The following is a 41,068-nucleotide window of genomic DNA, read 5'->3' as shown; positions in this document are numbered from 1 at the left end:
GAAGCCTGTCTGGCCGACCTGGCGATAGCGATCCTCGACGAAGCCACCGACGAAGCCGGCAGCCATCATGTGGCCGAAGTGGAACGAGCCGCCGCGGTGGTGACCCGTGGTCGCACCGCACTTGTCTCAGCACACCGTCTCGACCAGATCAGGTCTGCGGACATCGTCGCCTTACTTGATGATGGCGTGGTCACCGAGCATGGGCCACCCGATGAACTCGTCGCAGCCGGCGGTGTACTCGAACAGATGTGGAGTGCACGGACGGAACGGAGAACGCCCGACAACGACCTCACTTCGCGCCTCTCTGACCGACTCACCGAACGACCGAACGACCCGGAGGGCCACATATGAGCAGCTCGATCCGATCCAACGAAACCACGACGACCGTTCGCGACGCGGCGGGCGCCGGAGGCTCCGATATCGTCGATGTCCTCGGGGTCGGTTATGGTCCGTCCAACCTGGCTCTGGCGATCGCTGTGGCCGAGCACAACAGCGAGTCCGGTGAGCCGCCGGTCCGCGCACGGTTCGTCGAGCGTCAGGAGGAGTTCGGCTGGCACCCGGGGATGTTGCTGCCCCGGACCACCATGCAGGTCTCGTTCCTCAAGGATCTGGTCACACAGCGCAATGTGCAGAGCCGGTATTCGTTCCTCGGCTACCTCGCCGAAGTCGGCCGTCTCACCGACTTCATCAATCACCAGACCTTCTTCCCCACCCGGCGCGAATTCGACGACTACCTCCGGTGGGCGGCCCGGACCGTCGACGCCCATGTCGTCTACGGCTCCAGCGTGGTCGCGATCCGAGATGCCGGCGACCATTTCGAGGCCCGTACAGACGGCCGCAGCAAAGGCGTCGCACGAGCGCGCAACATCGTGATCTCGACCGGATTGGTCCCCCGGATGCCAGAAGGAGTGAATCCTTCGCCGCGTGTGTTCCACAATCACAATCTGTTGGGTCTGCTCGAGGATCTGCCGAGCACTCATCAGCGGCGGTTCGCCGTCCTCGGCGCCGGACAAAGTGCCGCCGAAACAGTCGAGTATCTGCACTCGACCTATCCGGATGCCGAAGTCCATGCGGTCTTCGCCAAGTACGGTTTCAGCCCGGCCGACGACAGCCCATACGCCAATCGCATCTTCGATCCGGGTGCCATCGATGACTTCTACGCCTCGACGCCGGAGTATCGAAGGAGGCTGCTCAGCTATCACCGCAGAACAAATTACTCGGCCGTTGACCTCCCTCTGATCGAAGAGCTCTACGCCCGTGAATACGATGAGCGCGTCGCCGGCCGGCGACGCTTGTTCATGCACGGAGCCTCGCGCGCGGTCAGGATCGAGGATCGTGGTTGCGAGGCGCTGGTCAGGGTCGCCAATGAGCCGACGGGACTGACCGAGGACCTCCATTGCGATGCGGTCGTCTGTGCGACCGGCTTCGAGCACATGAATGTTGCCCCCATCCTCGGAAAACTGGCCGACGATGTCGTGTACGAGGAGGACGGCCCCGCCGTGACGCGCGACTACCGTCTGGTGACGCGACGCCCCACCAGTGGTGCGATCTACCTCCAGGGCGGAACCGAACACACCCATGGGATCTCGTCGTCGCTGCTGTCCAACGTCGCGATACGCACTGGGGAGATCGTGCGATCAGTGGCTCGCGACCGGAACGTGATGCCCGGTCGACGCTAACGGCTGGTCAGGGGTCTGCCGCGCCAGTTCATGCGCCAGGCGACTGTTTGCACAGCTAAAGGAAATGTGGCGGGTTTCTTACAACATAGCGACAAGCGGCCGTAGCGATGCTGCCAATTATTCTGGATCCACTATGTGTAAAAGGGCCGACATAGGTATTGGTTTGCCGATCGTAAACACGCAGTACAAATCCGTCTCTCTGGATTCCTACGGTCGTGCCAATTGCCTGGGCTGCTACTGAGTTGTTAATCCTTGAAATGTAGCGCACAAGCGGCCCGAGCTTCGTAGCGAGCACGACTTCTTTGGAGAATTCATCCTCGTGTAACGTCGACTCCTTATATGTGAGAAAGGATTCCTTCTCGTGAAGGAGGGGAAATAGGCGCATATCCGTTTTAGGTCCGATGGAAATCAAAGCATCCTGCTTGGCGACCCGGTAAATCTGACGGGCCGCATTCTCGGCGGGCAACTCGCTGTCGATAGACAGGTGTGGGAACATCCAGTAAGAAAATACAGCGTCGAACTCTTCGCCTGGGAGAGTTTGGGAGATTCTAGTGGCATCGCCGGCGACAAAACTGATGTTTCCAGGGGCATCGGCCCTGGCCCTGTCGAGTATGAAAGGGTCACTGTAACCAAAATCAAAATTGATCCAACGGACGTCTGGCCGTGCCCCAGCCACCGTCGTTCCGAGGTTGGAGAGGCCCGCACCGACATCGAGTACGTTTGCATGGCGAGGCAGGTAGTCGATAAGCGAGTCAAGGCTATCAAAATGGTGCCGTTTTGCCAGAAGCTCGGCGTTCCGGTCGGTCGTAGGAGCTGACTCGTAGATGGTCTTTCCGTCACTCTCACAACTCATGGTTGGACTATATGCGATATGCCCGCGTCGCCGAGGCGTTCGGTCCCGACGAACCTCACGCCTTCCCTTTTTCCTGCTGGGACTGTGAACCCTCCAGGGTCTCTGGTGGAGACCGTATACGCCCCAGGAGAATGTGGTCATGGCAGCACTGAAGGAGTTCTATGCGGAGACGCGGGCGAAGGCGGTTGTTCGTGCACGGGGCCTCGCGCGTCATCCCCTCCTGTGGGCCATTTTGACACCTCCCGTGAACGCGTCATGGCAGCCGGTTACGTGTGGTGCGGCCGTGCAGACCACGGCCTGACCATGCCACGCACCGATAGGCGACAAAAGTCATCACCAGCACGATCACGGCGACGGCGGCGATCAACTGCACACCGGCGAATGTTCGAGCGACATCGGCCGCCTCTTCCACTCTCCCCGCGACCGCCCGGATCGCCCACGAGTAAGCCGAGGTCTCGGCGACCTTGTTCAGCGCGAGGGGCGATCCGGTCATGGCGGCGATGTCAGTGGACACGGGTCGGATGAACCGTCGCCGTGCGGGGGCGGTTCGTGTCGATCCACTCGGGTAGCCGGTCCGGCAGTCGTTCGCGCAGCGTGACGAGCACGGCATCGACGAGACCGGGGACGACGAGTGCCGCGACGGCTGCGACGGCGAAGGCCGCGAGGACGTCGGAGAACCAGTGCACGCCCAGGTACAGACGGGTGAACGCGGCCGCGGCACCGATCAGCACCGCGGACGCGATCGCGATCGTGCGGACCCGCCGCGAGGCTGCCGACGTCGCGACGACCGCGGTCATCAGCGCCAGCGCACATGTCCCGGTGACATGTCCCGACGGGTAGGAGTACGTCATCTCGGCGGTGGCCAGGTGATACTGCATCGGGGGCCGCGGACGTGCCACCAGGACCTTGGCCACCTCGGTGACGACCCCGGCGCACGCGACACCGGCGAGCACGGCGGCGGCACGGCCGACGTTGCGGTCGCGCATCACCAGAACCGCGGCGATGGCAACTGTCCACATCACGACCATCACCGGACCGAACGCGTCGGAGATCAGCGAGATCACCGACATGGAACTCGCGCTGCGATGGGCGACCATCCAGTTCATGACCGCCTGGTCGACGCCGAACGGGCCGCTGTGAAAGGCCACGAAAACGCCGACGATACCGACCAGTGCCAGCAGCAGTACCGCCGCCAGCCTTCTCACCCACACTGATGCCATGGTGATGATGCTGGTCGCATCGCGCTTAGGAGACGCTGAGTAACACTGCAGAGCCGCTGCGCGCCCGATTACTGTCGCTGTGGTGCGGGTTCGTCTGTCGCGGTTGGCACGGTGGGTGGGTGATCGGATGAGACCCGTCCGTAATCGCCTCACACTGCTCGCCACCGCCCTGGTGACGGGTGCGCTCGCCATCGCGGCCGTCGTGCTGGTCCTCGTGATCCACCACGTCCTGCTGCACGTCGCGGACACCTCGACCGCGGCCCGAGCGAAGTCGATCGCCGACGTGGTCCGCGACGACGGCATCGAGGGGGTCGAGTCGTCGCTGCTGATGCCCACCCGCAATGTGGACATCGTCCAGGTGATCGATGAACAGGGACTCGTGCAGGTGACCAACGGTCCCGCCGGGTCGCGGCCACTGGCCACCCCGGCGGCGCCGGGGAGCCAGGAGGTCATCGACGGCGGGCGACCGACGCCGTCGAGTCCGGAATACCGCGCCACCGTCGTCGGCATCGCCACCCCGAACGACGGTACGGTCACGATCGTCGTCGGCGCCTCAGAACGCGATATCAACTGGCTTGTCCTCGTCGTCGGCCTGATGTGCTGCATCGTGTTCCCGCTCATCGTCATCGGAATGGCGGTACTCACCTATTACTTCGTCGGCCGGGCCCTCGAGCCCGTCGAGCAGATCCGCCGCCAGGTCGACGACATCTCGGGCGGTGAACTCGACCGGCGGGTACCGGTGCCGACCACCGGAGACGAGATCGCCACACTGGCGACCACCATGAACGCGATGCTCGACCGTATCGACACCGCGCGGACACAGCAGATGCGGTTCGTCAACGACGCCTCGCACGAACTCAACGCCCCGCTCACCACGCTGGTGGGGCTGCTCGATCTGGCCAGCAGCAAAAAGCAGGTGATCGACACCGAGACCGTCGACACCGTGATGATGCCCGAGGCACTGCGCCTGCAGGGGATGGTGGCCGACCTGCTGCTCCTGGCCCGAGCCGACGAGCACGGAGTGCCGCTTCGGGTCGCCGACGTCGACCTCGACGAGATCGTCAGCGCCGAGGTCACCCGGCTCGAGGCGCTCGGCCGACACCGCATCGGCGCGCACATCGTCGCCGCGCGGGTCCGCGGCGACCGCGAGAAGCTGGCACGGGCGCTGCGCAACATCGCCGACAACGCCGCCCGGCACACCCAGGACCGACTCGACTTCGAGATGAGCGTGAGCGACGACCGGACTCGCGTGACGGTGACCGTCGCCGACAACGGCGCCGGAATCCCCGACGTCGACAAGCCACGTGTCCTGCAACGGTTTGTGCGGCTCGACACCACCCGCAACCGCAGCAGCGGAGGGTCCGGGCTCGGGCTGGCGATCGTCGACGAGATCATCCGCGCCCATCACGGCAAGGTCGTCATCGCCGACACGCCAGGTGGCGGCGCCACGATCGGGTTCACTCTGCCGATGACGCCCTGGGAACCGTAGAGGTCCGGGCTCAGCCACCACCGTCGGCGGCGAGCCGGTAGCCGACCCCGCGGACCGTCTCGATCGCCTTGCATCCGAACGGTGCGTCGATCCGCCGGCGCAGATAGCTGGCGTAGACCTCGACGACGTTCTCGTCGCCTCGGTAGTTGATGTCCCACACCGAGTCCAGGATCTCGGCCTTGGTCACCACCTCACCCTTGTGCCGCATCAGGAACTCCAGCATCCCGAACTCACGGGGCGTCAGCTCCAGCACGGTGTCGCCGCGTTTGGCGACGTGGGCGGCCGGATCCAGCGACAGCGAGCCCGCCGTCAGTACCGGGGGGCGTTCGGGCGCGCCGCGGCGCGCGAGGGCCCGCAGCCGTGCGATCAGCACGACGAAGGAGAACGGTTTCGTCAGATAGTCGTCGGCGCCGAAGTCGAACGCGTCGGCCTGGTCGTATTCGCCGTCCTTGGCCGTCAGCATCAACACCGGCGTCCACACCCCGCCGCGGCGCAGTTCACGGACGACCTCGTAGCCGTTGAGGCCGGGCATCATGATGTCGAGGATGATGACGTCGAAATGGTTGTTGCGGGCCTTCTCGAGGCCGCTGACGCCGTCATAGGTGACGTCGACGACCCATCCCTCGGCCACCATCATCCGCCGGACCGTCTCCGCGACATTACGGTCGTCGTCCACTACGAGAACGCGCACGTCTCCACTATCCACGCTTCACGCGGGTGGCGTCGCGTCACTTCTGCCAGCCGATGTCCTCGATCGGGCCGATGTAGAACTGTCCCGCCCCGTAGTTCGCGAGCTTCTCCTTGACCGCCACCATCGACGGACCGTTGTAGAGCGGCAGATCGGAGAACTGACCGAAGGCCTCACGCTCCACCTTGTTGCCCTCCTTGATCTGCTCGTTCGGGTCGGAGATCTGCGCTACTGCCCGGATCTTCGCGTCCAACTCCGGTGAACCGGCACCGGCCTTGTTCAATTGCGACCCCTCGCACCAGATCTGGCACAGATAGGCCATGCCGTACGGATCGGAGGAACTGAAGCCCATCAGGAAGACATCGAATTCCTTGTTCACCACGATCTTCGAGAACTCGGCACTGCTGCGCGACTGGACGGCGAGATCAACACCGATCGACTTCATCATGGCCTGCAGCGACCGGGCGATGTTCGCCACGGTCGGCGAGTCGCCGGTGACGGGCATTGTCAGGGTGAGCCGTTTTCCGTCTTTCGTCCGGATGCCGTCGGAGCCCGGTGTCCAGCCCTGGCCATCGAGCAGCGACTTGGCCTTGTCTTGGTTGAAGTCGACGACACCGTCGAGGTTGTCCTCGTAGCCGGGTTCGAAAGGGAACAATGTCAGTGACCCGGGCAACTGCTCGCTGTAGTCGAGACCGTTGAACCGCACCTTGGCCAGCGTCTCGCGGTCCACACCGGCCAGGACCGCCTCCCGCACCTCGGATGAACCCAGCAATGGCGCATCGAGATTGACGACCATCAACGACACCCCCGTCGAGGCCGAGGACCGGATGTCGATCCCCTGCATACCCTGGACCTGCGCCAGGTTCTCCTTGCTGGAAACGCCGATGGCGTCGAGTTCACCGTTGCGGAAGCCGTTGATGGACGCCTGATCCTCGAGTTGGCGGTAGATCCGCTGGTCCAGTTTGCCGGGATTGCCCCACCATTTCGGGTTGCGTTCGAAGATCACCACGCCGGTCTGGGAGTCGTAGGACTTCACGGTGTACGGTCCGGCACCCCACTCGGGATGCGGCTGTTGGATGTAGGCCTTGTTGAACTGCTCTGCGGTCGCCACCTTCGGGTGCAGCAGGTAGTTGAAGAGTCCGTTCGGCCAGGCCCACACGCCTTTGAACCGGACGATCGCCTGACGGTCGTCGACACCCCGGGTCACCGATTCGATCTGGTCGTATCCGTCGGACGACCCGACCACATACGACGGATCGGTGCCACGGGAGGCGACCCAGGTGTTGACGAAGGCGCGATAGTCGATCGGGGTGCCGTCGTTGTAGAACGCCTTCGGGTTGATGGTGTAGGTGACCACCGTCTTGCCGTCCTCCAGCGTCGTCTGCACGTCGGTGAGGTAGTCGCGGTTGAACGAGTAGGTGCCGTCCGGCGCGAAGTACGCCAACGTCGGGTTGTACCAGCGCCAGAGGCCGAGCGTGTAGGCGGTGCCGTCGGCTTGGAAGGTGTTCCACTGTGGTGACACCTCGGGCAGCGCGGTGGTCAATGTCCCACCGTCGCGGATGTTGTCCCGCGGCTGCTCGTTGAGTTCGGCTCCGGATGTCTTCGGCGTCGTCGACGAGTCGCTGCCGCCCGAGCCACAGCCTGCGACGAGCGCAACCATCGCCGCGACCACCACAGCGACGACCGCCGGGGCCGTACCGAGACGTTTCACCGTGCTACCTCCTGTATCGGGGACAAGACCTTCTCGAAGTGATGACATGCCGCCTCATGCGAGGGGGTGGCGGTGGCGACGACACGCAGTCCCGGAACCTCTGTCCGGCAACGATTTCGATGCTCCTCGTCGAGTTCCGCATACAGCGGACACCGACCCGCGAAGGAGCACCCCGCGTATTCCGCTGTCGGTGAGGGCTGTTCACCGGTCAGCAGGATCGGTCGCCGATCGCGTTCGACGACGGGGTCGGGTACCGGTACGGCGGACAGCAGCGCGCGAGTGTAGGGATGCGTTGGCGCATCGAAGATCTGCTCGGCGGTACCGACCTCGACGAAGCCGCCCAGATACATTACCGCGACCCGGTCGGCGGCGTGACGGACCACCGACAGATCGTGGGCCACGAGAAGATAGGCGATCTCGGAGTCGCGCTGCAGCCGCGCGATGAGGTTCACGATGTCGGCCTGCACCGAGACGTCGAGCGACGACAGCGGCTCGTCGAGGATCACCAGCGCCGGATCGGTGATCAGCGCGCGGGCGATCGCGATGCGCTGTCGCTGACCGCCGGAGAACGCGATCGGGTAGCGGTCGGCATGAGCCGGATCAAGTCCGACCCGCCGCATGAGCCCGGCAACCCGCTCGCCCACCTCAGATCGCGACATCCCCAGTGCACGTAATGGTTCGGCGATTATGTCGAATGCGGTGAACCGCGGATCGAGGGCGCTTGCCGGGTCCTGGAACACCATCGACATCCTGCGGCGCAGCACGCGCGCGGACCGCTTCGACATGGTCGCGGGATCGGTGCCGTCGACCCCGACGACGCCTTCGGGTTGGGTGAAGTCCATGAGTTCACGCAGCGTCGTCGACTTACCGCTGCCCGACTCCCCGACGATCGCCAGCGTCTCGCCCGCGTGGAGGTCGAAGGAGACACCGGTGACCGCTCGCACGGTGCCCACCCGCCGGCGGAGCAGTCCGCCGGTCAGCGGGAACTCCTTGCGCAGACCGCGTACCCGCAACACCACGGGACGGCTACCGGGCGCGTGGGGGCTGTCGACGGGAACCGGGGCGTCGTCGACGGGATTCTGGGTGTCGGGGGCGAAGACGGGACTGCCGTCGATCGTCTGGTCGTCGCCGATCTCTCCGGATCTCAGGCACGCCGCCACGTGAGCGTCGGCCACCGATTCCAGAGCCGGCTCTCGCTTCCGGCATTCGTCGCCGACGATCGGGCAGCGCGGCGCGAACGGGCAGGCATCCGGCAGGTCGATCAGGAGCGGTGGAGTACCGGGAATCGGGGTCAGGGCGTCGGTACGTCGGTCGACCCGCGGTACCGCTCCGAGCAGTCCGATCGTGTACGGCATCCGGGGGGTTCGGAAAAGCGCGTCGACACCTGACTTCTCGACGGTCCGGCCGGCATACATGACCACCACGTCGTCGGCCGTTCCGGCGACCATGCCGAGGTCGTGGGTGATGAGCAGCAGTGCCGCTCCGGTTTCGCGCCGCGCCTGCCCGAGCACCTCGAGGATCTGCGCCTGGATGGTGACGTCGAGCGCGGTCGTCGGTTCGTCGGCGATGATGACTTTCGGGTTGTTGGCGATCGCCATCGCGATCATCACCCGCTGCCGCATACCGCCGGACAGCTCGTGGGGGTAGGCGCGGGCCCGCCGCGACGGGTCGGGGATGCCCACGAGGTCGAGCAGTTCCACGGCACGCTCGGCGGCCCGACGCTTCGGAAGGTCCTGATGTGCCAGAACTGCTTCCGCGATCTGATCACCGACGGTGAAGACGGGGGTCAACGACGACAGCGGATCCTGGAAGATCATCGCGATCTCGTTGCCACGCACTTTCGACATGGCCACGTCGTCGAGACCGATCAGCTCCCGGCCGCGCAGTCGCACAGAGCCCGACATCCTGGCGGTATCCGGTAGCAAGCCGAGCACACCGAGCGCGGTCACCGACTTCCCGCTCCCCGATTCACCGACGATGGCGGTCGCCGAACCGGCGGCGAGATCGAACGACACACCCCGGACCGCATGCACGCGGCCTGCCTCGCTGCCGAACTCGACGTCGAGGTCGCGCACTGAGAGGACGGGTTCGGCAGTACTCACGCGTGCGCTCCCGCCGACGATGTCGGGTCCAGCGCGTCGCGCAGGCCGTCGGCGATCAACGCCATCGACACGGTGAGCAACACCAGTGTGCCGGCGGGGAAGTAGAACAACCACGGCGACGAGGTCAGCGTTCCGGTGCCCTCCTGCAGCAAGGAGCCCAACGTCACATCGGGGACTTGGACACCGAAACCGAGGAACGACAGGGCGGTCTCGGCGAGCACTGTGGCCACGACTCCAAGCGCGAAGTTGATCACCAACAGCGAGGCCAGGTTCGGCACGATGTGCCGCGCGATGATCACCAACGGCGGTTCGCCGAGATACCGTGCTGCCCGCACATAGTCGTTTTCCCGGATCGACTGCGCCATCGAGTGGATCACACGGGCCAGCATCATCCACCCGGTCAACGTGAGTACCACGATGAGCCAGCGCCAATCACCTCCGGTGCGACTGGAGATGAGCGCGAGGATCAAGAATGTCGGTACCACCAGCAACAGGTACAGCAGGCCGAGTACCACGGCCTGCACCCGCCCGCCGAAATAGGCCGCGCCGGCACCGACGAAGGCGGCGATCACGATCGTGCCCAACGACACCGTCACCGCGATCACCAGCGATCGTTGCAGCCCGTGCACCACCTGCGCGTAGAGGTCGTTGCCGGCGTCATTGGTGCCGAACCAATGCTCCGGCGACGGCGGCACACCGAGCGCGGCGAAGTCGACATCGGAGTAGCTGTACGACGTCAGCAGGCCCCCGAACAGCGCGAAGAGCACCAGCAGCACGAACACGGTGAGACCGCCGAGCGCGGTCCGGTTTCGCGCGAACCGGGTGGCGATCAATCGCAGTCGGCCACGCCGACGACGGGCGACGGGTACCTCGATGCTCTCCTGGGTGGGGCCCACACCGTCGGCGATCGGTCCCCCGGTTTCGCTGACCAGCGGGACGTTCGCGGTCGGTTCGGCCCGGTTCCGGCGATTCGCCGGCCATGGCTCGCGCCGGTTCGGTTCGGGTGGCAGCGTCACCACGGCAGGCTCCTCAACGGTCTCGTCATCGACACGGTTCTCACCGCACCCGCGGATCGAGGCTGACCACTGCGACGTCCGCAAGGATCGCACCCACCGCCGTGACCAGTGCACCGAACGCGGCGACCGCGACCACGCCGTGCACGTCGTTGGTGTTGATCGACGTGACGAAATAGCGGCCCATGCCCTCCCACCCGAAGATCGTCTCGGTGATGACCGCGCCGGTGAACACCGCCGGGATAGCGAACGCCACACCGACCGCGACGGGGATGATCGCGGTACGCAGCGCGTGTCGTCGTACCGCCACCCCGCGGGTGAGTCCCTTCGCTCGGGCAGTGCGGACATAGTCGGCGTTGATGGTGTCGAGCAGGAGCGACCGCTGCAGCATGTGCAGGCCCGCGTAGGAGACCACCACCAGCGTGATCGTCGGCAGGATGAGGTGCTGAATCCGGTCGACCAGGACCGGGAGGAAGCCGTGGACGTCGACGCTCGACGATCCCGACACCAGGAACACGGTGTGTCCAACCTGCTGGTTGATGGTGATGCCGAGCAGCACGACGGCGAGGCCCGCAACCGCGACCGGGACGACGAACATCACGATCGAGACGAACTGCCAGGCGCGGTCGGAGAGCCGGTACTGGCGCAACGCGGTGTACACCCCGAGAGCGATGCCGAGCAGTGTGGAGATCACGGTGGCACCCGCGATGAGCTGCGCCGATGCGGCCAGACGGAAGCCGATCTGGGCGTTGACGCTGGTCCCGACCGGTGTGGCACCCCAATCCCAGTGCACCACGACGCCCTCGAGCCAGGTCCACCAGCGCTCCAGGATGGGTGTCTTGTCGTTCAGGTTGTAGCTGTCGAGGGTGGTATCCACGACCTGCGCGGGGAGCGGTGGTTTGCGCTGTGCGTAATTGGATCGGGGGTCGAGAAACCACGATGCGAGGAAGTACGTCAGGTTCGTCGCCAGAAAGACCAATACCGCCCACCCCGCGATGCGCTTGGTGAGGTAACCGATCATTCGGCCCATTCTGGCAGTGCGGGCCATCGGATGCGCGACATCCGGGTCGAACTAGGCTCGGGTCATGGGTTGGAACTACCTCATGGACATGGACGGTGTACTGGTCAGAGAGGAGCACCTGATCCCGGGCGCCGATGCCTTTCTCGCCGAACTGAAAGAGAACGGGACGCCGTTCATCGTGCTGACCAACAACTCCATCCGCACCGCACGCGATCTACGCGCCCGGCTGCTGCGCACCGGGCTGGACATCCCCGAGGAATCGATCTGGACGTCCGCGCTGGCGACCGCGCGTTTCCTCGATTCCCAACGACCGGGAGGCACCGCCTACGTCGTCGGCGAATCGGGTCTGACGACGGCACTGCACGAGATCGGCTACGTGATCACCGATTCCGATCCCGACTACGTGGTCCTCGGGGAGACCCGCACCTACTCCTTCGAGGCGATCACCACCGCCATCCGGTTGGTCGAACACGGCGCCCGGTTCATCGCGACCAATCCCGACGCCACCGGCCCGTCAACCGCCGGCTCCCTGCCGGCCACGGGCGCCGTCGCGGCGCTCATCGCGCGCGCCACCGGGCGCGAACCCTACTTCGTGGGGAAGCCGAATCCGCTGATGATGCGTTCGGCGTTGCGCCAGATCGGCGTGCACTCCGAACACACGCTGATGATCGGCGATCGCATGGACACCGACGTCGTCTCCGGCCTCGAGGCGGGCCTGCAGACCATCCTGGTTTTGTCCGGCATCTCCACCCCGGAATCCGTGGAACGTTTCCCCTACCGTCCGACCCGCGTCATCGCGTCTGTCGCCGACCTGGTCGGCCACACCCAGAATCCCTTCCCCACCGAAAGCTGACCCTTCCGGCCTCACCTCCCCAACCCAACCCCCTCGCGTCCACAACCCCGGCACGCCTCCCCACGCCCCCAGCACGGCAGCCGAGAGCACCCGGTTTTTCGCCAACCTCACCTCCCCAACCCGACCCCCTCGCGTCGACAACCGCAGCATCGCCCGCGACGCCACCAGCACGGCGGCCGAGAGCACCCGGTTTTTCGCCGACAGCACCCCAGACAACGCGACAGCACCCGACTCCGAAAACGGAATCGGGTGCTGTCGGCGAAAAACCGGGTGCTCTCGGCGCGAAACGCGCCCCGCGCCTCGCGCGAAAACGCGCCCGGGAACCTAACCCAGCGCCTTCGCCTTGAGAGTGTCGAACTCCTGCTGGCTGATGGCACCGGAGTCGAGCAATGCCTTGGCGTCGGCGATCTGCTCGGCCGGGCTCTTGGGAGAGGCGACGGACTGGATGTAGCTGTCGGTGGCGGCCTTGGCCTCCTTGACCGCCTGCTCCTGCCGCTCGGCCATGCCGCGGCCCTTGACGAGCAGATACACGATGGCCGTGATGTAGGGGACGATGATCAGGAAGATGATCCAGATCGCCTTGATCCAGCCCGACGACTCCTTGTCACGGAACAGGTCGACGATGATGTGCCAGAGGATGATCAGGTACGCGACGAACGCGAAGATGACGACGGTGTACCAGATGAAGTCCCAGAATGAGTTCCACATGGGAAGTATTCCTGCTTTCTGTCTGAGGTCGGGTTCCGACGATCCTCGTCGGTGCGTCCATAGCTTCTCACATGGCAGTTACCACAGCGCGGATTGACTACGATTCGTTTTCATGCAACTGCGGCTGGACACCTTCGGCGACATCACGGTCGACAATGCCGGCCAGCCGCTGACCGCGGCCCAGACCATCCGCAACGTGCTCGATCAGGCGGTTCTGGCCGACGACGTCGGTGTCGACTTCCTCGGTGTCGGTGAGCATCACCGCGACGACTACGCGATCTCCGCGCCGGAGGTGATACTCGGCGCCATCGCGGCCCGAACCTCCCGCATCCGACTGGGTTCGGCAGTGACGGTCCTCAGTTCCGACGACCCGATTCGGGTTTACGAGCGCTTCTCGACGATCGACGCACTTTCGGACGGGCGTGCCGAAGTGATTCTCGGCCGAGGCTCGTTCACCGAATCCTTCCCGCTGTTCGGCTTCGATCTGACCGAATACGAGGAGCTGTTCAGCGACAAGCTCTCGCTGTTCGCCCAGCTCCGTGACGGCGAGCCGGTCACCTGGTCGGGTTCGACGCGGGGACCGCTCGCCCGGCAGCCGGTGTACCCGCCGCTCGAGAAACCGCCGCTGCCCACCTGGATCGCAGTCGGCGGCAGCCCGGAATCGGTGATCCGCGCCGCCTCCTATGGGCTGCCCCTCATGCTTGCGATCATCGGCGGTGACCCACTGAGGTTCTCGCCCTACGTCGACCTCTACCGGCGGGCGCTCGGCGAGTACGACGGACCCACCGATCTACCGGTCGGCGTGCACTGTCCGGGCCACGTCGCCGACACCGACGAACAGGCGCGCGAGGAGCTCTGGCCGCACTACCGGGGTTATGTCGCGCGCATCGGTGCCGAACGCGGCTGGCCACCGCCCACGCGGATAGAGTTCGACCGGTCTGCGGACCCGTCCGGAGCCCTGTTCGTCGGCTCCCCCGAGACCGTCGCCACCAAGATCGCCGCGACGTCGAAGGCGCTGGGGCTCAGTAGGTTCGACATGAAGTATTCGCATGGCACGTTGCCCCACGCCAAGCTCATGCGCAGCATCGAACTCTATGGGACGCGGGTGATCGGGCGGGTGCGCGAACTACTCAACGACAGCTCAACGTGAGCAGGAAGTCCCCCGCATCATCGGTCCAGGAACGCACCTCGCGCAGGCCTGCCGCGGCGAGTTCGCCTGCAAGGTCTGACGGATCGAACTTCGTGCTGATCTCGGTGAGCACCTCGGTGCCCGCGGAAAGCTTCCAGTGTCGTTGTAGCACTGCGAAATAGACATCGATATCACGGCGCGCTCGCAGCCACATCTCGATCCGATGGCGGCCGGGGTTCCATCGCGCGATGTGATCGAAATCGTCCGCGTACAGGCCCTGTGCGTCGAGACCGGCGCGCAGCACCTCGATCATGTTCCGGTTGAAATCCGCGGTCACTCCGGCCTTGTCGTTGTAGGCAGCGACAAGCCGTCCGGTGTCCTTGATGAGATCGGCACCGAGCAGGAAGTAGTCCCCCGGACTCAACACCGCCGCGAGCCGCTCGAGAAAGACCGCACGTTCGGCATCGTCGAAATTACCGATGGTACCGCCGAGGAAGACCGCCATCCGCGGACCCGTCGACGGCGGCAATACCAGACCCGGGCTGGTGAAATCGGTCACCATCGGGTGTATATCGATCCCCGGATAGTCAGAGGCGAGGACCGCGGCCGACGATTCGAGGATCTCGGTGCTCACGTCGAGCGGAACGTAGGTGACGGGGCGCCCGAGGGTCGCGGCGCGATCGGCGAAGGCCTGCAACAACAGTCGCGTCTTGGTCGATGTACCGGACCCGAACTCGACGAGCATCTCCGCATTCGTGGCCTGCGCGATGTCGGCGGCGTGTGCCTCCAGGATCGCGGTCTCGCGCCGCGTGGGGTAGTACTCGGGCAGCCGGGTGATCTCGTCGAACAGTCGGCTGCCACGCTCGTCGTAGAGCCATTTCGGCGGCAGCGTCGGCGGATACGCCCACAGCCCGGTGACCGCGTCGGCGGCGAGCGGGTTGTCGATGTCGACCGTCATCGCGCCAACCTCAGCCCGGAGAAGACCCATCGTGCCGGCGCAGGGAAGAAGTTGCGGTAGGTCGCGCGTTCGTGTCCGGGAGGGGTGATGGCGCTGGCGCCGCGCAACACGTGCTGATCGCACATGAACTTGCCGTTGTACTCCCCGACCGCACCGTTGGCCGGGACGAAACCCGGATAGGGCAGATAGGCGCTGGAGGTCCATTCCCAGACGTCGCCGATCATCGTCGTGCCGGCCCGGCCGGGATGGCAGCGTGTGGTGTCGAGCAGCTGTCCGCGAGCCGATCCTCCGGTGAGCGCTGCGGCTTCCCATTCGAATTCAGTCGGCAGCCGCGCCCCCGCCCACCGCGCATACGCGTCGGCCTCGTAGAAGCTGACGTGGACCACCGGTTCGTCGGGGACGACCCGCCGGCGCCCGGAAAGGGTGAATGTCGTCCATTCGCCGTCGGCCTCGCGCCAGTAGCCCGGGGCGCGCCAACCGGTCTGCTGGATGTGCGCCCAGCCGTCCGACAGCCACAACTCCGGGCGGCGATATCCGTCGTCGCCCATGAACGCCCGCCATTCGGCGTTGGTCACCGCGCGGTCGGCGATCTCGAAATCCTCGAGGTAGACGCGGTGGCGTGGTCCCTCGTTGTCGTAGGAGAATGTCGAAGCCCCGTCGGGCACGCCGATCTCGGTGACGCCGCCGGTGATCGGACGCCAGGTGAGGGGTGGGATCTCGCCGGCCTCATCGATCTCGCGGTCGACGTAGACGGGGTCGAACGCGTGGGTGGAAAAAAGGTGCTTGATGTCCATCAACAGCAGTTCCTGATGCTGCTGTTCGTGGTTGCACCCGAGTTCGACGAGGGCGATCGACGCATCGTCGAGCGCGCCGCGTTCGAGAAGCCCGATCATCGCATTGTCCACGTATTCGCGGTAGTGACCGATGTCGGCAACCCCTGGACGCGTCACCAACCCCCGTTCGGGCCGTGGATGGCGCGGTCCTACGGCCTCGTAGTAGCTGTTGAACAGGTAGCGGTAGGTCTCGTCGTACACGACGTATGTCGGGTCGTTGCGGAGGATGAACTCCTCGAAGAACCACGTGACGTGCGCCCGGTGCCATTTCGCCGGGCTGGCCTCGGTCATCGACTGCGGTGTCTGGTCCTCGGCGGACAGATGCGCCGTGAGGGTGTCGGTCAATCCCCGGACGTCGAGGAATCTGCCGACGAGCGACGACGAAACCGGCGTCGCTCGATTGATGATGCTCATTTGGTACCTCCCGTGTGCTGTGTGCCTCGGTCGGGTGAACCGGGGCGGACGGGCAACCCTGGCCTCCATCGTCACCACGGTGGCAAGGGCTGTCAACGAGGTCACGCGCGGCGACGACGACGTCCATGACATCACGGAGTACCGACAATTCCGCGTCACCGCCGACCACCTCGGCGAGATCGCCCGCGGGTTGGTCACCGCTCCCGAGTCCCTCGCCGATCTGACGCTGCGCGCGCTGGGCACCGACCTGGCGAGCCCGGCCGCGGCGGCCGTCGAGTCATCGTCGCCGCCTGGCACCGAGACGGACGCCGGGAGATCCGTTGTGCCCTACGACGACCGGTCAAGATCAGTGCTCGAGGCGACCGTGGCGACCGCCGTGGAGATGGGCCACGATTTCATCGGTACCGAGCATCTGCTGCTCGCGTTGTTCACCGACCCGGCCATGTCGGAGACACTCTCGTCCTTGCACGTCGATGCCGCGGGCGCGCGGAGCCACGTCGTGGAACTTCTCGCGGAATCGAGACACTGACAGGTCCGCACGCCCCGACGTGGAGGCAACCCCTCAGTCCACCTGGCTGTCGGCGCGTTCGGACGCCTCCATCTCGTCGGCATCGATGTAGTGCATCGCGGCCTCCTCGGCCGACGCGCCCGCACCGTCGATACCCACGTCGGTGGCGAAGGATTCCTGATCGTCGTGCGCACCGGTGCCCTCGTCCGGGGAGATCAGTCGGCCGGCTCGCCGCACACCGGCCTGATCGGTGTCGTCGTAGTCGTCGTCGCGGTCGGATTCATGCGAGCGCCAGTCCCTCTCGGCGTCGTCGAGCGGATCCGTTGCGCCGACGTCGGGCGTCTCCTCGGCGAGTCGTTCGTCGAGCGTCTCCCCCGTTCGCTGTTCGGCGGTTGTCAGTCCGCGGCGCGCCCCGCTCGGCCGATGGTCCGGCGGTGAGAACCCTTCGTCGAGGACGTCGTCGATGCCTCGGTCGTCAAGGGTGTCCTCCGGCTGGAGCTGGTCGTCGTCATCGAGGCTGTACTCGCCGTCCGACCCTTCCGGGGTGCTGCCGATGTCGTTCACAGTGATCACGATGCCAGCCGCCGACGACCGGATCCACCAACACGGCGAAAGACCCGCCCAAGGTCCCGGCCATATCCACCGGATTCATACGACGATGACACGACGCGCAGGCGCCAAACACTGTTGACCTCGGTTGGTGTTCCGTATTCTCCCTGCCATGACCACACCGCCCGATCCGAACAATCCCGACTCTGACTCCGCAGCCGGCGGGACCTCCGGGCAAACCCCGGACCCCAACGCAAGCGGCGGATATCCGCCCCCTTCGGGACCGCCGCCGTCAACGCCGCCACCGTCGTCGCCGCCGCCCGGCTCCTACCCTCCGCCGGGGAGCACCCCACCGCCGCCGCCCGGCTCGGGGTATCCGCCGCCCGGCGGATACCCGCCTCCCGCAGGCGGTCCGAGCGGTGGATACGGGAGCCAGCAGGGTGGATATGGAGCGCCCCAGGGCGGTTATGGGACCCCCCAGGGTGGCTACGGCACCCCCGGTGGCTACGGCGCCCCACAGGGCGGTTACGGCGCACCTCAAGGCGGTTACGGCGCACCCGGGTACCCGCCGGCCGGATACGGCGCCCCGGCGCAGCCGGAGTTCTCGGTCGGCGCCGCCATCAGCTACGCGTGGAATCGATACAAGGAGAACCCGCTGCCCTGGATCCTGGTGATCCTGGTCGGTGGCGTCGTCACGTCGGCGATCAACTGGATCGGTTCGGCGTTGTCCGGCAGCGACGGCGGTTGGGCCATCTCGACCATCTTCAGCATCATCGCGGCCGTCGTCGGCTGGATCTTCCAGGGCGCCTACGCACGAGGTGCGCTCGACGAGGTCAGCGGCACCAAGCCGGATTTCGGCGCCTTCTTCCGGATCCCGTTCGGCCCGGTCATCCTCACCGCACTACTCGTCGCCATCGGCACGGTGATCGGATTCATCCTGCTGATCATCCCGGGCATCATCTTCGCGTTCCTGGCCTACTGGTCGATCACCTTCGTGGTGGATCGCAACCTCGACCCGATCGAGGGGATCAAGTCGAGTTTCTCGGTGATCAGCAAGAACGTCGGACCGCTACTCCTGCTCGCGCTCGCCAACATCGGCCTGCTGATCCTGGGTGCCCTACTGTGCCTGGTGGGTCTGCTGGTGACGTTCCCGCTGACGGTCATGTCGAGCGTCTACGCCTACCGCTTCTTCACCGGGGGACAGATCGTGCCCGTCGGACTGGTCGCGCCGACAGCGCCGCCGCCCTACCCGCCGACTCAGCAGTACTGAGCCGCTTCGGTACTCGCACACCTGACCGACACGACCGGGCCGCCACCTCATCGGGTGGCGGCCCGGTCGCTTCGCATTTCCCAGGGGTACCCGGTTTCGGTTGGGCACCGTTTCCGCGCGAAATCGCCCATCACCGGCCCGCGTCCCCGACAATGATGAAGATGATCGACGAGATGCAGGTGGAGGCCGAGGCGTTCCTGGCCGCCGGCGAATACTCTCACGCTCTGGCCGAGTTCTCGGTGCTCCGCGAGATCCGGTCCCGCCGCGAGGGGCCGTACTCGGTCAAGTACCTGTCGAACCTGCACGACTGTGTCCGGTGCATGTCGCATCTGCACCTATGGGCCGATGCCACGCCGCTGTGTCGGGAACTGCACGGCAAGTATGTCCGGACCCACGGTCCGGCCCAGTCCGACACCGTCGACGTCGCCAAGCACTGGGCGTGGGCGCTGCTCCACCTCCACGACTACCCGCCCGCCGTACGCCTGTACCTGACCACCGCCGACGCGCTGTGGGACACCGATCCGCAACAGGCCAAACGACTGTTGGCGGCTGCGGTCGCGCACCGCGCAGAGGCCGATCCCGTCCGCATGATGACCGCCGACACGCCACTCATCGACAGCGCACGACTGTCACACAGTCACGACGTGCTCGTCGCGATCAACCGCTTGATCGACGAATTACCCGCCGACACGGCGACCGCACGGGCGGAGGTCACCATCGACGGGCTCATCGTGGCCTGAGGTCATCCGGCACTCGGTCGAGACCTCAGACGGTCTCGACCTTCTTCGGCAGGATGAACAGCGTGACGACGCTGATGACGATCAGCATGATCGCGGCGATCCACACGAAGGCGGTCCATGCCAGGCCCGGGATCGTCATCATCACGATGCCCGCGATGATCGAGACGGCACCGGAGAGAATCAACAGCCAGCGGGGTGCGTGCATCGACCCAGTGATCGCTTGTGCGAGATCGGCGACTCCCTGGAAAATCCAGGCGATACCGATGAAGATCGCCAACAGCCACAGGGACTTCTCCGGGTTGAACAGCGCGATGATCCCGGCCGCGAGAATCAGCGCACCGACGAGGCCGAGCAGCAAACGCCACCCACCGGACAGCAGCGACGCCGCGAACGCCGCATAGATGCGGAACAGGCCCGCGACGATCAGCGAAATCCCGAATAGCACCGCGATCACCAACAGCGTGACGTTGGGCCACACGAGCATCATGATGCCCAGCACGATTCCGATGATCGAGGTGGTGATCATGGTCGTCCGGACGAAGGCCACCGCCTCGTTCGGCATCTGCCTTGAGTAATCTGCCATTGTCATGACCGAAGGTTAGTACGATCCGCAGGGCTCGACACCACATTGACCCGCCGAACAGAAGGGAAATTCGTGTCGTCGATCGCCTTTTTCGCACGCGAAGCACACACAGCGGAGACCGATCCCGACGACGACGCGCAGATCTCCTACGCCCCGACCCGATTCGCGCGCAGCCTGTGGGCACCCGGCACCCTGAACGGCCCGGCCGTCTGCGCGGTCGCCGCGCGGGCCGCGGAGGAACGCTTCTCGCTCACGGGCTTCCGTCCCGCACGCTTCACCATCGACTTGTTCAAGGTGGCCAGGGAGATACCGACGTTCACCCGTGAGCGGCTCATCCGCGACGGCGGGCGGATCAAGGTGGCCGAGGTCGACGTGGTGCAGCGCCACGGCGACTCCGAGGTCCACGTGGCGCGCAGCACCACCGTGTTCGTCAAGGAGTCCACGAATCCGCCGGGCGAGCGGTGGACACGGACCTACGACGGCTTCCGGCCGCCCGAGGCCACACCCGACGACCTGCTGCCGTGGTTCGGTTCCGGGGGACCGGGAGCCGGGGACGGCGGTCGGATGCAGTGGGATCAGGACATGGGCGCCCATCAGGACAACCGTCGCAAACGACTGTGGACGCGTGCGGTGTCCACCCTGGTCGGCGAGGACCCGACGCCCTTCCAGCGAGCCGTGATCAGCGGGGAATCGACGAGCCTCGTGGGAAATTGGGGTTCCACCGGGATCGGTTTCATCAACTGCGACCTGACCGTCTCGCTCACCCGACTGCCGGTCGGGTCCCGCATCGGGGTCGAGGCCGACACCCATGTCGAGGCAGACGGCATCTCGACGAGCACGGCCCGCCTGTACGACCGGGACGGGCTGTTCGGCGTCGGCCTCGTCACCGGCGTGGACAACGCGGCCGCCGAGATCGATTTCACGACCGTCGACCGTCGCGGACGCTATAGCGAAGGCTGAGACCGCAGTTCCGACCGCACTCCACTCGGTTACAGCGCGGTCTCCGTACGGCCTTGATAGGGTCACGCCATGGTGGGGCGCATCCTGCGATCGCGACGATGGAAATCCGGTGTGGCCGCGTTGTCGCTGACGGCCGCGCTCGGCGTGGGCGTGGTGACGGCACCGGTGGCACAGGCCGGTCCGGTGGCCGCGGGCCCGGCGTCGATGGTCACGCGGCTGACGGGGCCGTTCTCGCTCAACGACACGATCGCACGCTACGACATCGTCGGCACCGATCTGGGTGTCATGTGGGACAACGGCCACGGGGAGATCCTGACCGCCTTCGGTGACACACAGTCGTTCAACGGCTGGTCGCTGCTCTACGGCGATCTGTTCTACTGGCGTTCCAATGTCCTGCTGCGCAGCTCCGACCGCTACCTCGCCGACGGGATGTCGTTCACCTCCCACGCCGGTCCGCCCGGACACGCCAAGCGTCTGCTGAAGCCGAACGTGCACAAAGAGATCACCATCATCCCGACCGGAGGTGTCGCCGCCAACGGCAAGCAATACCTCAACGTCATGTCGGTCCGCCACTGGGCGCAGCCCGGCATCTGGTACACGAATTGGTCCGGCCTGACCGTCTCCACCGACAACGGTTCGAATTGGCGCGCCGTCAACGCCTTCCGCCCCAACGGTGGCGGGAACAAGAAGTTCCAGATGGTCGCCTATCTCAAGGTCGGCGACACCGTCTACACGTACGGCACCCCGGATGGCCGTTGGGGCGCAGTCTATCTCGCCCGTGTCGATCAGAAGAACATCGAACGCCTCGGCGCCTACGAGTACTTCTCGTGGGGGCGCTGGGTGCGCAACAACCCGGATGCGGCCACTCCGGTGATGGGAGCACCCACCGGCGAACTGTCGGTGGCCTGGAACGACTACCTCGGCAAGTTCATCTCCCTCGGACAGAGCGACCGCGGCGTGGTGATGCGTACCGCCGACAACCCCGCCGGTCCGTGGACCTCCGGCGAGATCGTGGTGCCGGCGAACAATCCGTACAGCGGGTACGCGCCCTACATCCATCCGTGGTCGACCGGCAGCACGCTCTACTTCACCTACTCGATCTCGACGGGCTATCAGGTCTACCTGATGCGGTTACCGCTGCTCCGATCCTGACCGACCGGGTCGGGTGCCCACCACGCGCGGAACACGTTGCGGGCACCCGACCCATCGCTCACGGGTTCAGCAGCCGGTTCATCTCGTCGATCTCCGCCTGCTGGGCGACCCTGATCCGAGTCGCGAGTTCGCGTGAGGAGGGGTCGATCCCCTCCGCGAGTTCGTCATCGGACATCTCCACCGCGCCCTGGTGGTGAGCGATCATCTGTTGCAGCCACAGCCGGTCGAAAGCGGTTCCGTCGGCTGCCGCAAGCGCCGACATGTCGTCGTCGGTCATCGTTCCCGGCATCGCGTGACCCTCGTGCGTTGACGGCGTGGCAACACCCCACGCGGCCAGGCGGGCGGTCATCTCGTCGATCTCGGGTTGCTGCGCGGCCTGGATGCGCGTCGCCAGATCGCGCACCGCGGCCGTCGTCGTCCGGTCGGCGACCAGTTCGGCCATCGCGACGGCCTGCTGGTGATGCGGAATCATCATCTGATTGAACGAGACGTCGTACTCGTTGTACGACATCGCCGTCGATGACGAAGCGCTGCCCGACGCCATCGGCATGGGCAGCGAGGGCGTCGACGACTCGGCGGCCGACGGTTCGTCGGCGGTCGAGCAGCCCGCCACCAGGGTGACGGCGACGACGGCCGACCACAGGATCGTGTTCTTCTTCATGTGTGTATTCCTCTGCATGAGTGAGTGGTCGGCCTGCCCGAGGAGGGCAGCCGACGATGACGGCATCACGGACGCAAGGCCCGCCGATGCCTCCTCAGCAGCGGATCACCGCGAGTTGCGAATGGGTCGGCATCACCCAGGGAGGTGGACGCCCGGTGCGCAGGATGCGCCGACCGCGGATCGAGCCGAGCAGCAGCGGAATGGGGAATCCCCACGCCAGTACCGAGACCGCCTTCGGCGTGACCACCGGGTCCCCGTCGCGGGTGAACACACATGGGTGCTCGGGCATGTCGCAGTCGTCGGACCCACTGATCGTGGGATGCCGGTCGATGGAATCAGACGTCGTCTGAGCGGTCGGCGACGAATCGCACTCGTGCGCACGTGCATCGCCGTGCCCGACGCCGGCGTGCATGACCAGAACGGCCATCACGGTGCCGAGCAGCACGTACACCCGCACCGCACCGGCGGCTCGAAGGCGGGCGATGACGGTCGGCACCTGCCAAGCTTACGGGGATTTCACCTCTGCCCCGACGACGAGCACATCGCCCGTCCGCTCCCGCGCACGCCGGTGCTGTCGCGGGAGGATCCACCGACGGTCGATCACCCGCGCGACGACGATGACGATGGCCGCCAACGCCCAGCCGAGCAGGATGTCGAAGACGTAGTGTTCGGCCGTGTAGACGAGCGTGAACGCCATCGCGATCGCGTAGCCCATGAACAACGCCTTGCCCAACGCCCTGACCCGCGGCCACATGAACAGCGCGAGGAGCATCGTCAGACCCGCGTGCAGTGACGGGACGGCGGCGACCAGATTGGCCTTGCCCTGACCGACCTTGACCAGGGTGGAGGCCGCGTGGATGTTGAGGTAGTTCCAGCCGCGCGCCGAGATCCGTTCGACGTAGGGGGCCGCGTCCGGATTCGACGGAGTCACCTCCCCGAGGATTCCACCGCCGGCGGCACCGGTTTCGGTTGCCATGCACTGCGGGTCACGGGGTTGGTCGGCGACCTGGACGGCGGTACATCGCGCCGCCGCCCAGGGCGGGGCGGCGGGCACCAACGTGTATCCGACGAGCGCGAGGAAGGTCGTCGCCACGAAACAGGCCGCGTATCGCCGCCAGGCCGCCCGGTTGCGCACCCAGAGCACCGCCGCGGCCGCGTACGGGACGATGAAGTACGACATGTAGACGACGCTGGTGATGACCTCCCACCACGGCGGCGAAGCATCCTTGATGTGGCTTTGCAGCCACACGGTGGGGTTCACACCGAAGATGGCGTGGTCGACGTCGGCGGCGAGAAACCACTGCGTCGGCATGTCGACGATGCGTGCGACGTCGCGGGTCCAGTCGTAGAGGAGCAGGATCAGGGCGAAGGGCAGCCAGTCGACGATCACGCTGATCGCCTTGCGCCGGCCGATCGTGGCGGCCAGCATGCCCAGGCAGAGCAGGATGATGAGCCGGGTGCGATCGAAGGCCAGTCCGCTGACGCTGAACTCGTAGACCATGAACGCGATCCACGCGACGATCGCGATCCGTCGCACCATCGTCAGGTCCCGGCGCTTCTCCGGTTCCGGCTCCATCTCGGCGGCGGCGGCCACATCGTCGAGGAACGGCTCGACCCCCGGTCGGTGGCCGCGATCGTTCGGCGGGTCGGCGTCTATCGCCTCGTCAATGCTCAACCGTCTTCCTGCCCACCACACCCGCGACGGGGCCCTCGCCTCTTAACCTTCCGTCAGCCTAATTGTCATCGGCCGTTCGTGGCCCCGTAAACCGGCGCGAAGTCCGTGTCGATCGGGCTGTGGCCGTAGGATGGTGATCGGCGTCACAGCGGGTCGACGGCATCATCGCGACTCGCCACCGAATCGTGGGAGGAGTGCAGTGCCCGACCGTTATCTGCGATATGGCGACCAGCGCTACATCATCACCAAGGAGGCGGAGGCACGCCTGCATCGTGTGCTCGACTCGGTCTACGCCGAGGGCAGCCGGGGACATGAGTGGCTGAGCCTCTACCAGGGAACCGAGGCACCCTGCCGCCTGCTGATCGCACCGGGTGTCCCGATCTCGATCGAGATGCTGCCGGGCACCGACGATTAGCGCCGGTGGCCGCCAACTATCGTTGAGCCATGCGCATCGGAGCACACCTTCGTGAGGACACCGATCCCCTGACCACGGCCACCGACCTCGACATCGACGTGTTCCAGATGTTCGTCACCGATCCGCAGAGTTGGCGCAAGCCGGTGCCACGCCCGGATGCCGAGGCCATCCGTGACTCGGAGATCGACGTCGTGGTGCACTCGAGCTATCAGATCAACGTGGCCAGTCTCAACAACCGTCTGCGCATGCCGTCGCGTAAGGCGGTCGAGCAGCAGGCCGCCGCGGCCGCCGAACTGGGCGCCTTCGGGCTGGTGGTGCACGGCGGTCACCTCCGTGACGGTGAGGACGCCGCGGAGGGATTCGCCAACTGGCGCAAGCTCTTCGACCGTCAGGTCGACAAGGGTGGCTTCGGGGTGCCGATCCTCATCGAGAACACCGCGGGCGGCGATCATGCGATGGCCCGCACCCTCGAGGCGATCGACCGACTGTGGGAGTCGGTGGGCGATTTCGAGCAGGCCGGCTTCTGCCTCGACACCTGTCACGCATGGGCCGGGGGCGAAGACCTGGTCGGACTCGTCGAGCGTGTCCGTGCGATCACCGGACGCATCGACCTGGTGCACCTGAACAACTCCCGCGACGAGTTCGACTCCGGACGTGACCGCCACGCGAACCTCGCCGACGGGCACATCGACCCGGAGGTCCTCGTCGCGGTCGCGGCCGCCGCGGACGCACCGGTCATCCTCGAGACGCCCGCCGAGGGCGTGCCCGGCGACCTGGACTATCTACGCTCGGCTCTGTAGGGCTTTCGTAGCCGGAGGGCTTCACAGTCAGGCCGGTGACTCCACAGAGCGCGGCGAATCCGTCGTCACTGCCGGGCCACTGAGCACGCACCGCTTCGAGTCCGGCTCTGCGGACCACTGCGCGGAGAACTGCGGTCACGATGATGGCGTCATCCGCGTAGCCGAGGACGGGGATGAAGTCGGGAATCAGATCGAACGGCAACGCCAGATAGGCCAGCAGAGCCCAGAGCCGGATGCGGACACCGCCGGGCAACGTCTTGTCCGCGGCCAGGCGCCGAACGAGGCGGAGGACGTCGGGCAGGATTCGCAGGGCCTCGCGCAGAAGTCCGCCGGACGGCCGCAGGATCACCAGGGTGATCACCAGCGCGACCCAGATCACGATGAGCGCCGCGGCGATGCCGATGGCCATGTCCCACATGAACGAACCGGTCACATCGTTATCTATACCGCGCCCTCGACGCCGGGGTCGACGCAGGTCACACCCCGTTCGGGTTGTCCGCCGCCGGTGAGCGAGGTATTGTGGGGTTACTGGCGAGTAACTTTCTCTCACGCCGAAGACGAACCCAGCGGTATGGCAGGCGATCCTCCCCTCCGGGTGGATGTATGTCGGCCGACGATCCACGCCCGTATCGAGATAGGAACAGCAGATGGGCCACTACAAGAGCAACATGCGCGACCTGCACTTCAACCTGTTCGAGATGTTCGAACTCGACAAGGTGCTCGAGTCCGGAGCTTTCGGCGACCTGGATCACGAAACCGCCGTCGACATGCTCCGTGAGGTCAAGGCGCTTGCCGAGGGGCCCATCGCCGAGTCGTTCGCCGACGCCGACCGCAACCCGCCTGTCTTCGACCCGGACGCCCACACCGTCACCGTCCCGGAGTCGTTCAAGAAGTCCTATAACGCCTTCGTCGAGGGTGGTTGGGACAAAATCGGCGTCGCCGAAGAACTCGGGGGCCTTCCGGCGCCGCGGTCGCTGTACTGGGCCATCGGCGAGATGATCCTCGGCGCCAACCCGCCGGTGTTCATGTACGCAGCCGGCTCGGGCTTCGCCAACATCTTCTTCGAGAACGGCACCGACGAGCAGAAGAAGTGGGCGGCGATCTCGGCTGAACGCGGCTGGGGCGCGACGATGGTGCTCACCGAACCCGACGCGGGTTCCGACGTGGGCGCCGCGCGCACCAAGGCGGTCAAGCAGGAGGACGGGACCTGGCACATCGACGGTGTCAAGCGCTTCATCACCTCTGCCGACCAGGACATGACCGAGAGCATCATCCACCTGGTGCTGGCCCGCCCCGAGGGCGCGAAGCCCGGCACCAAGGGTCTGTCGCTGTTCTTCGTGCCGAAATACCACTTCGACCACGAGACCGGCGAACTCGGTGAGCGCAACGGCGTCTTCGTCACCAACGTCGAACACAAGATGGGCATCAAATCCTCGGCCACCTGTGAACTGACCTTCGGTCAGCACGGCACGCCGGCGGTCGGCTGGCTCGTCGGGGAGGTGCACGACGGCATCGCGCAGATGTTCGACGTCATCGAGCACGCCCGAATGATGGTGGGCACCAAGGCGATCTCGACGCTGTCGACGGGCTACCTCAACGCGCTCGAATACGCGAAGGAGCGGGTCCAGGGTGCCGACCTCACACAGATGACCGACAAGGCCGCCCCGCGGGTGGCCATCACCCATCATCCGGACGTACGTCGTTCGCTGATGACCCAGAAGGCCTATGCCGAGGGGATGCGCGCGATCTACCTCTACACCGCGTCGCATCAGGACGCCGTTGCCGCGAACATCGTGTCCGGCGCGGACGAGAAGATGGCCCACAAGGTCAACGATCTGCTGCTGCCGATCGTCAAAGGTGTCGGCTCGGAGCGGGCCTACAGCCTCCTGTCCCACGAGTCGCTGCAAACCCTCGGCGGCTCCGGCTTCCTTCAGGACTACCCGATCGAGCAGTACGTCCGCGACTCGAAGATCGACTCCCTCTACGAGGGCACCACCGCGATCCAAGCGCAGGACTTCTTCTTCCGCAAGATCATTCGCGACAAGGGCGCCGCGCTGGCGCATGTGTCGGGTCAGATCCAGGAGTTCCTCGACGCCGAGGGCGGCAACGGCCGCCTGAAGGCCGAGCGTGCGCTGCTCAAGACGGCCCTCGAGGATGTGCAGGCGATGACCGGCACGCTCATGGGGTACCTGATGGGCGCGCAGGAAAATCCGAAGGAGCTCTACAAGGTCGGCCTCGGGTCGGTGCGCTACCTGCTCGCCGTCGGCGACCTGCTCATCGGCTGGATGCTGCTGCGTCAGGCCGAGGTGGCGCTGGCCGCGCTGGATGCGGGCGTCTCGGAGGATGACACCGCGTTCTACAACGGCAAGATCGCCGTCGCGAGCTTCTTCGCGAAGAACATGCTGCCGTTGCTGACCGCCGTCCGCGGCACCGTCGAGAACATCGATCTCGACGTGATGGAGGTCGACGAGTCGGTCTTCTGATCCGCCTCTGAAACCGCTCTGAGCAAACGCGTACCTCTCACGGGTGCGCGTTTGCGGTTGAGGGGCACCGAGGGGACCATTGGGACAAGCACAAACCGCCACATCGGTGACCACGCGGCGGGTAGATTCCCAGGCAGTCCCTCGAGAGGCCCAGCGATGTTCGCTGTACTCGCACGTGTCGTCGCCGCTCATCCGTGGCGTGTGGTCGTCGTGTGGGCGATCGCGGTGGGGGCGATCATCGTGTTCGCCCCCAACCTCTCCGACCACACCACCGGAAACCAGCAGGACTTCCTGCCGTCGTCGTTCGAGTCGGTGGACGCGCAGAACATCGGCAACGAGTACTTCCCCGCCACCGCCGGCGCCACCGGAACCCTGGTCGTCTCGCGCACCGACGGCGGCCAACTCTCGCCGGCCGATCAGCAGACCGCCCTCGGCCTCGCCACCACCCTGCAGAACGACAAGATCCCCGGCGTGACCACCGTGACCGCGGGTCCGCAGTCGGTCGCCCCCGACGACGAGGTCGTTGCCCTGCAGGTGGCCTTCGACGGCCAGCCCGGTGACCCCGATGTCGATGCCGCGGTGCCGGCGGTCCGCGATGCGGCGTCGTCGGCGCTGACGAACACCGACCTCACCTCCGGACTGACCGGCAACGCCGCGATCCTGGTGGACAGCAACAACGCTTACAACGACGCCGAACGCATCATCACGATCGCCACCGTCATCGTCATCCTGACCACCCTGGGCATCCTGTTCCGCAGCCCGCTGATCGCCGTCCTGCCGGTGATCGTGATCGCCGTCGTGTTCCTGACCGTGCGCGGCCTGACCGCCTGGGCGACACAGATCTTCGACTTCGAGGTCAGCACCACCCTGGATGCGATCCTGGTGGTGGTCCTGTTCGGCGTCGGCACCGACTACACGGTCTTCCTGTTGTTCCGCTACCGCGAACACCTGCGCGACGGCGAGGAACGGTTGGACGCGCTCGTGGGGGCCACCAGCGCGGTCGGGCGGGTCATCGCATCGTCGGCGCTGACGGTCATCGGCGCATTCGCAGCGCTGTTCCTCGCCCGGCTCGGGTCCCTCAACTCACTGGCGCCGGGACTCATCATCGCGGTCGCGGTCATGCTGATCACCGCGCTGACGCTGATTCCCGCGGTGATCGCGATCGGCTCGAAGGTGATGTTCTGGCCGGTCGGTCCCGGCCACGAACCGCAGCGCTCGGTGTTCGCGGCGCTCGGCCGCGGCGTCGCGCATCGCCCGGCGATCACCGCGGTTCTCATCGGCGCCCTGCTGATCGTGCTCGCCGTGTTCAGTTCCGGCTACAAGGCCACCTACAACACCCTCGGCGAGATGCCGTCGGACACGCCGTCACAGGTGGCGTTCGACACCCTCGCCGCCTCGATGCCGCCGGGTGATCTCAGCCCCACGCAGGTCTATGTGAAGTCGTCCGGGCCGATTCCGCAGAACGAGCTGGCCACGCTGACGACGAACCTCGAGGGGGTACCCGGCGTCGCGGCCGTGACCCCGCCACGTATCAGCGGGGACGGCACCGCAGCCGTCGTCAACGTCGTCCTGGACACCTCACCGTTCTCCACCCAGGCCCTCGACACCATCGACGACTCGTTGCGGCCGGTCGCGCATTCGTCGGTGCCGGGTGCGGTGGTCGCCGTCGGCGGGCAGACCGCGACGCTGGCCGACGTCCGCTCTCAACTGCACTCCGACACCCGACACGTGTTCCCCACCGCGGTGATCATCGTGTGGGTGATCCTCGGTGCGCTGCTCCTGGCGGTCCTCGCCCCGGCGAACCTGCTGGTCAGCGTGTTCGTGACCTTCGCCGCGACTCTCGGCGCGCTGGTCATCGTCTTCCAGCACATCCTGGACTACTCCGGCATCGACTTCTCCACGCCCATCGTGCTCTATCTGTTCGTGGTCGCCATCGGCACCGACTACAACATCCTGATGGCCGAACGGGTGCGCGAGGAGTTCGTCGCCGGAAAAGCGCCGCCGGACGCGGCCCGGATCGCCATCACCCGCAACGGTCAGACCGCGGCGGCGGCCGGCGTCATCCTCGGTCTCACCTTCGCGTCGCTGACCCTGACCGGACTGAAGAACCTCGAGGAATTGGGGGCCGGTGTAGCGATCGGCGTGATCCTGGCGTCCTGCGTGATGGCACCGATGCTCGTCCCATCGCTGTCCGTGCTGCAGCGTGGCGCGTTCTGGTGGCCGACGCGCCCGGCCGCCGTCAGAGCAACGTCAGACGCACGCCCAGCGCGCGATAGATCGGTTCAGAACGACGGTCCAGACTGATCGTGTCAGCGCTGGTCGCCAAGACGAAGCTCACGGATGTCGTCGGTGGAGAGTTCGGGCCCTCCCCCAGGAAGGAGCAATCGACCGTCCACCTCAACGAGTACGTCGATGGTGACCGGCTCGAGGACGAGTGCGTTGCCCGAAACGGTGATCTCCACCTCCCCCGGCACCAGGCCAACCCGATCCCGAAGTTCCTTGGGCACCACCACACGACCCGAACGGTCGATGGTAGTTCTCATGGCAGCGACCGTACCATTTCAATGGCAGCCTCGGTCCCCACGCACACCAAACTCCCACTTGCACACGCAATCTCGTGTGTAAGTGGGAGTTTTAGGTGTAGCTGAAAGAGAGAACTACTTCGGTGGCATCCGGATGCCGCCGTCGACGCGGACGACCTCGGCGTTCATGTACGAGTTGGTGACCAGCTCGACGACCATCGACGCCAGCTCGTCGGGCTGGCCGAGACGATGCGGGAACAGCACCGACTCGCCGAGCTTGGCCTTGAACGCCTCAGCGGCCTCGCCCTCGCCGTAGATCGGGGTGTCGATCAGGCCGGGGGCGATGGTGTTGACGCGCACACCGACAGCCGCGAGGTCGCGGGCGACCGGCAGGGTCATGCCGACGACGCCGCCCTTCGACGACGAGTACGACGCCTGGCCGATCTGACCGTCGAATGCGGCGACGCTGGCCATGTTGACGATGGCGCCACGCTCACCGGACTCGAGCGGCTCGTTGCGGCTCATCGCGGTCGCGGCCAGCCGGATGCAGTCGAAGGTGCCGACCAGGTTGATCGCGATGACCTTCTTGTAGGCGTCCAGGTTGTGTGCCGAGGCGAACTCGCCGTCGCGGCCGATGGTGCGCTGCGCCCAGCCGATGCCGGCGGAGTTCACCAGCGCCCGCAGCGGACCGAGTTCGACCGCCTTGTTGACGGCCTCCTCGATCTGAGCGGTGTCGGTGACATCGACGCGCACGAATGCTCCGCCGACCTCCTTGGCGAGGATTTCCCCCTTGTCGGCCTGCAGGTCGGCGACGACGACCTTGGCACCCTTGGCCGCCAGCTGGCGGACCGCGGCCTCGCCGATGCCCGACGCGCCGCCCGTGACAATTGCACTTGCTCCATTGATATCCACATTGCGGAGCCTATCGAGCGTTCTATCGCTCGGTCCAGAGGGGTGTTCACTTGCAGGTGACCTTAGGTTCTGGGTCGTAGCGGACCGTGCGGGTGTGGCGGCTGATCTCCGCGCCGGTACGGGCGTCGGTGACGATGCGTGTGTCCGACGTCGTGAATCCGCGGTTGCCGCCGGATGCGATGCAGTTCTCGCCCTTCGGGAACTCGAGCGACGGCGGGTCGGTGTAGGAGTGACGCTCACCCGTGATCGACTGCACCTCCCGAGTCTTGGTTCCCCACAACCGCACCGTGATCGCCGACGAAGTCCAACTCGTCTCGATGTAGACGCCGTGTCGGGTGTTGTTGCGGAACTTCAGGTCGATCGCACCTTCGAAGACGGTCGCCTCGCGCGCCTCGGGATAGCGGGAGATGTAGTAGCTGTGCTCGGTGTGGTCGACGTCCTCGAGCCCGGCGAAATAGGTGGCGTTGTAGAGGGTCGTCGCGAATTGGGAGATGCCGCCGCCGACCGCCTGTTCGGCGTGCCCGTGATCGATGATCGTCGACGTCACGTATCCCTGCGCGGTGCCGCGCGGACCGGTATGGGTGTTCAGCGAGAACGTCGCGCCCGGCTTGACCAGGGCGCCGTCGACCTCGGCGGCGACGAGCCGGATGTTCTCCCCCGAGGCGCTGCTGAAGCCCGATGTGGTGTACTCGGCGACCACCTCGCGGATGCCGAGTCGGCGGGCGGACGCGGTGTCGAAGCGTGGCTTGATCGGCTGGTAGGCGACCTCGACGCGGCGGGCGTCGGAGGCATCGGCGCCGGTCGCGACCGCGGCCGCCGACGCGAGGGTCTTGTCCCAGTCAAGACGCACCCCGTCGCGGGACGGCACCACCCTTGGTTCACCGGATGCCATCGAGAACCTGGCATCGACGGGTTTGCGTTCGGTTCGCCCCAGACGCCCTCCCAGCAGGGCCACCGCGCCCTTGTCTTCGATCGCCGGGGCCAGCCCACCGGTGCCATCGGGCACAAAGGTGAGGATCGAGCCCAGCTGCGCCGGCTCGAGGCGCACCGCGATGTCACCCGTACCCCGGAAGGTCAGCGGCCCCGCGACGGCCCGGGTCGCCGCGCCCGCGACCGTGTTGCGCACGACGTCGGCGGACACCGTCGGCCAAAAATCCTCGAGGGGAAGATCGATGGGTTTCGCGTAGAGCCAGCGGTCGGTGAGCGCCGACATCGCGTCGTCGCGATCGACGCGCTTGCCGGCGGCCGGCAGGTCGGCGACCGGGGTGACACCGTCGTAGTGGATCCCGCCCTCGACAGCGGCCGTCTCGAGAGTGGACCGCTGCTCGTCGAGCGTCACCTCGACGGCTCCGCGGTCGACCGCCACCACCGGTTCCACGGTCCGTGACCGGCCGAACAGTGCGAGGACCCGAGTGAGCGGGTTGCGCGGCTGCTCCATGAGGCGTGCGAGGGTGGCGTCTCGGTCGAAGGTCAACCCGAGCGCGTCGGGTGCCACCGTGACGGTTCCCGACGACGTGCGGAGCGCTACACGGCGGGTGGCGCGGTCGGACAGATCGTCGAGGACGGCCTGCGTCTGCGCGTCGTCGAGGTTCCCGGCGGGAATACCGGCGACGACGACACCCCGGGCGGTCGAGTTCTTCGAGGCCACGAAATCGGCTGCGAGAACGATGCCGGCGAACGCGAGGATTCCGACGACGACGCGCACCACCGCACGCGCGGCCGGGGATCTGATCACGTCGACAACCATAAGGAAACCGCGCAGCGGATGCGCGCTGTGGGAACCCCGCGAAGGGACCCGAAGGCCCGAACGAAGGCGCTCCGGCCGAGCTGCCGGGTCGGGGGTCTGGCAGCTCAGCCGGAGCTATCCGTTATATCTACGCTAATTTCCGCCGCGTTACAGCTTTCCGGAGACTTTTTTTCGGCTGATGTGACCAGATCGATGCCGACCGGACCGGCTATCCCTCGATGATGGCGGTAACGCCCTGTCCTCCGGCCGCGCAGATCGAGATAAGGGCGCGACCGCCACCGTTCTCTTTGAGCGTCTTGGCCGCCTGCGCGACGATGCGTCCACCGGTGGCCGCAAACGGGTGGCCGGCCGCGAGCGACGAACCGTGCACGTTGAGCTTGGCGCGATCGATGACGCCGAGCGCGCCGTCGAGGCCCAGACGCTCCTTGCAGTACTGTTCGGACTCCCACGCGGACAGGGTCGCGAGCACGACCGAGGCGAACGCCTCGTGAATCTCGTAGAAGTCGAAGTCGGCCAGGGTGAGCCCGTTGCGTTCGAGCAGACGCGGCACCGCGTAGGTGGGGGCCATCAACAGTCCGTCGGGGCCGTTGACGTAGTCGACGGCCGCGGTCTCGCTGTCGACGAGATAGGCCTGCACCGGCAGGCCCCTCGCCTGCGCCCACTCGTCGCCGGCCAGCAGCACCGTCGACGCACCGTCGGTGAGCGGGGTCGAGTTGCCCGCGGTCATGGTCGCGTCGCCGAGCGAGACCCCGAAGACGGGTTTGAGGGTGGCCAGCTTCTCCGTCGACGAATCCGGGCGCAGGTTCTCGTCGCGGGTCAGGCCACCGAACGGGGTGATGAGGTCGTCGAAGAAGCCTGCGTCGTAGGCGGCGGCCATGTTGCGATGGCTGGCCGCGGCCAGGGCGTCCTGGTCGGCGCGGTTGATGCCGAACTCCTTCGCGGTGATCGCAGCGTGATCACCCATCGACATGCCGGTACGCGGCTCGCCGTTGCGCGGGATCTCGATACCCAGCTTCCCGATCAGCCGGACCGCGCCGAGCAGCTGGTCCTTGGCGCTGCGGGCCCGGTTGACCTCCAGCATTTGCCGCCGCATCGACTCCGAGACGCCGATCGGGGCGTCGGAGGTGGTGTCCACGCCGCCGCCGACCGCGACGTCGTAGCGACCCGACGCGATACCGTCGCCGACCGCGACGATGGCCTGCAGGCCGGTTCCGCAGGCCTGTTGCATGTCGAAAGAAGGGGTGTACGGCGAGAGCGCGGAACCGAGCACGCACTCGCGGATCAGATTGAAGTCCCGGGAATGCTTGAGCACGGCGCCGCCGGCGACCATGCCGAGCCGCTCACCCTGCAGGTTGAAACGACTCACGAGCCCGTCCAGGGCTGCGGTGAACATCTCTTGGTTGCTGATCTTGGCGTAGGCCTTGTCCTGGCGGGCGAACGGGATGCGATTGCCGCCGAGGATCGCGACCGGACGCAGGCTGCGGGTCTTGGGGGTGTAGGCCACTTCGATCTCCCAGGGGTGTGGTTCGGTATCTATAGAGTATTCTTACTCATGAGTAAGTTAGTTGTCGAACGGCGCTCCCCTGGCGTCGTCGCAGACCCTTCGACCTGCCCACACGACTGAGGAGAACTCCCGTGGCCTCGAACGGAAACCCCGGCCTCTACTCGACCTTCGTCCATTCCGCGCCCGGCGCGTTCATCGCCAAGCAGGCCGGGCTGCCCGTGCCGCCCACGCTACGCCGCTACAAGTCGTCGGAGCCGGCACTGCCCGGCCCGGTCCGGCTCGGCGGTTCCGGCCGCCTGGTCGAACCCCTGCGCGAGATGCTGTCACACCCCGACTACACGCTCATCCATAACGCCACCACCGGCCAGGGCGCCGACAAGTATGGTGCACTCGCCTTCGACGCCACCAGCATCACGTCGCCGGCGCAGCTGGGTCAGCTCTTCGAGTTCTTCGGGCCGAACATGCGTTCCCTCGCGCCGTGCGCGCGTCTTCTCGTCATCGGTACCACCCCCGAACTCGTGTCCGACCCCGACGAGCACGTCGCGCAGCGCGCGCTCGAGGGCTTCACGAGGTCGGTGGGCAAGGAACTACTCAAGGGCGCGACCGCGCAGCTCGTCTACCTCTCCCCCGACGCCAAGACCGGCCTGACCGGTCTGGAGTCGACCGTCCGGTTCGTACTGTCGGCGAAGTCGGCCTTCGTCGACGCCCAGGTGATCCGGGTCGGCCCGGCAGACGCGTCGGCGCCGGAAGACTGGGACAAACCGCTGGCGGGCAAGGTCGCGGTGGTGACCGGTGCCGCCCGCGGTATCGGCGCCACCATCGCCGAGGTCCTTGCCCGCGACGGTGCCCACGTCATCGCCGCCGACGTTCCACAGGCCGGTGAGGCCCTGTCGAAGACCGCGAACAAGATCAAGGGCACCGCGTTCCCGATCGACGTCACCGCCGACGACGCGGGCGCCAAGCTCGCCGAACACGCGCTCGAGCGCCACGGCGGCCTCGACATCGTCGTCAACAACGCCGGCATCACCCGCGACAAACTCCTGGCCAACATGGACGCCGCACGCTGGGATGCGGTGATCGCGGTCAACCTGATCGCCCCGCAGAAGCTGGTCAACGACCTGTTGGACAAGGGTGCGTTGCGTCCCGGCGGCGCGGTCATCGACGTGTCGTCGATAGCCGGGATCGCCGGTAACCGCGGCCAGACGAACTACGGTGCGTCCAAGGCCGGGGTGATCGGCCTCGTCGACACCTATGCGCCGATCCTCGCCGAGAAGGGCGTCACCATCAACGCCGTGGCCCCCGGCTTCATCGAGACGAAGATGACCGCGGCCATCCCGCTCGCGACCCGCGAGGCGGGGCGGCTCATGAGTTCGCTGCAGCAGGGCGGACAGACCGTCGACGTCGCCGAGACGGTCGCCTACTTCGCCAACCCAGCGTCGAGTTCGGTCACCGGCAACGTCGTCCGCGTGTGCGGCCAGGCTCTGTTGGGGGCGTGATGTCGAGGACGATCACGCTGCCTGCACCTCCGAGGACCCGCGAGGTGTACTCCAAGGCCATCGGGGCGATGCTGCCGGTCATCGGGAAATCGGGGTCGGTCGGCCCCGACGCGCTCATCCCCGACACCCGGTTCCGGCTTGACGACGTGCGCGTCGATGCCGACCGCCTGCACGACTACTGCCGGGCGACCGGCCAACGGTTCGGCTCGGCGCTGCCGTTGACCTACCCGTTCGTGATGCAGTTCCCGCTGGTCATGAAGCTCATGACACTGCGCGAGTTCCCCTTCGGCGCCGTCGGCTCGGTCCACGTGGAGAACACCATCCGCCGCCGACGACCGATCGGCATCGACGAGCCGTTGACCATCGAGACGCACGCGCAGAATCTGCGTGAGCACCGCAAGGGCATGCTGATCGACGTCATCTCCGAGTTCACCGTCGGCTCGGAGGTGGTCGGCGAGCAGGTCGGCACCTTCCTCAGGCAGCAGCGGACGAGCCTATCCGACGAACCGCGCGGCCCGGAGCCCAAGCAGGTCGCCCCGCCGCCACCGGACGCGGTGCTCACCGTCGACCTCGGTCGCATCCGTGGATACGCGGAGGCGTCGGGGGACCGCAACCCGATCCACATGGGTAACCTGGCCGCCAAGGCCTTCGGCTTTCCCCGTGCGATCGCTCACGGGATGTGGAGCGCCGCAGCCGCGATCGCGAACGTCGAGGCCCAGCTCGGAGATGACGTCACTTACGCGGTTCGGTTCGGCAAGCCGATCCTGCTGCCCGCCAAGGTGAATCTCTACACCACACGTATCGACGGCACTGGCGCCGTGAGCGCAGCGAGCGGGACGAGTTCATCCGGCAATTTCGACATCTCGATCCTTGACCGCCGCAAGGGGTTTCCGCATCTGACCGCGACGACCCGGAGCAGCTGAGTTCGGGAACGCATGTGCTTGCGTGCGTCCTCCAGCATTCGCGTGACGGCGGTCTACCAGTCGTCGGAGGCGACCTCGCCGCAGGCGGTCGCGGCCTTGACCGCGTTCGGACAAACGATCAATCGGTGCAGCCCTCCCGGCGGATGTCGGATTTGCGTGTTCTAAATTTAATCACTCTCACTTTGTAGACGCCCGGCATTTCTGAACGAGCCGGACTCACCAGAGAGGGGTGACAATGTCCGGTACCGCTGTGCACGCGATAGCGAACGACGTCGGCCTGCCGGTCCACGCGGAAGTCAAACTTGCTCGCCGTCTCGGAGACAAGACGGTCAAGAACGCGTCCAGTCTTGTCCGTCCCGCGGTTGTCCGACAGATCCGCCAAACACACAGCAAGAAGTCCTCCGCTGCATTGCGGACACGGCGGGACACACTCGCCTGGGCCGCGCGCGGACGCCAACTGACGAAGGCCGAGACGAACGAGCTGCGGAAATTGACATCAATCTTCGGACTCCCTGTGGCGCACGCAACAAGGCGGCCAGGCGGCAAGAAGCCGCCCAAGGTGACGCCATCGACAAGGAGCCCACAACCCACTGCTCGAAAGCAACCCGTCACGCGCGCGAAGACGCCATCCGAATCGGCCCGGCCGACTGCGGGAACGCAGTCACAGGCCAGATCAGGTCCACCACCTCCGCGCTCGCCCACGAGCTCCGGCTCAGCGTCGACTACATCGGAGTCCTCGCTGCGAGGTGCGACTCTCGAGTGAGCCGACAACCTCTGGTACGCGCAACGTCGAGAGTTGCTGCGCCACGGCGAATCTGCCGACTCTGCAATAGAGAATTCCACTCGACAGAACCTTCGCACGGGTGCGCGCTCGACCTGCGCACCCGCCAACCGGCCGACTTGCCACCGGTTCGGCCTGTCAAGGGACGGCGGCAGAAGAAACCCACCACCTCGGGACCGGTCTACGACGTATCGCCTCGCCGCAGCAGCATAGAGCTGCCCAGTGGACATCCTGGGAGCGGGCGGCGACGTTGAACGCCATAGCTCCGAGCGCTACCGACCACGTGCGGGGTCGATTCACATACTGGTGAGTTCGACCTCGGACTCGACGCGTGCACGGACACCGAGCTTGTCGCGGAGGGCGTCGCAGATCAGGGATGCGAGGTGGCTCAGGTTGGGCTCACGGATGTGGTAGAGATTCACCGAGAGATTCGCTCCTGCGACGAACTCGCCCTCGCCCGAGTCGACATCCCACGCGGAGTATCCATTCGGAACAAGGCCGGACTCCGTGATGACGTGAGCGGCGATGTCGCGGACAGCCTCCACCGTGGCGACCGGAGTGTCGTCCACATAGATGCTGATCTCGTCACTGCTCACGGGCCCAGCCTACCGCGGCGACGTCCGCCTCCGCACTGTAGATGATCAGGATCTCGCTGACCGTCGCGCCGTACCGCGCGGCGGACAGCGTCAGTGCGCGAAGTGCTTCTTCCCTGCTCAGCAGGGCTTCTCTCGCGTCCACTACCACTAGGTCGTTCGTTTGTCCGAGCGCACGACGGACCTGTTTCACTGCCGCTGTGACCGGCTGCGCGGTGCCAGCTATCCGCTTGAGCTCGACAGCTCGGCCGCCAGCAAGAGCATCTGCAGCCTTCCCGTACACGCCATCCATGGCATCGATCGACACCAATCTGATTGACGGGTAAAGCGCCTCCAGCTGCTCAGCCGTCGCTTGTTCTGCCGATGAGAAGTATCGATGCGGATCATCGTCCGGCGCGACCTGGCCGCGTTGGAGGTAGCAAACCGGGTCGGGAGATGGAACGTCGCCCTCGCGTGAGCTTGGTGTGACGACGACATCCGACTTCTCGACAACAACCGCCGCTCGCGAGGTGCTGTCATCACGACGACGCTCGTCAGATTCCATGTGTCGGACCCGGCGCATCAACGGCCTCGACCGCGTTCCGCGGAACGCTCAGCAGGACATCCCGGATGCCGGCAGTGCTTCCGCCGAGGTCCACGGTCAAGAATTGGTATCGATGCCCTTGGATCGTCGCCGTTTCATTGAGATGTTGTCCGACCACCGGATAGAGCAGCACCCCTTCGGCCGTCGTCGACAGCTCGTCCTTGCCGTGCTGTGTCTGCACATACGCGTAGAGCTGGAAGAGGTGGTCGCGTGAGAGTTTGACGGCACCGTACTGATTCGGTTTGAGAGCATCTGCAAACTTGGTCTCGACGATGATGCGTCGTGAGGCGGACTCGAGCAGGGTGTCCGTCTTCATGATGGGCAGAATCGCCGTCAACCCACCGCTCCCGTCGGTGACCGGCCAGTGATGGTGGACCTCACCGGAAGCGACCTTCCAGTCGGGCGGTAAGACGGCCCGGTAGAAACCGCGCACCGCCGCCTCGTAGAGTCGACGAATCGCCTCGGCCTCACGTTCCGGATCACGCGTTGTCTGCTTGCCCGCTGACTCTGCGGGGATCGTCATCTGCAGGAGGAGTTGTGCCGCATCGATGGCTTCGACATCGTCCTGCTCGTTTCGACCCAGGGTGAGTTGAGCAGCCTCGCGTTGCGTAACCAGCCGTGGCGAGACGCCGTACTGGTCGAGGATGTCCGCCAGACCCCGTGCCCGGCGTTCCAGTGTGACGTCGGCGACGTGGCGGGCAGCGAGTACCAGAGCAGTTCGCAGCACGCGGTTGCGGAGGTTGTCGACCGAGAGCTCGTCGAACCTGCAGGCGACCCGTCCCTGCGCGAGCAGCAGTCTCGACTCGGTGGTGAGCACGTCGATCTGTCCGCGAACCCGTGTGAGCGTGTCGGACCGAGATCGGTACTGCCGACCGAGACTTCGCTGCAGGCGCCGCTCGGTGGCGGTGACCAGGATTTCGGCCACCAGATCGAATAGCTCATCCGGATTGTCCTCGACGTCACCCTTCTGAATCCGCTGGTCGTGTTGAAACAGCTTGGAAGCGTAAAGCATCAGCAGCCAGAGGTTGCGCACCGGGATGGCGGTGCTGCCACTGGTAATGATGCCGGGAACGGTCACGACGTGCCGATCAACTTCGCGGTCTCGGCCTCGACTCTCTTGGGATCGTCAAACCAGTACTCGGACAGCAGCGGGCGGATCTCCTGCTCGACGACATCGCTGATCCAGGCTCCCGTGTCGTCGACCCTCGTGTCGTTGGTCGGTGTGAAGAAGCTGTGGCCGATGCAGTACTGCGCGCCCAGAGAGCGATCCTCGGTGATCTGCGTGTTCAGCGCCCCGATGCGGTTACCCAGGTCTGCGAGGGTGGAGATGTCGATTCCGTTCCGCTCCGACACGAACTTCCGCCAAGCACTGTTGAACTGCGGCGACAAGTCGGCAAACGCGAAGCGACGCCGCAGCGCGAAGTCGACGATCGCCAGCGAACGGTCGGCGAGGTTCATGGTGCCGATGACGTAGAGGTTCTCGGGGATGAACACGGGATCTTCGTCAGGTTGAGAATAGGCCAGCTGCAACGCTTCCGAC

40 protein-coding genes and 1 pseudogene are annotated in these 41,068 nt (G+C 65.9%); 16 read left to right on the top strand and 25 right to left on the bottom strand.

Annotation, left to right across the window (positions count from 1 at the left end; translation table 11 throughout):
- Window positions 1-351, top strand: a 351-nt coding sequence (locus GORHZ_RS31430) for a P-loop NTPase family protein (RefSeq protein WP_006336965.1), incomplete at its 5' end; no start/stop codon positions are given.
- Window positions 348-1,679 (top strand): lysine N(6)-hydroxylase/L-ornithine N(5)-oxygenase family protein, encoded by a 1,332-nt coding sequence (locus GORHZ_RS21835; protein ID WP_006336964.1) that lies wholly within the window; start codon window positions 348-350, stop codon window positions 1,677-1,679. The genes GORHZ_RS31430 and GORHZ_RS21835, both read left to right, overlap by 4 nt.
- A 55-nt stretch (window positions 1,680-1,734) precedes the next feature.
- On the opposite strand, the gene GORHZ_RS30280 is transcribed toward GORHZ_RS21835, so the two are convergent.
- The 3 genes from GORHZ_RS30280 to GORHZ_RS21825 all read right to left on the bottom strand — a co-directional run bounded on the left by GORHZ_RS30280 (window position 1,735) and on the right by GORHZ_RS21825 (window position 3,752).
- Window positions 1,735-2,532 (bottom strand): class I SAM-dependent methyltransferase, encoded by a 798-nt coding sequence (locus GORHZ_RS30280; protein WP_006336961.1) that lies wholly within the window; start codon window positions 2,530-2,532, stop codon window positions 1,735-1,737.
- Between the two features lie 253 nt (window positions 2,533-2,785).
- Window positions 2,786-3,025 (bottom strand): hypothetical protein, encoded by a 240-nt coding sequence (locus GORHZ_RS21830; RefSeq protein WP_169330688.1) that lies wholly within the window; start codon window positions 3,023-3,025, stop codon window positions 2,786-2,788.
- A gap of 10 nt (window positions 3,026-3,035) precedes the next feature.
- Window positions 3,036-3,752 carry a phosphatase PAP2 family protein gene (locus GORHZ_RS21825; protein ID WP_051999029.1) on the bottom strand — a complete coding sequence of 239 codons (717 nt, stop codon included), beginning with the start codon at window positions 3,750-3,752 and terminating at the stop codon, window positions 3,036-3,038.
- A gap of 127 nt (window positions 3,753-3,879) precedes the next feature.
- Between GORHZ_RS21825 and GORHZ_RS21820 the strand changes: the two genes are divergently transcribed.
- Window positions 3,880-5,241, top strand: a complete 1,362-nt coding sequence (locus GORHZ_RS21820; RefSeq protein WP_006336956.1) for a sensor histidine kinase — start codon at window positions 3,880-3,882, stop codon at window positions 5,239-5,241.
- A 10-nt stretch (window positions 5,242-5,251) separates the two neighbouring features.
- Here GORHZ_RS21820 and GORHZ_RS21815 read toward each other — a convergent pair whose 3' ends face one another.
- The 5 genes from GORHZ_RS21815 to GORHZ_RS21795 are packed head-to-tail and all read right to left on the bottom strand — an operon-like array spanning window position 5,252 to window position 11,776.
- A complete protein-coding gene (locus tag GORHZ_RS21815; RefSeq protein ID WP_040532917.1) occupies window positions 5,252-5,932 on the bottom strand; it encodes a response regulator transcription factor in 681 nt (226 codons plus the stop codon).
- A 37-nt stretch (window positions 5,933-5,969) separates the two neighbouring features.
- The gene (locus tag GORHZ_RS21810; RefSeq protein ID WP_051999032.1) at window positions 5,970-7,589 is read right to left on the bottom strand and encodes an ABC transporter family substrate-binding protein; all 1,620 of its coding nucleotides are present in this window, start codon (window positions 7,587-7,589) and stop codon (window positions 5,970-5,972) included.
- A 47-nt stretch (window positions 7,590-7,636) separates the two neighbouring features.
- The gene (locus GORHZ_RS21805) at window positions 7,637-9,742 is read right to left on the bottom strand and encodes an ABC transporter ATP-binding protein (RefSeq protein WP_006336953.1); all 2,106 of its coding nucleotides are present in this window, start codon (window positions 9,740-9,742) and stop codon (window positions 7,637-7,639) included.
- Window positions 9,739-10,761: an ABC transporter permease gene (locus tag GORHZ_RS21800; RefSeq protein WP_006336951.1), complete on the bottom strand. Its 1,023-nt coding sequence runs from the start codon at window positions 10,759-10,761 to the stop codon at window positions 9,739-9,741. Before GORHZ_RS21800 ends, GORHZ_RS21805 begins: the two co-directional genes overlap by 4 nt.
- Window positions 10,762-10,798: 37 nt before the next feature.
- Complete coding sequence (locus tag GORHZ_RS21795) at window positions 10,799-11,776, bottom strand: ABC transporter permease (RefSeq protein ID WP_006336949.1); 978 nt, start codon at window positions 11,774-11,776, stop codon at window positions 10,799-10,801.
- Window positions 11,777-11,840: 64 nt separating this feature from the next.
- Between GORHZ_RS21795 and GORHZ_RS21790 the strand changes: the two genes are divergently transcribed.
- Entirely contained in the window at window positions 11,841-12,629 is a 789-nt protein-coding gene (locus tag GORHZ_RS21790) for an HAD-IIA family hydrolase (protein ID WP_006336947.1), read from the top strand.
- A gap of 324 nt (window positions 12,630-12,953) precedes the next feature.
- Here GORHZ_RS21790 and GORHZ_RS21785 read toward each other — a convergent pair whose 3' ends face one another.
- Window positions 12,954-13,337 (bottom strand): SHOCT domain-containing protein, encoded by a 384-nt coding sequence (locus GORHZ_RS21785; RefSeq protein ID WP_006336945.1) that lies wholly within the window; start codon window positions 13,335-13,337, stop codon window positions 12,954-12,956.
- Window positions 13,338-13,449: 112 nt separating this feature from the next.
- Here GORHZ_RS21785 and GORHZ_RS21780 point away from each other — a divergent pair, with 112 nt between their 5' ends.
- The gene (locus tag GORHZ_RS21780) at window positions 13,450-14,487 is read left to right on the top strand and encodes an LLM class flavin-dependent oxidoreductase (RefSeq protein ID WP_006336943.1); all 1,038 of its coding nucleotides are present in this window, start codon (window positions 13,450-13,452) and stop codon (window positions 14,485-14,487) included.
- On the opposite strand, the gene egtD is transcribed toward GORHZ_RS21780, so the two are convergent.
- Complete coding sequence (gene egtD, locus GORHZ_RS21775; RefSeq protein ID WP_006336942.1) at window positions 14,468-15,424, bottom strand: L-histidine N(alpha)-methyltransferase; 957 nt, start codon at window positions 15,422-15,424, stop codon at window positions 14,468-14,470. The genes GORHZ_RS21780 and egtD overlap by 20 nt on opposite strands.
- The gene (gene egtB / locus GORHZ_RS21770; protein WP_006336941.1) at window positions 15,421-16,671 is read right to left on the bottom strand and encodes an ergothioneine biosynthesis protein EgtB; all 1,251 of its coding nucleotides are present in this window, start codon (window positions 16,669-16,671) and stop codon (window positions 15,421-15,423) included. The genes egtD and egtB overlap by 4 nt, the downstream gene beginning before the upstream one ends.
- 79 nt (window positions 16,672-16,750) lie before the next feature.
- Here egtB and GORHZ_RS21765 point away from each other — a divergent pair, with 79 nt between their 5' ends.
- Window positions 16,751-17,200 carry a Clp protease N-terminal domain-containing protein gene (locus GORHZ_RS21765; RefSeq protein WP_157205309.1) on the top strand — a complete coding sequence of 150 codons (450 nt, stop codon included), beginning with the start codon at window positions 16,751-16,753 and terminating at the stop codon, window positions 17,198-17,200.
- 33 nt (window positions 17,201-17,233) lie between these two features.
- Here GORHZ_RS21765 and GORHZ_RS21760 read toward each other — a convergent pair whose 3' ends face one another.
- Window positions 17,234-17,752, bottom strand: coding sequence for a DUF5709 domain-containing protein (locus GORHZ_RS21760; RefSeq protein ID WP_006336939.1), 519 nt, complete (start codon window positions 17,750-17,752; stop codon window positions 17,234-17,236).
- A gap of 148 nt (window positions 17,753-17,900) precedes the next feature.
- Between GORHZ_RS21760 and GORHZ_RS31350 the strand changes: the two genes are divergently transcribed.
- Window positions 17,901-18,998: a DUF2189 domain-containing protein gene (locus GORHZ_RS31350; RefSeq protein WP_040532914.1), complete on the top strand. Its 1,098-nt coding sequence runs from the start codon at window positions 17,901-17,903 to the stop codon at window positions 18,996-18,998.
- Between the two features lie 161 nt (window positions 18,999-19,159).
- Window positions 19,160-19,738, top strand: a complete 579-nt coding sequence (locus GORHZ_RS21750) for a hypothetical protein (RefSeq protein WP_006336936.1) — start codon at window positions 19,160-19,162, stop codon at window positions 19,736-19,738.
- A gap of 25 nt (window positions 19,739-19,763) precedes the next feature.
- Here the strand turns inward: GORHZ_RS21750 and GORHZ_RS21745 are convergent, their stop codons facing one another.
- Entirely contained in the window at window positions 19,764-20,327 is a 564-nt protein-coding gene (locus tag GORHZ_RS21745) for an HdeD family acid-resistance protein (RefSeq protein WP_040532910.1), read from the bottom strand.
- A gap of 66 nt (window positions 20,328-20,393) precedes the next feature.
- Here GORHZ_RS21745 and GORHZ_RS21740 point away from each other — a divergent pair, with 66 nt between their 5' ends.
- Entirely contained in the window at window positions 20,394-21,281 is an 888-nt protein-coding gene (locus tag GORHZ_RS21740) for an acyl-CoA thioesterase domain-containing protein (protein WP_006336934.1), read from the top strand.
- Between the two features lie 69 nt (window positions 21,282-21,350).
- Window positions 21,351-22,433: a glycoside hydrolase family 183 protein gene (locus GORHZ_RS21735; RefSeq protein ID WP_006336933.1), complete on the top strand. Its 1,083-nt coding sequence runs from the start codon at window positions 21,351-21,353 to the stop codon at window positions 22,431-22,433.
- Window positions 22,434-22,491: 58 nt separating this feature from the next.
- On the opposite strand, the gene GORHZ_RS21730 is transcribed toward GORHZ_RS21735, so the two are convergent.
- From GORHZ_RS21730 to GORHZ_RS21720, 3 genes are all read right to left on the bottom strand, one after another.
- Complete coding sequence (locus tag GORHZ_RS21730) at window positions 22,492-23,094, bottom strand: DUF305 domain-containing protein (protein WP_006336932.1); 603 nt, start codon at window positions 23,092-23,094, stop codon at window positions 22,492-22,494.
- 94 nt (window positions 23,095-23,188) lie between these two features.
- Window positions 23,189-23,590, bottom strand: coding sequence for a hypothetical protein (locus GORHZ_RS29685; protein ID WP_006336931.1), 402 nt, complete (start codon window positions 23,588-23,590; stop codon window positions 23,189-23,191).
- 9 nt (window positions 23,591-23,599) lie between these two features.
- Window positions 23,600-24,769 carry a phosphatase PAP2 family protein gene (locus tag GORHZ_RS21720; protein WP_006336925.1) on the bottom strand — a complete coding sequence of 390 codons (1,170 nt, stop codon included), beginning with the start codon at window positions 24,767-24,769 and terminating at the stop codon, window positions 23,600-23,602.
- Between the two features lie 199 nt (window positions 24,770-24,968).
- On the opposite strand from GORHZ_RS21720, the gene GORHZ_RS21715 reads away from it, so the two are divergent.
- Together GORHZ_RS21715 and GORHZ_RS21710 are read left to right on the top strand one after the other, a co-directional pair.
- The gene (locus tag GORHZ_RS21715; protein WP_006336924.1) at window positions 24,969-25,184 is read left to right on the top strand and encodes a hypothetical protein; all 216 of its coding nucleotides are present in this window, start codon (window positions 24,969-24,971) and stop codon (window positions 25,182-25,184) included.
- Window positions 25,185-25,213: 29 nt separating this feature from the next.
- Window positions 25,214-25,984 (top strand): deoxyribonuclease IV, encoded by a 771-nt coding sequence (locus GORHZ_RS21710; RefSeq protein ID WP_006336923.1) that lies wholly within the window; start codon window positions 25,214-25,216, stop codon window positions 25,982-25,984.
- On the opposite strand, the gene GORHZ_RS21705 is transcribed toward GORHZ_RS21710, so the two are convergent.
- Window positions 25,920-26,417 carry a YkvA family protein gene (locus GORHZ_RS21705; RefSeq protein ID WP_006336922.1) on the bottom strand — a complete coding sequence of 166 codons (498 nt, stop codon included), beginning with the start codon at window positions 26,415-26,417 and terminating at the stop codon, window positions 25,920-25,922. The genes GORHZ_RS21710 and GORHZ_RS21705 overlap by 65 nt on opposite strands.
- A 214-nt stretch (window positions 26,418-26,631) precedes the next feature.
- Between GORHZ_RS21705 and GORHZ_RS21700 the strand changes: the two genes are divergently transcribed.
- Both GORHZ_RS21700 and GORHZ_RS21695 read left to right on the top strand, forming a co-directional pair.
- Window positions 26,632-28,467, top strand: coding sequence for an acyl-CoA dehydrogenase (locus tag GORHZ_RS21700; RefSeq protein ID WP_006336920.1), 1,836 nt, complete (start codon window positions 26,632-26,634; stop codon window positions 28,465-28,467).
- A gap of 156 nt (window positions 28,468-28,623) precedes the next feature.
- Complete coding sequence (locus tag GORHZ_RS21695) at window positions 28,624-30,771, top strand: MMPL family transporter (RefSeq protein WP_006336918.1); 2,148 nt, start codon at window positions 28,624-28,626, stop codon at window positions 30,769-30,771.
- 5 nt (window positions 30,772-30,776) lie between these two features.
- Here the strand turns inward: GORHZ_RS21695 and GORHZ_RS21690 are convergent, their stop codons facing one another.
- The 4 genes from GORHZ_RS21690 to GORHZ_RS21675 form a co-directional block, all read right to left on the bottom strand.
- On the bottom strand, window positions 30,777-31,010 hold the full coding sequence (locus GORHZ_RS21690) for an AbrB/MazE/SpoVT family DNA-binding domain-containing protein (protein ID WP_006336917.1): 234 nt from the start codon (window positions 31,008-31,010) through the stop codon (window positions 30,777-30,779).
- Between the two features lie 114 nt (window positions 31,011-31,124).
- The gene (locus GORHZ_RS21685; RefSeq protein ID WP_006336915.1) at window positions 31,125-31,901 is read right to left on the bottom strand and encodes an SDR family NAD(P)-dependent oxidoreductase; all 777 of its coding nucleotides are present in this window, start codon (window positions 31,899-31,901) and stop codon (window positions 31,125-31,127) included.
- Between the two features lie 46 nt (window positions 31,902-31,947).
- The gene (locus GORHZ_RS21680; RefSeq protein ID WP_006336914.1) at window positions 31,948-33,648 is read right to left on the bottom strand and encodes a VanW family protein; all 1,701 of its coding nucleotides are present in this window, start codon (window positions 33,646-33,648) and stop codon (window positions 31,948-31,950) included.
- A 208-nt stretch (window positions 33,649-33,856) separates the two neighbouring features.
- Window positions 33,857-35,152 carry an acetyl-CoA C-acetyltransferase gene (locus tag GORHZ_RS21675; RefSeq protein WP_006336912.1) on the bottom strand — a complete coding sequence of 432 codons (1,296 nt, stop codon included), beginning with the start codon at window positions 35,150-35,152 and terminating at the stop codon, window positions 33,857-33,859.
- A gap of 131 nt (window positions 35,153-35,283) precedes the next feature.
- Between GORHZ_RS21675 and GORHZ_RS21670 the strand changes: the two genes are divergently transcribed.
- Both GORHZ_RS21670 and GORHZ_RS21665 read left to right on the top strand, forming a co-directional pair.
- A complete protein-coding gene (locus tag GORHZ_RS21670; protein WP_006336910.1) occupies window positions 35,284-36,648 on the top strand; it encodes a 3-oxoacyl-ACP reductase in 1,365 nt (454 codons plus the stop codon).
- The gene (locus tag GORHZ_RS21665) at window positions 36,648-37,571 is read left to right on the top strand and encodes a MaoC/PaaZ C-terminal domain-containing protein (RefSeq protein WP_006336908.1); all 924 of its coding nucleotides are present in this window, start codon (window positions 36,648-36,650) and stop codon (window positions 37,569-37,571) included. Before GORHZ_RS21670 ends, GORHZ_RS21665 begins: the two co-directional genes overlap by 1 nt.
- A 1,077-nt stretch (window positions 37,572-38,648) precedes the next feature.
- Here GORHZ_RS21665 and GORHZ_RS21660 read toward each other — a convergent pair.
- The 4 genes and pseudogenes from GORHZ_RS21660 to GORHZ_RS21645 form a co-directional block, all read right to left on the bottom strand.
- Complete coding sequence (locus tag GORHZ_RS21660; protein ID WP_006336878.1) at window positions 38,649-38,948, bottom strand: hypothetical protein; 300 nt, start codon at window positions 38,946-38,948, stop codon at window positions 38,649-38,651.
- The gene (locus GORHZ_RS31000; protein WP_157205308.1) at window positions 38,938-39,489 is read right to left on the bottom strand and encodes a hypothetical protein; all 552 of its coding nucleotides are present in this window, start codon (window positions 39,487-39,489) and stop codon (window positions 38,938-38,940) included. The genes GORHZ_RS21660 and GORHZ_RS31000 overlap by 11 nt, the downstream gene beginning before the upstream one ends.
- Window positions 39,479-40,606, bottom strand: coding sequence for a 5-methylcytosine-specific restriction endonuclease system specificity protein McrC (mcrC, locus tag GORHZ_RS21650; RefSeq protein WP_006336874.1), 1,128 nt, complete (start codon window positions 40,604-40,606; stop codon window positions 39,479-39,481). Before mcrC ends, GORHZ_RS31000 begins: the two co-directional genes overlap by 11 nt.
- Window positions 40,603-41,068, bottom strand: a pseudogene (locus tag GORHZ_RS21645) (AAA family ATPase); the annotation flags it as partial. The gene mcrC and the pseudogene GORHZ_RS21645, both read right to left, overlap by 4 nt.

It is taken from the genome of Gordonia rhizosphera NBRC 16068 (genome assembly GCF_000298195.1).
Classification (GTDB): domain Bacteria; phylum Actinomycetota; class Actinomycetes; order Mycobacteriales; family Mycobacteriaceae; genus Gordonia; species Gordonia rhizosphera.
Note: the sequence above shows the minus strand (reverse complement) of the source record. Positions and strands in the feature narration are given on the sequence as shown.

Excerpts from the sequence above, each read along its gene's own strand:
- GORHZ_RS21835 (WP_006336964.1), top strand. The coding sequence starts at position 348 with ATGAGCAGCTCGATCCGATCCAACGAAACCACGACGACCGTTCGCGAC.
- GORHZ_RS30280 (WP_006336961.1), bottom strand. The coding sequence starts at position 2,532 with ATGAGTTGTGAGAGTGACGGAAAGACCATCTACGAGTCAGCTCCTACG.
- GORHZ_RS21830 (WP_169330688.1), bottom strand. The coding sequence starts at position 3,025 with ATGACCGGATCGCCCCTCGCGCTGAACAAGGTCGCCGAGACCTCGGCT.
- GORHZ_RS21825 (WP_051999029.1), bottom strand. The coding sequence starts at position 3,752 with ATGGCATCAGTGTGGGTGAGAAGGCTGGCGGCGGTACTGCTGCTGGCA.
- GORHZ_RS21820 (WP_006336956.1), top strand. The coding sequence starts at position 3,880 with ATGAGACCCGTCCGTAATCGCCTCACACTGCTCGCCACCGCCCTGGTG.
- GORHZ_RS21810 (WP_051999032.1), bottom strand. The coding sequence starts at position 7,589 with ATGGTTGCGCTCGTCGCAGGCTGTGGCTCGGGCGGCAGCGACTCGTCG.
- GORHZ_RS21795 (WP_006336949.1), bottom strand. The coding sequence starts at position 11,776 with ATGATCGGTTACCTCACCAAGCGCATCGCGGGGTGGGCGGTATTGGTC.
- GORHZ_RS21790 (WP_006336947.1), top strand. The coding sequence starts at position 11,841 with ATGGGTTGGAACTACCTCATGGACATGGACGGTGTACTGGTCAGAGAG.
- GORHZ_RS21785 (WP_006336945.1), bottom strand. The coding sequence starts at position 13,337 with ATGTGGAACTCATTCTGGGACTTCATCTGGTACACCGTCGTCATCTTC.
- GORHZ_RS21780 (WP_006336943.1), top strand. The coding sequence starts at position 13,450 with ATGCAACTGCGGCTGGACACCTTCGGCGACATCACGGTCGACAATGCC.
- egtD (WP_006336942.1), bottom strand. The coding sequence starts at position 15,424 with ATGACGGTCGACATCGACAACCCGCTCGCCGCCGACGCGGTCACCGGG.
- egtB (WP_006336941.1), bottom strand. The coding sequence starts at position 16,671 with ATGAGCATCATCAATCGAGCGACGCCGGTTTCGTCGTCGCTCGTCGGC.
- GORHZ_RS31350 (WP_040532914.1), top strand. The coding sequence starts at position 17,901 with ATGACCACACCGCCCGATCCGAACAATCCCGACTCTGACTCCGCAGCC.
- GORHZ_RS21750 (WP_006336936.1), top strand. The coding sequence starts at position 19,160 with ATGATCGACGAGATGCAGGTGGAGGCCGAGGCGTTCCTGGCCGCCGGC.
- GORHZ_RS21745 (WP_040532910.1), bottom strand. The coding sequence starts at position 20,327 with ATGACAATGGCAGATTACTCAAGGCAGATGCCGAACGAGGCGGTGGCC.
- GORHZ_RS21735 (WP_006336933.1), top strand. The coding sequence starts at position 21,351 with ATGGTGGGGCGCATCCTGCGATCGCGACGATGGAAATCCGGTGTGGCC.
- GORHZ_RS21730 (WP_006336932.1), bottom strand. The coding sequence starts at position 23,094 with ATGAAGAAGAACACGATCCTGTGGTCGGCCGTCGTCGCCGTCACCCTG.
- GORHZ_RS21710 (WP_006336923.1), top strand. The coding sequence starts at position 25,214 with ATGCGCATCGGAGCACACCTTCGTGAGGACACCGATCCCCTGACCACG.
- GORHZ_RS21700 (WP_006336920.1), top strand. The coding sequence starts at position 26,632 with ATGGGCCACTACAAGAGCAACATGCGCGACCTGCACTTCAACCTGTTC.
- GORHZ_RS21695 (WP_006336918.1), top strand. The coding sequence starts at position 28,624 with ATGTTCGCTGTACTCGCACGTGTCGTCGCCGCTCATCCGTGGCGTGTG.
- GORHZ_RS21690 (WP_006336917.1), bottom strand. The coding sequence starts at position 31,010 with ATGAGAACTACCATCGACCGTTCGGGTCGTGTGGTGGTGCCCAAGGAA.
- GORHZ_RS21680 (WP_006336914.1), bottom strand. The coding sequence starts at position 33,648 with ATGGTTGTCGACGTGATCAGATCCCCGGCCGCGCGTGCGGTGGTGCGC.
- GORHZ_RS21665 (WP_006336908.1), top strand. The coding sequence starts at position 36,648 with ATGTCGAGGACGATCACGCTGCCTGCACCTCCGAGGACCCGCGAGGTG.
- GORHZ_RS31000 (WP_157205308.1), bottom strand. The coding sequence starts at position 39,489 with ATGGAATCTGACGAGCGTCGTCGTGATGACAGCACCTCGCGAGCGGCG.